This is a genomic window from Nocardia sp. NRRL WC-3656 (genome assembly GCF_000720265.1).
Lineage (GTDB): Bacteria > Actinomycetota > Actinomycetes > Mycobacteriales > Mycobacteriaceae > Nocardia > Nocardia nova.
In genome coordinates this window covers 172,245-229,467 of record NZ_JOJF01000007.1, presented here as the reverse complement: position 1 = coordinate 229,467, position 57,223 = coordinate 172,245, and the positions used below count along the sequence as shown (strand labels likewise).

At 67.6% G+C, this 57,223-nt stretch carries 55 protein-coding genes (2 of these 55 only partly in view); 24 read left to right on the top strand and 31 right to left on the bottom strand.

The window, feature by feature from the left end:
* On the bottom strand, window positions 1-579 hold the 5' portion of the coding sequence (locus tag IG65_RS34635) for a sigma-70 family RNA polymerase sigma factor (RefSeq protein WP_036504644.1). Its footprint begins 36 nt before the window's first position; the window shows 579 of its 615 coding nt (coding positions 1-579); it begins with the start codon at window positions 577-579; the stop codon falls past the left edge of the window.
* A 471-nt stretch (window positions 580-1,050) separates the two neighbouring features.
* Between IG65_RS34635 and ybaK the strand changes: the two genes are divergently transcribed.
* The 4 genes from ybaK (at window position 1,051) to IG65_RS0112395 (ending at window position 4,403) form a co-directional block, all read left to right on the top strand.
* Complete coding sequence (ybaK, locus tag IG65_RS0112410; protein WP_197039823.1) at window positions 1,051-1,548, top strand: Cys-tRNA(Pro) deacylase; 498 nt, start codon at window positions 1,051-1,053, stop codon at window positions 1,546-1,548.
* A gap of 140 nt (window positions 1,549-1,688) precedes the next feature.
* Complete coding sequence (locus tag IG65_RS34630) at window positions 1,689-2,189, top strand: MarR family winged helix-turn-helix transcriptional regulator (RefSeq protein ID WP_051755802.1); 501 nt, start codon at window positions 1,689-1,691, stop codon at window positions 2,187-2,189.
* Between the two features lie 77 nt (window positions 2,190-2,266).
* Window positions 2,267-3,958, top strand: a complete 1,692-nt coding sequence (locus IG65_RS0112400; RefSeq protein ID WP_081879438.1) for an MDR family MFS transporter — start codon at window positions 2,267-2,269, stop codon at window positions 3,956-3,958.
* Between the two features lie 139 nt (window positions 3,959-4,097).
* Complete coding sequence (locus tag IG65_RS0112395) at window positions 4,098-4,403, top strand: hypothetical protein (protein ID WP_030515045.1); 306 nt, start codon at window positions 4,098-4,100, stop codon at window positions 4,401-4,403.
* A 28-nt stretch (window positions 4,404-4,431) separates the two neighbouring features.
* Here IG65_RS0112395 and IG65_RS0112390 read toward each other — a convergent pair whose 3' ends face one another.
* The gene (locus IG65_RS0112390; RefSeq protein ID WP_030515044.1) at window positions 4,432-5,283 is read right to left on the bottom strand and encodes an SOS response-associated peptidase; all 852 of its coding nucleotides are present in this window, start codon (window positions 5,281-5,283) and stop codon (window positions 4,432-4,434) included.
* Between the two features lie 146 nt (window positions 5,284-5,429).
* Between IG65_RS0112390 and IG65_RS0112385 the strand changes: the two genes are divergently transcribed.
* From IG65_RS0112385 to rsgA, 3 genes are all read left to right on the top strand, one after another.
* On the top strand, window positions 5,430-6,965 hold the full coding sequence (locus tag IG65_RS0112385) for an aldehyde dehydrogenase family protein (protein ID WP_030515043.1): 1,536 nt from the start codon (window positions 5,430-5,432) through the stop codon (window positions 6,963-6,965).
* A gap of 183 nt (window positions 6,966-7,148) precedes the next feature.
* Entirely contained in the window at window positions 7,149-8,468 is a 1,320-nt protein-coding gene (gene aroA, locus IG65_RS0112380) for a 3-phosphoshikimate 1-carboxyvinyltransferase (RefSeq protein WP_030515042.1), read from the top strand.
* A complete protein-coding gene (gene rsgA / locus IG65_RS0112375; protein WP_030515041.1) occupies window positions 8,465-9,466 on the top strand; it encodes a ribosome small subunit-dependent GTPase A in 1,002 nt (333 codons plus the stop codon). The genes aroA and rsgA overlap by 4 nt, the downstream gene beginning before the upstream one ends.
* A 5-nt stretch (window positions 9,467-9,471) precedes the next feature.
* Here the strand turns inward: rsgA and IG65_RS0112370 are convergent, their stop codons facing one another.
* A complete protein-coding gene (locus IG65_RS0112370) occupies window positions 9,472-10,158 on the bottom strand; it encodes a helix-turn-helix domain-containing protein (protein ID WP_030515040.1) in 687 nt (228 codons plus the stop codon).
* 81 nt (window positions 10,159-10,239) lie between these two features.
* Between IG65_RS0112370 and IG65_RS0112365 the strand changes: the two genes are divergently transcribed.
* Window positions 10,240-11,070: a class I SAM-dependent methyltransferase gene (locus IG65_RS0112365; protein ID WP_030515039.1), complete on the top strand. Its 831-nt coding sequence runs from the start codon at window positions 10,240-10,242 to the stop codon at window positions 11,068-11,070.
* A gap of 72 nt (window positions 11,071-11,142) precedes the next feature.
* Here the strand turns inward: IG65_RS0112365 and IG65_RS0112360 are convergent, their stop codons facing one another.
* Entirely contained in the window at window positions 11,143-11,658 is a 516-nt protein-coding gene (locus tag IG65_RS0112360; RefSeq protein WP_156055564.1) for a DUF4254 domain-containing protein, read from the bottom strand.
* A 248-nt stretch (window positions 11,659-11,906) separates the two neighbouring features.
* Entirely contained in the window at window positions 11,907-12,851 is a 945-nt protein-coding gene (locus IG65_RS0112355; protein WP_036524146.1) for an NADP-dependent oxidoreductase, read from the bottom strand.
* 77 nt (window positions 12,852-12,928) lie between these two features.
* Between IG65_RS0112355 and IG65_RS0112350 the strand changes: the two genes are divergently transcribed.
* Window positions 12,929-13,336: a helix-turn-helix domain-containing protein gene (locus tag IG65_RS0112350; RefSeq protein ID WP_030515036.1), complete on the top strand. Its 408-nt coding sequence runs from the start codon at window positions 12,929-12,931 to the stop codon at window positions 13,334-13,336.
* Between the two features lie 30 nt (window positions 13,337-13,366).
* Here the strand turns inward: IG65_RS0112350 and secA are convergent, their stop codons facing one another.
* Complete coding sequence (gene secA / locus IG65_RS0112345) at window positions 13,367-16,204, bottom strand: preprotein translocase subunit SecA (RefSeq protein ID WP_030515035.1); 2,838 nt, start codon at window positions 16,202-16,204, stop codon at window positions 13,367-13,369.
* 252 nt (window positions 16,205-16,456) lie between these two features.
* On the bottom strand, window positions 16,457-17,017 hold the full coding sequence (locus IG65_RS34625; protein ID WP_156055563.1) for an Rv3235 family protein: 561 nt from the start codon (window positions 17,015-17,017) through the stop codon (window positions 16,457-16,459).
* Between the two features lie 171 nt (window positions 17,018-17,188).
* Between IG65_RS34625 and IG65_RS0112335 the strand changes: the two genes are divergently transcribed.
* From IG65_RS0112335 to bluB, 6 genes are all read left to right on the top strand, one after another.
* Complete coding sequence (locus IG65_RS0112335; protein WP_030515033.1) at window positions 17,189-18,607, top strand: wax ester/triacylglycerol synthase family O-acyltransferase; 1,419 nt, start codon at window positions 17,189-17,191, stop codon at window positions 18,605-18,607.
* 40 nt (window positions 18,608-18,647) lie between these two features.
* Window positions 18,648-19,202, top strand: coding sequence for a hypothetical protein (locus IG65_RS0112330; RefSeq protein WP_030515032.1), 555 nt, complete (start codon window positions 18,648-18,650; stop codon window positions 19,200-19,202).
* An 84-nt stretch (window positions 19,203-19,286) separates the two neighbouring features.
* On the top strand, window positions 19,287-20,456 hold the full coding sequence (locus tag IG65_RS0112325) for a ferredoxin reductase (RefSeq protein ID WP_030515031.1): 1,170 nt from the start codon (window positions 19,287-19,289) through the stop codon (window positions 20,454-20,456).
* Between the two features lie 244 nt (window positions 20,457-20,700).
* Entirely contained in the window at window positions 20,701-22,101 is a 1,401-nt protein-coding gene (locus tag IG65_RS0112320) for a fatty acid desaturase (protein ID WP_030515030.1), read from the top strand.
* Window positions 22,102-22,197: 96 nt separating this feature from the next.
* A complete protein-coding gene (locus IG65_RS0112315) occupies window positions 22,198-23,454 on the top strand; it encodes a fatty acid desaturase (RefSeq protein WP_030515029.1) in 1,257 nt (418 codons plus the stop codon).
* An 87-nt stretch (window positions 23,455-23,541) separates the two neighbouring features.
* The gene (bluB, locus tag IG65_RS0112310; protein WP_030515028.1) at window positions 23,542-24,171 is read left to right on the top strand and encodes a 5,6-dimethylbenzimidazole synthase; all 630 of its coding nucleotides are present in this window, start codon (window positions 23,542-23,544) and stop codon (window positions 24,169-24,171) included.
* Between the two features lie 8 nt (window positions 24,172-24,179).
* On the opposite strand, the gene IG65_RS0112305 is transcribed toward bluB, so the two are convergent.
* The 8 genes from IG65_RS0112305 to IG65_RS0112270 all read right to left on the bottom strand — a co-directional run bounded on the left by IG65_RS0112305 (window position 24,180) and on the right by IG65_RS0112270 (window position 32,863).
* Window positions 24,180-25,472 carry an acetyl-CoA C-acyltransferase gene (locus IG65_RS0112305; RefSeq protein WP_030515027.1) on the bottom strand — a complete coding sequence of 431 codons (1,293 nt, stop codon included), beginning with the start codon at window positions 25,470-25,472 and terminating at the stop codon, window positions 24,180-24,182.
* A 118-nt stretch (window positions 25,473-25,590) separates the two neighbouring features.
* Entirely contained in the window at window positions 25,591-26,304 is a 714-nt protein-coding gene (gene hpf / locus IG65_RS0112300; RefSeq protein ID WP_231509168.1) for a ribosome hibernation-promoting factor, HPF/YfiA family, read from the bottom strand.
* Window positions 26,305-26,584: 280 nt separating this feature from the next.
* Window positions 26,585-27,229: a ComF family protein gene (locus IG65_RS0112295; protein ID WP_030515025.1), complete on the bottom strand. Its 645-nt coding sequence runs from the start codon at window positions 27,227-27,229 to the stop codon at window positions 26,585-26,587.
* A 155-nt stretch (window positions 27,230-27,384) separates the two neighbouring features.
* A complete protein-coding gene (locus tag IG65_RS0112290; protein WP_030515024.1) occupies window positions 27,385-27,624 on the bottom strand; it encodes a hypothetical protein in 240 nt (79 codons plus the stop codon).
* A gap of 110 nt (window positions 27,625-27,734) precedes the next feature.
* Complete coding sequence (lpqB, locus tag IG65_RS0112285; protein ID WP_030515023.1) at window positions 27,735-29,546, bottom strand: MtrAB system accessory lipoprotein LpqB; 1,812 nt, start codon at window positions 29,544-29,546, stop codon at window positions 27,735-27,737.
* On the bottom strand, window positions 29,543-31,462 hold the full coding sequence (mtrB, locus tag IG65_RS0112280; RefSeq protein ID WP_195076951.1) for an MtrAB system histidine kinase MtrB: 1,920 nt from the start codon (window positions 31,460-31,462) through the stop codon (window positions 29,543-29,545). Before mtrB ends, lpqB begins: the two co-directional genes overlap by 4 nt.
* Window positions 31,459-32,136, bottom strand: coding sequence for an MtrAB system response regulator MtrA (mtrA, locus tag IG65_RS0112275; RefSeq protein WP_030515021.1), 678 nt, complete (start codon window positions 32,134-32,136; stop codon window positions 31,459-31,461). The genes mtrB and mtrA overlap by 4 nt, the downstream gene beginning before the upstream one ends.
* Window positions 32,137-32,215: 79 nt before the next feature.
* Complete coding sequence (locus IG65_RS0112270) at window positions 32,216-32,863, bottom strand: dTMP kinase (protein WP_030515020.1); 648 nt, start codon at window positions 32,861-32,863, stop codon at window positions 32,216-32,218.
* Window positions 32,864-33,028: 165 nt separating this feature from the next.
* Here IG65_RS0112270 and IG65_RS0112265 point away from each other — a divergent pair, with 165 nt between their 5' ends.
* On the top strand, window positions 33,029-33,403 hold the full coding sequence (locus tag IG65_RS0112265; RefSeq protein WP_030515019.1) for a hypothetical protein: 375 nt from the start codon (window positions 33,029-33,031) through the stop codon (window positions 33,401-33,403).
* Between the two features lie 67 nt (window positions 33,404-33,470).
* On the opposite strand, the gene ahcY is transcribed toward IG65_RS0112265, so the two are convergent.
* From ahcY to IG65_RS0112250, 3 genes are all read right to left on the bottom strand, one after another.
* Window positions 33,471-34,952 carry an adenosylhomocysteinase gene (gene ahcY / locus IG65_RS0112260; RefSeq protein WP_030515018.1) on the bottom strand — a complete coding sequence of 494 codons (1,482 nt, stop codon included), beginning with the start codon at window positions 34,950-34,952 and terminating at the stop codon, window positions 33,471-33,473.
* Window positions 34,953-35,105: 153 nt separating this feature from the next.
* Entirely contained in the window at window positions 35,106-35,810 is a 705-nt protein-coding gene (locus tag IG65_RS0112255) for a response regulator (protein ID WP_030515017.1), read from the bottom strand.
* Window positions 35,807-37,339, bottom strand: a complete 1,533-nt coding sequence (locus tag IG65_RS0112250; protein WP_030515016.1) for an ATP-binding protein — start codon at window positions 37,337-37,339, stop codon at window positions 35,807-35,809. The genes IG65_RS0112255 and IG65_RS0112250 overlap by 4 nt, the downstream gene beginning before the upstream one ends.
* Before the next feature lie 148 nt (window positions 37,340-37,487).
* Between IG65_RS0112250 and IG65_RS0112245 the strand changes: the two genes are divergently transcribed.
* On the top strand, window positions 37,488-38,846 hold the full coding sequence (locus IG65_RS0112245) for a cation:dicarboxylate symporter family transporter (RefSeq protein WP_036524142.1): 1,359 nt from the start codon (window positions 37,488-37,490) through the stop codon (window positions 38,844-38,846).
* Window positions 38,847-38,868: 22 nt separating this feature from the next.
* Here the strand turns inward: IG65_RS0112245 and IG65_RS0112240 are convergent, their stop codons facing one another.
* The 8 genes from IG65_RS0112240 to cofD all read right to left on the bottom strand — a co-directional run bounded on the left by IG65_RS0112240 (window position 38,869) and on the right by cofD (window position 45,780).
* Entirely contained in the window at window positions 38,869-39,972 is a 1,104-nt protein-coding gene (locus tag IG65_RS0112240; protein ID WP_051755795.1) for an alkane 1-monooxygenase, read from the bottom strand.
* A gap of 357 nt (window positions 39,973-40,329) precedes the next feature.
* Window positions 40,330-40,959, bottom strand: a complete 630-nt coding sequence (locus IG65_RS0112235; RefSeq protein WP_051755834.1) for a TetR/AcrR family transcriptional regulator — start codon at window positions 40,957-40,959, stop codon at window positions 40,330-40,332.
* Between the two features lie 42 nt (window positions 40,960-41,001).
* Window positions 41,002-41,187 carry a rubredoxin gene (locus IG65_RS0112230; protein WP_030515012.1) on the bottom strand — a complete coding sequence of 62 codons (186 nt, stop codon included), beginning with the start codon at window positions 41,185-41,187 and terminating at the stop codon, window positions 41,002-41,004.
* A 67-nt stretch (window positions 41,188-41,254) separates the two neighbouring features.
* Entirely contained in the window at window positions 41,255-41,419 is a 165-nt protein-coding gene (locus IG65_RS0112225; RefSeq protein WP_030515011.1) for a rubredoxin, read from the bottom strand.
* A gap of 67 nt (window positions 41,420-41,486) precedes the next feature.
* On the bottom strand, window positions 41,487-42,713 hold the full coding sequence (locus IG65_RS0112220) for an alkane 1-monooxygenase (RefSeq protein WP_030515010.1): 1,227 nt from the start codon (window positions 42,711-42,713) through the stop codon (window positions 41,487-41,489).
* A 183-nt stretch (window positions 42,714-42,896) separates the two neighbouring features.
* On the bottom strand, window positions 42,897-43,415 hold the full coding sequence (locus IG65_RS0112215) for an NUDIX hydrolase (protein ID WP_030515009.1): 519 nt from the start codon (window positions 43,413-43,415) through the stop codon (window positions 42,897-42,899).
* Window positions 43,412-44,770, bottom strand: coding sequence for a coenzyme F420-0:L-glutamate ligase (locus tag IG65_RS0112210; RefSeq protein ID WP_030515008.1), 1,359 nt, complete (start codon window positions 44,768-44,770; stop codon window positions 43,412-43,414). The genes IG65_RS0112215 and IG65_RS0112210 overlap by 4 nt, the downstream gene beginning before the upstream one ends.
* A complete protein-coding gene (cofD, locus tag IG65_RS0112205) occupies window positions 44,767-45,780 on the bottom strand; it encodes a 2-phospho-L-lactate transferase (RefSeq protein WP_231509167.1) in 1,014 nt (337 codons plus the stop codon). Before cofD ends, IG65_RS0112210 begins: the two co-directional genes overlap by 4 nt.
* A gap of 582 nt (window positions 45,781-46,362) precedes the next feature.
* Here cofD and IG65_RS0112200 point away from each other — a divergent pair.
* Window positions 46,363-46,596: a WhiB family transcriptional regulator gene (locus tag IG65_RS0112200; protein WP_030515006.1), complete on the top strand. Its 234-nt coding sequence runs from the start codon at window positions 46,363-46,365 to the stop codon at window positions 46,594-46,596.
* Between the two features lie 246 nt (window positions 46,597-46,842).
* On the opposite strand, the gene IG65_RS0112195 is transcribed toward IG65_RS0112200, so the two are convergent.
* Window positions 46,843-47,319, bottom strand: coding sequence for a metallopeptidase family protein (locus tag IG65_RS0112195; RefSeq protein ID WP_195022669.1), 477 nt, complete (start codon window positions 47,317-47,319; stop codon window positions 46,843-46,845).
* 150 nt (window positions 47,320-47,469) lie between these two features.
* Here IG65_RS0112195 and IG65_RS0112190 point away from each other — a divergent pair, with 150 nt between their 5' ends.
* From IG65_RS0112190 to IG65_RS0112170, 5 genes are all read left to right on the top strand, one after another.
* Entirely contained in the window at window positions 47,470-47,859 is a 390-nt protein-coding gene (locus IG65_RS0112190) for a DUF3499 domain-containing protein (protein ID WP_030515004.1), read from the top strand.
* A 75-nt stretch (window positions 47,860-47,934) separates the two neighbouring features.
* Window positions 47,935-49,317, top strand: a complete 1,383-nt coding sequence (locus IG65_RS0112185) for a phosphomannomutase/phosphoglucomutase (protein WP_030515003.1) — start codon at window positions 47,935-47,937, stop codon at window positions 49,315-49,317.
* Between the two features lie 92 nt (window positions 49,318-49,409).
* Window positions 49,410-50,609, top strand: a complete 1,200-nt coding sequence (locus tag IG65_RS0112180; protein WP_030515002.1) for a hypothetical protein — start codon at window positions 49,410-49,412, stop codon at window positions 50,607-50,609.
* A complete protein-coding gene (gene manA, locus IG65_RS0112175; RefSeq protein ID WP_030515001.1) occupies window positions 50,609-51,844 on the top strand; it encodes a mannose-6-phosphate isomerase, class I in 1,236 nt (411 codons plus the stop codon). Before IG65_RS0112180 ends, manA begins: the two co-directional genes overlap by 1 nt.
* A gap of 83 nt (window positions 51,845-51,927) precedes the next feature.
* Window positions 51,928-52,848, top strand: a complete 921-nt coding sequence (locus IG65_RS0112170) for a cation diffusion facilitator family transporter (protein ID WP_030515000.1) — start codon at window positions 51,928-51,930, stop codon at window positions 52,846-52,848.
* 11 nt (window positions 52,849-52,859) lie between these two features.
* Here IG65_RS0112170 and IG65_RS0112165 read toward each other — a convergent pair whose 3' ends face one another.
* Window positions 52,860-54,311: an NAD(P)/FAD-dependent oxidoreductase gene (locus IG65_RS0112165; protein WP_030514999.1), complete on the bottom strand. Its 1,452-nt coding sequence runs from the start codon at window positions 54,309-54,311 to the stop codon at window positions 52,860-52,862.
* A gap of 74 nt (window positions 54,312-54,385) precedes the next feature.
* Window positions 54,386-54,958: a TetR/AcrR family transcriptional regulator gene (locus IG65_RS0112160; protein WP_030514998.1), complete on the bottom strand. Its 573-nt coding sequence runs from the start codon at window positions 54,956-54,958 to the stop codon at window positions 54,386-54,388.
* Between the two features lie 89 nt (window positions 54,959-55,047).
* Here IG65_RS0112160 and IG65_RS0112155 point away from each other — a divergent pair, with 89 nt between their 5' ends.
* On the top strand, window positions 55,048-55,485 hold the full coding sequence (locus tag IG65_RS0112155; protein WP_030514997.1) for a DUF4267 domain-containing protein: 438 nt from the start codon (window positions 55,048-55,050) through the stop codon (window positions 55,483-55,485).
* 128 nt (window positions 55,486-55,613) lie between these two features.
* On the opposite strand, the gene IG65_RS0112150 is transcribed toward IG65_RS0112155, so the two are convergent.
* The gene (locus IG65_RS0112150) at window positions 55,614-56,714 is read right to left on the bottom strand and encodes an NDP-sugar synthase (protein ID WP_030514996.1); all 1,101 of its coding nucleotides are present in this window, start codon (window positions 56,712-56,714) and stop codon (window positions 55,614-55,616) included.
* Window positions 56,715-56,746: 32 nt separating this feature from the next.
* A protein-coding gene (locus IG65_RS0112145) for a glycosyltransferase family 2 protein (protein ID WP_051755793.1) crosses the window boundary here: on the bottom strand, window positions 56,747-57,223 show its 3' portion. The gene runs 435 nt beyond the window's last position; 477 of the gene's 912 nt are visible here — the last part of the coding sequence; its start codon lies beyond the right edge, outside the window; it ends in the stop codon at window positions 56,747-56,749.

Here is a 57,223-nt window from a genome sequence, read left to right as displayed (position 1 = left end):
TCGGTTCCGGTCGAACCCCCGCTCGTGCGCGACATCGGCCAACAGCCCCTTGAGCTGTTTGCGCCCGCGGTGCAGCCGGGACATGACGGTGCCGATCGGAGTCCCCATGATGTCGGCAATCTCCTTGTAGGGGAAGCCCTCCACGTCGGCGTAGTACACCGCCATCCGGAATTCCTCCGGTAGCGACTGCAGTGCCGCCTTGATGTCGTCGTCGGGCAGCGCCTCCAGCGCCTCCATCTCCGCCGAGCGCAGACCGGTGGAGGTGTGCTCGGCCGTCGCGGCGAGCTGCCAGTCGGTGATCTCGTCGGTGGGGTACTGCGCGGGCTGGCGCTGCTTCTTGCGATACGAGTTGATGTAGGTGTTGGTCAGGATCCGATACAGCCAGGCCCGCAGGTTGGTGCCCTCCCGGAAGGACCGGAAACCCTGATAGGCCTTGGCGAAGGTCTCCTGCACCAGATCCTCGGCGTCGGCTGGGTTGCGGGTCATCCGCAGGGCCGCACCGTAGAGCTGATCCAGCAGCGGCAGCGCGTCCCGCTCGAAGCGCCGCGCGAGTTCGGCTTCGTCGGCCGTGGAGCGCACGGTCGAATCGTCGTCGCTGTCCGCGTCCTCGGCGTCGCGAGCGTCGGAATCCTCGGACGTGAGGTCGTCGTCCACCGGATCGTCGGGGATCTCGATATCCTCCGGTCGGGAACCGCCCGCGGTGTCACCGCGGGGGCGATCGGCCGCCAGTTCGTCGTCGCTCGTCACGGAAGTCCCTTCGGTCGCCGTAGCATCTGAATCTACCGCGCGGGAGGGTCGCCGATCGAACCCGGTGTCCGGGATCATGATGTCGATCAGCGGGTACGACAGCGGGTCGCCGGTCGTTACCGGGCGTTCGTCGACGAGGACGGTCACCGGCATCTCCTTCGAACTTTTCCGATCTCGAGCGGCTGCGAAGGCAGCTGCGCTGTGCTGGCGGAACAGTGCAACATGCGGGGCCTCCACTGTGTTCCCACGGCCGCGTCACACCCGGCGAAACGCGATTGCCGGGGATGAACCGGCGCCGCTAGGGTGGCCGGCATGGCCGCATCGACACCCGCGATCCGGGCACTGACCCAGGCGAAGGTGCCCCATGCGGTGCATTCCTATCCCCACGATCCGCGCAGCGATTCCTACGGCGACGAGGCCGTCACCGCCCTGTCGCAGCGGGTGGGTGTGACGGCCGCTCAGATCTTCAAGACGCTGATCATCGAACTGTCGACCGGTACCCCCGCGGTCGCGGTGCTCCCGGTTCCGCACTCGCTGTCGTTGAAGGCGGCGGCCGCGGCTCTGGGCGCGCCCAAGGCGGCCATGGCCGACAAGGCGAAGGCCCAGCGCGTCACCGGTTACGTCCTGGGCGGGGTGTCGCCGCTGGGGCAGAAGCGCGCACTTCCCACTGTGGTGGACGAATCCGCCCTGAGCTGGGATCGCATCCTCGTGAGCGCCGGGAAGCGCGGCCTCGAGATCGAACTCGCGCCCGCCGAGTTGATCCGGTTGACCGGCGCGGTCACAGCGCCCGTCATCGCCTGATTTCTCGCATTCGTCGAGATCCGACCACCCTCGTCGGAAATATTTGTGTGTAACAACTAGTTGGTGTATACAAATAGTTGATTGATGCAAGTAGTTTTCGGCCCGGTGTGCGGCCGATCGGGTGGAAACGGAGGTCCGACATGGACAGCGAGCAGGTGATCGATCAGATCGCCCAGCAGCTGATTCGCCTGGGGCGGATCCGGGAGCGGACCAACGCCCAGGTGGCAGCGGCATCGCACGGCGATATCGATCTCTCGGCCTACCGCATCATCTTCCGCCTGCTCTGCGACGGCCCGATGCGCTCCGGCTCGCTGGCCGAGGCGATGTACTCCGACGCGTCCACGATCAGCCGCCAGGTGGCGGCCCTGGTCAAGCGCGGCCTGTTGCGCCGCGAGGCCGATCCCAGCGACGGCCGCGCCAGCGTCCTGATCGTCACCGACGCCGGCAAGGAAATGGCCGCCCACCTGCGCGTGCGGCGCAACGAGATGATCCGGCGCATCCTGACCGACTGGAACGACCCCGACCGCGAGCTGTTCGCGGTCCTGCTGCACCGCTTCGTCGACGACTACGAAGCCGCGCGACCGGCGATACTCACCCTCCCCTCCCCCACGGAAGGCCCTGCGACGGAGAAGAATTCGTGACCACAACCACCACCCCGGCCGCGGCCGGCACCGCACCGAACGCCGCGGGTTTCACCCACCGGCAGGTGCTGGTGATCATGAGCGGCCTGATCCTCGGCATGCTGCTGGCCTCCCTGGACCAGACGATCGTGTCCACGGCCATCCGCACCATTTCCGACGATCTCAGCGGCTATTCGCTGCAGGCGTGGGTCACCACCGCCTATCTCATCACCGCGACCCTCAGCACGCCGCTGTACGGGAAGCTGTCGGATATGTTCGGGCGCAAGCCCTTCTATCTGGCGGCGATCGCCATCTTCGTCGCCGGGTCGCTGCTGTGCACCATGGCCCAGTCGATGTACGAGCTGGCCGCCTTCCGCGCATTCCAGGGACTGGGGGCGGGCGGGCTGATGTCGCTGGCGCTGACCATCATGGGAGATATCGTCTCGCCGCGGGAGCGCGCCCGCTATCAGGGCTACTTCCTGGCCGTCTTCGGCACCTCGAGTGTCGTGGGGCCCGTGCTGGGCGGCCTGTTCGCAGGTCAGCCGGCCATTCTCGGCATCGACGGCTGGCGCTGGGTGTTCCTGGTGAACGTGCCGATCGGGCTGCTCGCCTTCGCCGTGGTCACCAAGGTCCTGCAGCTGCCGCGCCGCCCGCATCCCGGGGTGCGGATCGACTGGTGGGGCGTGCTGATGCTCGCGGTGGGCATCGTCCCGCTGCTGGTGGTGGCCGAGCAGGGCCGGGAATGGGGCTGGGGCAGCGCGGATGCCATCGCCTGCTATCTGATCGGCGCGGCCGGCGTACTGGGCTTCATCGCGGTCGAGGCGAAACTCGGCGATCTGGCGCTGATTCCGCTGCGGATGTTCAAGAATTCGACGTTCGCCCTGGGCGTGGTCATCTCGTTCGTGGTGGGCGCCGGCATGTTCGGCGGGATCTCCCTGCTGCCGCAGTATCTGCAGGTGGTGCGCGGATCGAGTCCGACCGTCGCCGGCCTGCAGATGCTGCCCATGGTGCTCGGCATGATGACGGCCTCGGTGATCGCGGGCCAGACCATCTCCCGCACCGGCCGCTATCGCGTCTTCCCGCTGATCGGTGCCGGCCTGCTGACGCTCGGGCTGTTCCTGCTGCATCTGATCGGCGCCGACAGCCCGCTGTGGCTGGTGATGATCTTCATGGCGATCGCCGGACTCGGCCTGGGCAACCTCATGCAGCCACTCACGCTGGCCTTGCAGAATGCCCTGCCGCCGAAGGATATGGGCGTGTCCACGGCCGCGGCCACCTTCTTCCGGCAGATCGGCGGGACCCTGGGCGTGGCGGTCTTCCTGTCCATTCTGTTCGCCCAGCTGACGCCGCATATCAGCGACGAATTGCACAGCGCGGCAACACAACCGGCCTATCAGCAGGCCGTGATCGCCGGTGCGCACAGCGGCAATCCCGCCGATGCGGCGCTGTCGAAAGGTTTGCTGTCCCACGATGTCTCGGCGGCCGGACAGGTGATGAGCGACAGTTCGGTGATCCAGCAGTTGAATCCGACGCTGGCCCGCCCGTTCCAGGTCGGCTTCGCCGATTCGATGGACACCGTATTCCTCGCCGTCACCGCCGTCGCCGGGATCGCGCTGTTGCTGGTGGTGTTCTGGAAGGAGGTGCCGCTGCGCACCGCGGGCGGATTACAGGCCAGTGCGGAGTCGACCGGGGTAGCCGATGCCGCCGGAACCGTTGCGGCCCAGGCCTCAGCCGAGTCCGACGCCGAACCGCCGGCGACCCGCGCCGCGGAGGCACCGGCCCGGACCTGAGCCTCGGACACGCGGGCAGGACACGCAGTACTACGGGTGCGATTCACAGGAATCACCGGAATCGCGCCCGTATCTGTGCGTTACTTGTCGGGCAGTTCGTTCTCCCCCGATTCGTTCCGAACCGAGGATGTGATGCGAAATGACCCACCGTCCGCGCGTACGCAGCCTGCTCACCGCCACGGCAGCCGCCGCAGTGCTCGCCCTGGGATCCGGTCTGCTCACCGCCGCACCCGCCGGCGCCGCGCCGAGTATGCCGACCCCCGTCCACAATCCGGACTATCCCCTCGGCGGCGACGCCGAACATCCAGGCGCGCCGGAGAAGGATCCCCGGGCGGAGAAGGCCGAGAAACTGGGCGGCAACACCACGACCGAGCTCATCGAGTTGGGCGCGACCATCCTGAAATGCGGACTGAACATCGTGGCGCCGACCGTGAAATGTGAATAGCGGCAAGAAAACAGGCGCCGGGCCGGGTTCAGATCAGGCTGATCTGCCCGGCCTGTTCGCTGCCCGCACCCGGTACCGGCTCCAGCAGCTGCGGACCGTTGTTGCGCACCGAATTCACCAGCGGCGAGACCGGACGCGCGACGATGGACGAAATCACCTGCGCCTCAGGGGTTTCCAGTAATTCGTGTGGCGCCGGATGGTCGGGGTCGAGCCAGGCGTCCCAGTGTTCGCGCGGCATCATCAGCGGCATCCGATCGTGGATGCGGGTCAGATCGCCCACCGCGTCGGTGGTGAGGATCGTGCAGGACAGCAGCGGGGCCATATCCCGCTGCGCCGGATCCCGCCACACCGACCACAGGCCGGCCATGTACAGCCGGCGCCCCTCGGCATCCGACATGTAGTACGGCTGCTTCACGGCCTTGCCGGAGCCGGTGGGATGCGGTTCGGTGAGCCATTCGTACCAGCCGTCCATCGGAACCAGACAGCGACGCTTCTTCACCGAATCCCGGAACGAGGGCGCCGTGGCGGCGCGGTCGGCCCGGGCGTTGAACAGCGGCTTGCCCTTGGCCGGAACTCCCGGTTCGGCGGCCTTCGTCCAGACCGGGATCAGCCCCCAGCGCATGCGGCGAATCCGCAGCGCCGGGTCGTCGTCGGGGTGGTCGTGGTCGTGACGGCGAACGACGGTGAGGATCTGATTCGTCGGGGCGACGTTGTAGTTGGCGCCGTTTGCGGATTTGCCGCCGGCACTCTTGTCACCAGCACCGGGCGCCGATTTTCCTGCGGCGGCGTCACTCGGCGCACCGTCCGCGGTCTCGTCGAGGGCGTCGAGTTCGACCGCCAGCCTGGCGGGATTCGCCGTGGTCGCATATCTGCCGCACATATCTCCATGCTGCCATCCGGGACCGACAGAATCCGTAGGCTCGGCCATACCGGCACAACGAGATGAATCCAACTGAAGGCGATTGACATCACATCGCGAATGTGAGAACTTTTTGCCACCACTCTCTCATTAGGGGTCGCCGAACCATGTCCACCACCGAGTCCACCGCCGCCACCGCGTCGGCACAGGCAGCCGAAACCGCTCGGCCCACCGAGCTCTCCTCTCTCAATCCGGCCACGGGCGAGGTCATCGCCACCCACCCCATCGCCGACGACGATGCGGTGCGGGCGGCCGTCGCCAAGGCCCGCGCGGCCGCCGCGACCTGGGGCGGCCTCAGCTTCGCCGATCGCAAGCGAGCGCTGCTGCGCTGGTCCAGCCGCCTCGTCGCCCGTGCCGACGAATTCTGCGATCTGATCCACGCCGAGAACGGCAAGCCGCGCGACGACGCGTACCTGGAATTGATGCTGGCCCTCGAACACATCGCCTGGGCCGCCAAGAACGCCGAGAAGGTTCTCAAACCGAAGAAGGTGTCGCCCGGCGCCCTGATGTCGAATTTCGCGGCGTCGATCGAACAGCGCCCGCTGGGTGTGGTCGGCGTGATCGGCCCGTGGAATTACCCCGTCTACACCCCCAACGGCTCGCTGGCCTACGCGCTGGCCGCCGGCAACACCGTGGTGTTCAAGCCGAGTGAATACTCCACCGCCATCGGCAATTTCGTCGGCCAGGCCTTCGTGGACGCCAACCCCGACCTGCCCGAGGGCGTATTCGTCACGATCAACGGATTCGGCGCGACCGGCGCCGCGCTGGTGCGCGCGGGAGTCGACAAGATCGCCTTCACCGGCTCCACCGCGACCGGTAAGAAGATCATGGCCGCCGCGGCCGAAACGCTGACTCCGGTGCTGCTGGAATGCGGCGGTAAGGATGCGGTGATCGTCGCCGCGGACGCCGATATCTCCGCGGCGGCCGACGCCGTCGCCTACGGCGCGACCATGAACAGCGGCCAGACCTGCGCCGGCGTGGAACGCGTCTACGTCGACAAGTCGATTCGCGAGCCGTTCGTGGCCGAGGTGAAGAAGATCCTGTCGGACGTGCACGCCGGCTCCGACGCCAAGGCTTCCTACGGCCCGATGACCATGCCGTCGCAGGTCGACATCGTGCGCCGGCACATCGAATCGGCGCTGGCCAACGGCGGCACCGCGGTGCTGGGCGGCCCGGATTCGGTGCACGCGCCGTATATCGAGCCCGTGGTTCTGGTCGACGTGGACGAGAACTCGGATGCCGTGTGCGAAGAGACCTTCGGCCCGACCGTCACCATCCGCACCGTCGACACCATCGACGAGGCGGTCGACCTGGCCAACAACTCGAAGTACGGCCTGGGGTCGGCGGTGTACTCGCGCAAGCACGGCCTCGAGATCGCCCGTCGGCTGCGCGCCGGAGCCACCTCGGTCAACTCGGTGCTCGGCTTCGCCGCCATCGCGTCGCTGCCCTTCGGCGGCGTCGGCGATTCCGGTATCGGCCGCATCCACGGTGCGCCCGGTCTGCTGGAGTTCACCAGCCCGCATTCGATCGCGGTGCAGCGCTTCGCGATTCCGGGTATGGCGCTGATGAGCTACAAGCGCACCGAGAGCACCATGAAGCTGCTGCGCAAGGTGGTTCCGCTGCTGCACGGCCGCCACAAGTAGTCCGACAACTCACTGCCTCTCCATCGGGCCCGCACCCAACGGTGCGGGCCCGATCGCGTGGTCAGATCGGGCGCGGCAACCGGCGCGTTCCCGGATGAGGCGGCAATTGTCCGAATCCAGCAAATAAACGAGCATACGTCGGAGATCACAAAACCGCGCTCCCTGCACACGGGTTCAGCTCTCATGCGCGAAGATGGTCCGGTGAGTTTCTGGCCCGCGCCCCACATCGACCATGCCGTGCACGCGACCGTCACCCTGCCCGGGTCCAAATCGATCACCAACCGGGCATTGATTCTCGCCGCGCTCGCGGACCGCCCCTCGACGATCACCGGCGCCCTGCGCAGCCGGGACACCGAGCTGATGATCGCGGGCTTACGCGCGATGGGCACCGAAATCACCGGTGACGGCGACACCCTCGCCGTCACCCCGCCGACGCACCTGCACAACGCCACCGTCGATTGCGGACTGGCCGGCACCGTGATGCGGTTCCTGCCGCCGGTGGCCGCGCTGGCGCACGGCGATGTCGCGTTCTTCGGCGACGAGCAGGCGCGGCTGCGTCCGCTGCACACGATCCTCGACGCGCTGCGCAGCCTCGGCGTCGACATCGACGGCAACACCCTGCCGTTCGTCGTGCACGGCGCCGGGACGCTGCGCGGCGGGCGGGTCACCATCGACGCCTCCGGTTCCTCGCAGTTCGTCTCCGGGCTGCTGTTGTCGGCGGCGCATTTCGACACCGGGATCACCGTGCACCACGAGGGCGCGCCGCTGCCGTCCATGCCGCATATCGAGATGACGGTGCAGATGCTGCGGCAGGCCGGGGTCCGGGTGGAGGCACCCGCCGATCCGCGCAAGGAACAGGTCTGGACCGTCGAACCCGGGCCGATCCACGCCGTCGACTGGGATGTCGAGCCGGATCTGTCCAACGCCACGCCGTTCCTGGCCGCGGCGGCGGTGACCGGCGGCGAGGTGACCATTCCGCATTGGCCGCAGCTGACCACCCAGGCCGGTGACGTGATCCGCGAAATCCTGGTCCGGATGGGCGCCGAGGCGCGGCGCTACGACGGCAAACTCACCGTGCGCGGTCCGCAGTCCCTCGCCGGCATCGATATCGACCTGCACGACGTGGGCGAGCTGACGCCGACCGTCGCCGCGCTCGCCGCGCTGGCCGACTCCCCGTCGCGGCTGCGTGGCATCGCCCATCTGCGCGGGCACGAAACCGATCGGCTGGCCGCGCTGACCACCGAGATCAACCGCCTCGGCGGCAACGTCACCGAAACCGAGGACGGGCTGAGCATCGAGCCGACCCCGCTGCAGGGCGGCCAGTGGCATTCCTACGCCGATCACCGAATGGCCACGGCGGGCGCGATTCTGGGCCTGCGCGTGCCCGGCGTGAGCATCGAGGACATCGGCACCACCGCCAAGACGCTGCCCGAATTCGTCACCCTGTGGGAATCGATGCTGGCGGACGCCGGCGCCTTATCGGGTGAGGGAGCGGCCCACTGAGGCGGCGGGAGTACGACGAATCCGATGTCCGGGTCCGCCCGGGCAGGGGTTCGCGTCCCCGCACCAAGACCCGGCCGGAACATCGAGATGCGGTGTCGGCCATGGTGGTTTCGGTGGATCGGGGACGCTGGGGGTGCGTACTCGGCGACGATCCGGATCGCCGCGTGGTCGCGATGCGGGCGCGGGAACTGGGCCGCACCCCGATCGTGGTCGGCGATCAGGTGGACGTGGTCGGCGACCTGTCCGGCCGGCCCGACACGCTGGCGCGGATCGTGCGCGTCGCCGATCGCCGAACGGTGTTGCGCCGCACCGCCGATGACACCGACCCCTTCGAACGCATCGTGGTATCGAACGCCGAACAGCTGTTCATCGTCGTGGCGCTGGCCGATCCGCCGCCTCGCACCGGCTTCGTCGAACGCGCCATGGTGGCCGCATATGCCGGTGGGCTGCAACCGGTTCTGTGCCTGACCAAACACGACCTGGCCGCCGATTCCGAATTCGCCGCCGAATTCGCCGATCTGGATCTGACCATCGTCTACGGCGGGCGTGATGATCCCCTGGAGCCCGTTCGCGACCTCCTACGGGATTCGCTGACCTGCCTGCTCGGCCACTCCGGTGTCGGCAAGTCGACGCTGGTGAATCGCCTTGTCCCCGAAGCGGAACGAGCCGTGGGCACGGTCTCCGGCGTCGGCAAGGGCCGCCACACCTCCACTCAGTCGGTGGCCCTGCCGCTGGAAGGCGGCGGCTGGGTCATCGACACCCCCGGCATCCGCTCCTTCGGCCTCGCCCACATCTCCCCCGACGACGTGATCGCCGCCTTCCCCGACCTGTCCGAGGCCATCGAGGACTGCCCCCGCGGCTGCACCCACCTCGGCCCACCCGCCGACCCGGAATGCGCGCTGGACGAACTGCCGGGCAAGGAGCGGCGGGTGGCGGCGATCCGGCTGTTGCTGACGGCGCTGAATTCCAACGATCCCTGGGTGGTCGGAAACGGCTGATGCCGTCAATCGGCGTGTTCCGGGCGCGGAGTCGCTGCCAGGCCCGCCTGCCCGATCCACTGCGGTACCTGCCGCCGAATCGGCGCCGGGCCCACGATCTCGGTGGTTTCCTCCCGCAGCGCCGCTGCCCAGCTCCGGTCGCCGCGCCAGATCTCGGTGAGCTGTCGCAGCGTGCTGCGCACGGTCGCCGCGACCTCGAAACCGGGGTCGTAGTCGCAGACCGCCGCCGTCCCGCGCTCGACCACGAGCCACCAGTGCGCCTCCTTGCCGGGCACATCGGTGAACTCGACCTCCAGGACCGTGCGCTCTTCGGGCCACGCCCGGACCGGAATCGTGCGACGGATGTCCCACAGCAACAGGTGCGGATCCAGATCTCTGTCGCCGAGATCGCCGATCCAGCGCACCCCCCACGTCCCGAGCGCCTGGACGACGGTCGACAGCTCACGTCCGGCCTCGGTCAGGAGGTAGGCGGCGCGTCCGTCCGCACCGATCTCGCGACGCAGCACCCCCGACCGCTCCAGCGAGCGCAGACGCCGCGACAGCAGGGCGGGCGACATTTTCGGGTTGCCCCGCCGCAACTCGTTGAAATGCGTACTACCCAGCAGTAATTCGCGGACGACCAGCAATGTCCATCGTTCGTCGAGGACATCCATTGCCTTGGCGATCGGGCAGAACTCCCCATAGCCGGACACACAACCAGTAGACCACTCGGCGCGCGCCGGGTACAGATGTTGAACTGGCCGGGGCCGCCCCGGCCGCCGGATGCTTGCGGTATGACAGCTATCCATCACACCCAGCAACCATCCCCCGACATCACCGAACGCACCCACGCCCTCTGGGCTCTCGGCGACTACCCCCGCGTCGCGGACACCGTGATACCCGGCCTGGGCCGGCGCCTGGTCCGAGCCTGCGATATTCGTCCCGGCCTGCGAGTACTCGATATCGCCGCCGGAGCGGGAAATGCGGCCATTCCGGCGGCCGAAGCCGGCGCGGACGTCGTCGCCAGTGACCTGACACCGGAAATGTTCGAGGCGGGCAGGGCCGCGGCGGCCGCCCGCGGTGTCCATCTCACCTGGGAGGCCGCCGACGCCCAGGCGCTGCCGTACGCCGACGGCCGATTCGATGTCGCCATGTCCTGTGTGGGCATCATGTTCGCCCCGTCGCATCGGGCGGCCGCCGGCGAACTGCTCCGAGTGACCGCGCCGAATGCGACGATCGGGCTGATCAACTGGACGCCGGAAGGATTCATCGGCGAAATGTTCTCCATCGCCAAGCAGTTCGCACCGCCATCGCCGTCCGGAGCGCAATCGCCGCTGCTCTGGGGCACCGCCGACCATCTCCGGGACCTGTTCGGCGACCACGTCACCGATCTGCGGACACAGCGCGAATTCGCGACGGTGGAGTGTTTCGCCGACGGTGACCGGTTCCGCGACTTCTTCAAGGCGAACTACGGTCCCACGGTCGCTGTCTACCGGTCCCTGGCGGGCGACCCGGACCGCATCGCCGAGCTGGACCGCGCCCTCGCCGACCTGGCCGCTCGCCACGATCTCGGCGGCGGGCGGATGCGCTGGGAATACCTCCTGGTCACCGGCCGGCGGGCGTGATCACCGGTCCGTGTCGCCGCGGTCTGCCGGATATTCGACGGAGCCGCCCGGTTGTGTGCGATCCGGCCGCGTCTACGCCGACGTCGGCAGCCGGCGCTCGCCGTGCGTGATCGCCGCGATCAGATCGTCGTAGCCGTTGACCAGTTCGGCCACCCGGAACCACGCAGCGTGCACTGCCAGATCGTCGGTGGTGGTCTCCAGCAGGTGCGCGGCCCGGGCGTACGCCGCCATGAGCCGATCGATCACCGAACCGACGGTTTCGGTATGGATCGCGGTGCCGTGCCGATGCTGCGGGACGTGGGCTTCGATCCACCGATCGATCGCGCGCACAGTCTCGCGGCGCGACGCCTCGGCCGCGCGGCGATAGTCGGTATCGTGCGATTGGGCGGTACCGGTGTGCAGTTCCGCGAGGTGCCGCGCGAGCGGGTCCAGGTGATGCGCGGCGGGGCGCGAATCACGCACCGTTCGCAGCAGCATCTCGGCGGTGGGAAGACCGCCGACAACGTCGGCACCGCCGCGCTCGAACACCAGCAACGGCAACACCGTGGCCACCCGGGAGCCCTCGGGCCCCGGGATCTCATCGGTCATCGCGAGCACCGCCTCCGCGCACGGGGGATACCGCACCGGAGGCAGCCATCGCGGCCGTCTCGGTGACGCGGTGCGGTGAGAATTGCGACTTCGAGCACATCGGCAGCTCCTGGTCGGTCGTGTCGGCCTTCGACGAAGCCGACCGTATGCCCCGGATTAGCCGTTCGCCCCCCTGCTCGTTCCCGCTGTTGAGAAGTCACAGCCCTGATCGCCGCGGCATGCTGACAGAGCACATAACCAGTGGTTGACTACGGCGTCAGCACCAGCCGCCCGCGCAATCCACCGGCGGACAACCGCTCATGCGCTTCGGCCGAGCGTTCGAGCGGAAGGACGTCGGCGACCCGCAAGCCCAGGCCGAGCGCCGCGAGTTCGGCGAGCGCGGTTCCGTCTGCCCGGATCCACTCCTGGTGAATTCTCATGCCGCGCAACGGAAGAGGGGGCTGTCCGCCGGCCACCCCGGCGTAGGCGCCACCGTTGCGGACGGCGGCCGTCGCGCGAACCCCCAGGCCCGCGCCGTCCAGTGCGCCGTCGACACCGCCCGGAACCAGCGCCCGTATCTCCCCGGCGAGGTCGGCGCTCGCGCGAGACACGGTCCATTCGGCGCCGAGTCCGCGAACGAACGCCGCATCCTCATCGGCGACCTGCGCGACCACCCGTAATCCGGCACGCACGCCCAGTTCGACCGCGAAGCCGCCCACCGCTCCGGCCGCGCCCGTCACCAGCAGGGTGTCACCGGCGCGAAGGTCGAGCAGCGCGAGCGCCTGATGTGCGGTCAGCGCATTCAGCGGCAGGGTGGCCGCTTCCGTCGCATCCACACCCGGCGGGGCCGGCGCGACCGCATCGGTATCGAGCACCAGATACTCGGCATACGCACCCAGCGACCGGTCGAGCAGATCACGTAATCCGACAACGCGTTGTCCCACCGCGAATGTCGTCACCTCCGGCCCGACGCCGTCGACGATTCCCGCGGCGTCCCAGCCGATTCCGATGATTTCGCGCGGCGCCATCAGTCCCGCCTCGATCAGGGCGCCGCTGCGGGTCGCGATATCCACCGGATTGACCGCCGCCGCCTCCACCCGGATCCGCACCTGGCGCGGCCCGGGTTCGGGAATCGCCACCCGCACCACCTCGAGTGCCTCCGGGCCGCCCACGCGGCGAACGACCACTGCCCGCATGCTGTTTCTAGAAGTCATGCTGCTCAACTTATGGAGAGCTACTCTCCATAAGGAAGTACGCACTCGCAGGTGCGTATCCCACTCCGAGGAGAGCCGTGGCCACCCGAACCGCCGCCCAACGCCGCGCCCAGGCCGGCGTCGAATACGACGCGTACCTGGCGCAATGCCCCGCGCGCCAACTACTCGACCGCATCGCCGACAAATGGGTGAGCCTGGCCGTCAATGCCCTCGCCGACGGCCCTCAGCGCTACAGCGACCTGCAACGCCGCCTCGCCAGCATCAGCCAGAAGATGCTCACCCAAACCCTGCGCAACCTCGAACGCGACGGCCTGGTCTGCCGCACCGTCACTCCCGCGGTCCCGGTTCGCGTCGACTACGAACTCACCCCACTCGGCCGCTCACTGCTACCGGTGATGCGCGCCGTCAAAGACTGGGCCGAGGAGAACATGGACCACGTCCACGCCGCCCGCGAACACTACGACCAGCACACCGAAACCGCGTAGCGGCGTCTCGCCGGGTATCGTTCGCCGGAATTACCGGCGGCGCTTGGACTTCGGGGGCTTGGACTGCTTGGACCGGTCACGTTCCGCTTCGCGACGCTCGCGGCGGGTCATGCCGGTCGAGGGGGTGTCGCCGTATTCCTGGGCGGCACTGCGGACTTCGGCGTGGCCGCCCTCGTCCGGACCGGAGAAGCTGAGGCCGCGCGGGCCGGATTCGTCGATTCCCTTGGCGCGCAGGGCCGCCGGGGCGTTCTCGGCGGCGCCGTTGCCCTGGGGTACCGCCGGGGCGGGGTGGGTGGCGCCCACCGGGGAACGCAGGCCGGCGCCGACCGCGGGCTGCGGTTCGGGAGCCTGCTGAACCTCCACCTGGAGGTTGAACAGGAACCCGACCGACTCCTCCTTCAGGCCCTCGAGCATGGCGGCGAACATGTCGAAACCTTCGCGCTGGTATTCGACGAGCGGATCGCGCTGCGCCATCGCGCGCAGGCCGATGCCCTCCTTGAGGTAGTCCATCTCGTAGAGGTGTTCGCGCCACTTGCGGTCCAGGACCGACAGCAGGACCTGGCGCTCGAGGTTGCGCATGCTGCCGGGACCGGCCAGATCGTCGATCTCCTTCTCACGCCGCGCATAGGCATCGTGGGCGTCTTCGAGAATGGCCTCGAGCAGTTCCTCGCGGCTCAGTTCGCCGATCTCGCCGTCCTCGGTTTCACCGGTCAGGTCCTGGTATTCGATGCCGACCGAGTACAGCGTCTTCAGCGCCGTCCACAGCTTGGCCAGATCCCAGTCCTCGACGTAGCCCTCGGAGGTGGCGCCGTCGACGTAGGCGGTGATCACGTCGGTGATCATCGACTGAACCTGGCCCTCCATATCCTCGCCGGCCAGGATGCGCTGACGCTCGGCGTAGATGACGGTGCGCTGCTGGTTCATCACCTCGTCGTACTTCAGAACGTTCTTGCGGATTTCGAAGTTCTGCTGCTCGACCTGGGTCTGGGCGCTCTTGATCGCCCGCGAGACCATCTTGGCCTCGATCGGCACGTCGTCGGGCAGGTTCAGCCGGGTCATGATCGACTCCAGGGCCGCACCGTTGAAGCGCCGCATCAGCTCGTCGCCGAGCGAGAGGTAGAAGCGCGACTCGCCCGGGTCACCCTGGCGGCCGGCACGACCGCGCAGCTGGTTGTCGATACGCCGCGACTCGTGCCGCTCGGTGCCCAGCACGTAGAGGCCGCCGGCGTCGCGCACCAGATCGGCGTCGTCTTCGACCTGCCGCTTGACCTGCTCCAGCGCGGGCAGCCAGTTGGCCTCGTAGTCGTCCGGCGTCTCGACCGGATCCAGGCCCTGCCGGCGCAGCAGCGTATCGGTGATGATGTCGGGGTTACCGCCGAGAACGATGTCGGTACCACGACCGGCCATATTCGTCGCCACGGTGACCGCGCCCGGTCGGCCGGCCTCGGCGATGATCTGCGCTTCCTGTTCGTGGAACTTCGCGTTCAGCACGTTGTGCGGAATGCCGCGCTTGGTGAGCAGCTTCGACAGGTACTCCGACCGCTCCACCGAGGTGGTACCGATCAGCACCGGCTGGTTCTTCTCGTGCCGCTCGGCGATGTCGTCGGCGACCGCGGCGAATTTCGATTCCTCGGTCTTGTAGATCAGGTCCGCCTGATCCATGCGGATCATCGGCTTGTTGGTGGGGATCGGCACGACACCGAGGCCGTAGGTCTGATGGAGCTCGGCCGCCTCGGTTTCGGCGGTACCGGTCATACCGGACAATTTGTCGTACAGGCGGAAATAGTTCTGCAGGGTGATGGTGGCCAGCGTCTGATTTTCCGGCTGGATCTCCACGCCCTCTTTGGCCTCGATGGCCTGGTGCATGCCCTCGTTGTAGCGACGGCCGACCAGAATGCGGCCGGTGAATTCGTCGACGATGATGACCTCGCCGTTGCGGACGATGTAATCCTTGTCGCGAACGTAGAGTTCCTTGGCCTTGATCGCGTTGTTCAGATAGCTGACCAGCGGCGAGTTGGCGGCCTCGTACAGATTGTCGATACCGAGCTGATCCTCGACGAATTCGACACCGGCCTCGTGCACGCCGATGGTGCGCTTCTTGATGTCGACCTCGTAGTGCACATCCTTCTTCAAAAGCGGTGCAATACGGGCGAATTCGGCATACCACTTACTCGACGCGTCGGCCGGGCCGGAAATGATCAGTGGCGTCCGGGCCTCGTCGATCAGAATCGAGTCGACCTCGTCGACCACGGCGAAGTTGTGCCCGCGCTGGACCAGATCGTCCAGCGAATGGGTCATGTTGTCGCGCAGATAATCGAAGCCGAATTCGTTGTTCGTGCCGTAGGTGATGTCGGCGCTGTAGGCCGCACGCCGCTCGGCGGGGCTCATCCCGGACAGGATCGCGCCGACCTGCAGGCCGAGGAAACGGTGCACGCGGCCCATCCACTCGGAGTCACGACGGGCCAGGTAGTCGTTGGTGGTGACGATGTGGACGCCGTCGCCGCTGATCGCGTTGAGATAGGCGGGCAGCACCGAGGTGAGCGTCTTACCTTCACCGGTTTTCATCTCGGCGACATTGCCGATGTGCAGGGCCGCGCCACCCATCACCTGCACCTTGTAATGCTTCTGATTCAGCACGCGCCAGGAGGCCTCGCGCGCGGCGGCGAAAGCCTCGAGCAGCAACTCGTCCAGGGATTCGCCGTCGATGTAGCGCTGTTTGAATTCGTCGGTCTTGGCCCGCAGTTCCGCGTCGGTGAGATCGGCGTACTCGTCTTCCAGACTGAGAACTTCGTCGGCCAGATGCGCGAGCCGCTTGACGGTGCGACCCTCACCAAAACGTAGCAACCTCGTCAGTGTCAGCGCAGGCACGGGTCTCGTCAGTCCTCTGGTCGATGTTGTCGTCTTGCAGTGCTACATCTTCGGCACACCGCACTACTCGCGGCATACCGAAGCCCCCGCCACATCGTATGGGCGAAATTCCCGGCGCGCGGATAAGCGGCATCGTCCATGGTAATGCGGCCTCCATCGTAGGCGCCGCCGCGTCAGAACATCCACGGACAGCAGCGGCCCATCGGGGCCCGGCAGTGATCGATCACACTTGGGCACGACATGCGCCCGCGATCACCGCATGCGCAGGGCACTCATCCGCCAACGCCCGCGGCGCAGCACCAGCCGCGCGGCGACGGCGAAACGGCGCTGCCCCCGCTCGTATCCGCCGCACACCTCCGCAGCACTCGCGGTGACCTCGGCGAGCTTCACGGTGACGAGCACCGCCGTACCGAGGCGGCGCTCCGCGGCGGCGGTGCGGGCGAGCGTTTCGACGGCGGCCAGCACGGTCGGCTCCACCACCGGACGCAACTGCCCGAGCGGACGCCGCCCGTCGATGACCTCGAGCACCAGGCGCAGCGACCGCTCCGCGAACTGCGCTGCGGCCGGGCCGATTTCGTTGCCGCCGCACATGTCGGACGACACCGGCACACCCGCGCCGGAGCCCGGCGAGCGGCCGTCGTGCGCGGACCGGCGCGGGGTCCGCAGTCGCGGCACAACGTGCGCGGCCGTCCCCCGATCGAGCGACTTTCCCGCAGTCGCGCCACCGGAACTCCTCGGATCCAACGGCGGTTCGAATACCGGCGCGCGGCGGGCGCGACGGGTGTATACCGGGCTTGCAGAAGACTCGAGCATTCGACACTCCCCCTGGTCGGCATGCTTGGGCACGGATCGACCCAGCATGCCATGCGCGGCGTCGACGACGGCGGAATTCCGACGCCGACGCGACAAGTCCCACACAGTCACGCGCGCAAGGTTTGTGTCACTCCACAATGGAGAGCGGCAACGGAGAGGAGCTCGGACAGCGTGATCACGAGACTGACGCCGCAGGACGCGTCGTTCTTCCGGCTCGAGTCGAGCAGCAATCCCATGCACATCGGCTCTCTCGCGATCGTGCGCGTCGCCCCCGAGGACCCCGGCGACGGATCTCCGTGCGTGGACTACCAGACGCTGCTGGACCTGGTCGACAGCCGGTTGTCGATGGTGCCGCGCTACCGCCGCAAGGTCCGTGAGGTCCCGTTCAAGGTGGGGCGCCCGGTCTGGGTCGAGGACAGCCGCTTCGATCTCACCTATCACGTGCGGCGTTCGGCGCTGCCGGCTCCCGGCTCCGACGAACAGCTCTACGAACTGGTCGGGCGGCTGTCGTCGCGACCGCTCGACCCGAGCCGGCCGCTGTGGGAGATGTACCTGATCGAAGGCCTGTCCGAGGACCGCTGCGCCATCTTCACCAAAACCCATTCGGCGCTCGTGGACGGTGAGACCGCGCTCGAAATCGGCCACGTCATCCTGGACTCGGGGCCCTCGCCGCGGGTGGTCGCACCCGATACCTGGGTGGCCCACCGCGAACCCGGCGACATGGAACTGCTGGGCATGTCACTGGCCGAAATAGCGACCCAGCCCGGGACGGCATGGGAAGTCGTGCGCGATGCCGGCGCCAACGCGTCGGCGGTGGTGGCGGCCGCGGGCAAGGCGGTCGACGCCGCGGTCGACCGGGTGCGCGCGGCCGGGCGGACGGCGCCCGACAGCCCCTTCAACACCTCGATCTCGCGGTGCCGCCGGTTCGACATCGCACGGACCGACCTCGAGGACTATCGCCGCATTCGAAGACATTTCGGCTGCTCCATCAACGACGCCATCCTGGCCGTGGTGACCGGCGCGCTGCGGATATTCCTGCAATCGCGCGGTGAGGTGCTGGTCGGATCGGCGGTGCTGCGCGCGGTGGTACCGATGTCGGTCTACGTCGACGGGTCACCCGACGACGTGAGCCCGGCCAGCGAGGTCTCCTCGTTCCTGATCGATCTGCCGGTGGGAGAGCAGAATCCGGTGATGCGGCTGTCGCACATCTCGCATGCCACGGCCGAGAATGCCCGGCATCGGCGCGCCGTGCGGGCGCGCACCCTGGTTCACATGGCCGGCTTCGCCCCGGCCAGCCTGCACGCGATGAGCGTGCGGGCGGCGAGTACGTTCGCAGAACACACATTCAACTTGGTGATCACCAACGCCCCGGGTCCGCAGCGGCCGATGTATATCGGCGGCGCACGGATGCTGGAGATGTATCCGGTATCGCCGTTGCTGCGCAATCAGGCGTCGAGCATCGGAATCACGTCCTACGACGGACGTGTGTTCTACGGTCTCAATGCCGACCGCGAGGCGATGGCCGATATCGCCGTACTGGCGGCGGCGGTGCGCGAATCCATGGAGGAGATGCTCGGTGCCTGCGTCTGATCAGGGCAAGCTACGCGTCTATGTCCCGGCCACCATCGCCATGCTCCGAGAGCTGGTGGCGCAGCGCGAAATTCGCGCGGTGAACGACACCGCCTTCGCGGTCACCCCCGCATTGCGCGAGGCGTACGCCTCCGGCGACGACGAGGAACTGGCCGAGGTGGCGATGGGCGAGGCGGCGCGCGCATCGCTGCGACTGCTCGCCGAGGAACGCGAATCCGCCCTGCTGCACGCCGACGACGGCGATGCCGAACCGGAGGACGGAACCGATCCGGACGCCGCCGAAGACACCGGATCGTCGTATTCGGCCCCCGTCTACCGCCGCGCCGTGATCGCCGCCGATGTGACGGGCACGACCCTGCGCCCGGATCTCGACGATGCGGTGGTCCGGCTGTCCGGGCCGATCACCTACAAGCGCATCGCCTCGGTGCACGTCGATCTGGCCGAGGCCGAACCGCAGGTCGCGAAGGCCGTCGACGTCGTCGACGCGGCCGATCTGGGCGATCCGGACGCGGAATTCGTGCTGGGCGACGCGGAGGATCACCAGCTGGCTTGGTACGCGGCACAGGAGTTGCCGTTCCTGCTCGACCTCCTCTGATCCGCCCGCTAACCTACGATGCCGTAACCTTGGCTCGAAGGGTGCGCCGCAGGCGCGTGATCACAGGAAATGAGCATTCGCACGATGGTGTCGAAATCGGTACAAGGCCTGCGGGCATGGCTCGAGGCCCCGGTCGCCGACGCGAAGATGGCCGGGCGGACGCGCCTGGACGCGCTGCGCGGCGCGGCGGCCCGCATCACCACCCCGCTGCTGCCCGATGACTATCTGCATCTGGTGAATCCGCTGTGGTCGGCGCGGGAACTGCGCGGACGGATCATCGAGGTCCGCAAGGAGACCGCCGATTCGGTGACCCTGGTGATCAAGCCGGGCTGGGGTTTCGATTTCACCTTCACCCCCGGTCAGTACATCGGCATCGGTGTCCTGGTCGACGGGCGCTGGCACTGGCGGTCGTATTCGCTGACCTGCCCGCCGGACTGGACCCATCGGGGCAACCGCGCCGAACGAGTGATCTCGATCGCGGTGAAGGCGATGCCGGAGGGCTTCCTGTCCAGCCATCTGGTCAACGGCGTGCCGCAGGGCACGGTGGTTCGCCTGGCCGCGCCGCAGGGCGGGTTCGTCCTGCCGGAGCCGCCGCCGGCAAAGGTGTTGTTCATCACCGCCGGCAGCGGCATCACCCCGGTGATGGCGATGCTGCGGACCATGGACCGCCGCGCCGCCGACCGCACCGACGGCGACGCGATGGACGACATCGTGCACATCCACTCCGCCCGGACCGCCGAGGACGTCATGTTCGGCGCGGAACTGCGGGCGCTGCACGACAAGCATCCCGGCTTCACCGCGCATATCCACCTCACCGGCGAGCAGGGCAAATTCGATCTGGCCGATCTCGACAGCCGGTTCCCGGACTGGCGCGAGCGCGAGACCTGGGCCTGCGGTCCGGCCGGTCTGCTCAACGATGTCGAGAAGCATTGGGCCGCAGCGGGTATCAGCGACAAGCTGCATGTCGAGCGGTTCGAGGTGGAACGTTCGGCGGTCGGCGAGGGCGGCACGGTCACCTTCGCCCGCACCGATCGCAGCGCCGAGGTCGACGGCGCCACCAGCCTGCTCGAGGCCGGTGAGGCCGCGGGCGTGCAGATGCCGTTCGGCTGCCGGATGGGTATCTGCCAGACCTGCGTGGTCACCCTGACCGACGGACATGTGCGCGATCTGCGCAACGGCGCCGAACACCAGGCCGGGGAGAAGGTCCAGACCTGCATCTCGGCCGCGGCCGGCGACTGCACCCTGGACGTGTGAGTCGCGTTCCGGTGGTGTTCACCCGTTCGCCCCGCGGCGGCGCGAGCGATCACCACCGGTTACCGATACTCTGAAAAGGACAAGACCGAGACCTCCCACCGAAGCGCAGCGGAGCCCATGCCGCCGAAGCGCGGGGGAGGCAGTCCATCGAAGCGCAGCGGAGGCAATCCGATACCGGTCCGCCGACGCGATGCAGAGGCATTCATTCGACACCGCCGGAGCGAAGCGGAGGCATTGCAGGACCGTGGCCATCACCGACATCAAGGCGTATTCGCATCTGACGGCTGCCGATATCGACACACTGGGGCAGGAACTCGACACCATCCGTCGCACGGTCGAGCAATCGCTGGGTGAGCGCGACGCCGCCTACATCCGGCGCACCATCCGCGCCCAGCGCACGCTCGAGGCCGCCGGCCGCGCGGTCCTGTTCGCCGGTCGCAACAAATGGGCCTGGGTCGCGGGCACCGCGATGTTGTCGGTGGCCAAGATCATCGAGAATATGGAGCTCGGGCACAACGTCAGCCACGGGCAATGGGACTGGATGAACGACCCGGAGATCCACTCCACCAGCTGGGAGTGGGATATGACCGGCACCTCCGGGCAGTGGAAACGGGCGCACAACTTCTCGCACCACACCTACACCAACATCGTCGGCATGGACGACGACGTGGGCTTCGGCATCCTGCGCATGACCCGCGACGAAGAGTGGAAGCCGATCAATCTCGCCCAGCCGGTGGCGAATCTGATCCTGGCCGCGCTCTTCGAGTGGGGTATCGCCCTGCACGATCTGAAGATCGAGAAACTGCAGACCGGAGTTCCGCGCAGCGACCTGCTGTCCGAACCCAACCGGCAGTTCCTGCGCAAGGCCGGCCGCCAGGTCGCCAAGGACTTCGTGGTCTTTCCGCTGCTGAGCGGTCCGGGCTGGAAGGCGACGCTGAAGGCCAACGCGACGGCCAACCTGATCCGCAATCTGTGGGCGTACGCGGTGATCTTCTGCGGGCATTTCCCGGACGGCGCCGAGAAATTCACCCAGGAGCAGTTCGCGGAGGAAACCCGGGCGGAATGGTATCTGCGGCAGATGCTGGGCAGTGCCAACTTCCAGGCCGGCCCGGCGATGGCGTTCATGAGCGGCAATCTGTGCTACCAGATCGAGCATCACCTCTTTCCGGACATTCCGAGCAATCGGTATCCGGAGATCGCCGAACAGGTCCGCCAACTCTGCGACAAATACGACCTGCCGTACACCACGGGATCGCTGGGCAAACAATATGCGCTGGCGTTCCGCACGATTCACAAACTGGCGCTGCCCGACCGATTCCTGCGCCGGACCGCGGACGACGCCCCGGAGACGTCGTCGGAACGCAAATTCTCGCTGCTGACCCGACCGTTGACGGCCGGTACCGAAGAGCCGCGGTCCGGCGTCGACCCGCTCACCGGAAGGCGGCAGGGATTGCGGTCGGCAATGGTGGAAGCCAAGGCCGCACTGCGCGAGAAGGCACGGCAGGAAAAGGAGGCGCTGCGCGAAGCCAAGCTCGCTCTGCAGGAAAAGGCTCGGGCCGAGAAGCAGATACTCCGGCGCCGCGGACTGCGGGGACGAGCGACCGTTCGCGTCCGGTTGCGGCAACAGCGAAGGCGACTAACCTAAGCCATATCGGTCACGATCACAATGCGGTATACGCCACAGTTGTAATCCGATCCGGAGACAACCTACGGGACCGTAACCTACGGTAGTGTAACCAGCATGGCGATCTCGGATGTCAAGGAATACGCCCACCTCACTCCAGAGGATGTAGAAGCGATCGGCGCGGAGCTGGATGCGATCCGTCGCGAAATCGAGGCCTCCCGAGGCGAGAACGACGCCCGCTACATCCGTAACGTGATCCGTTTGCAGCGCGCCCTTGAAATCGGGGGCCGCGCCACGCTGTTCGCCAGTTTCCTGCCGCCGGCCTGGCTGGCCGGCACGGCGATGTTGTCGGCCGCCAAGATCATCGAGAACATGGAGATCGGCCACAACGTCATGCACGGGCAGTGGGACTGGATGAACGATCCGGAAATCCACTCCTCCAACTGGGAGTGGGACAACGCCGGACCGTCGGAACACTGGAAGATCACGCACAACTACCTGCACCACAAGTACACCAACGTGCTGGGTATGGATGACGACATCGGCTACGGCCTGCTGCGCGTGACGCGCGATCAGCGGTGGACGCCGTTCTATCTCGGACAGCCGATCTACAACCTGCTGCTGCAGATGTTCTTCGAATACGGCGTGGCCATCCAGCATTTGGAGCTGGGCAAGGTCGCGAAGAAGAAGTGGCCGGCCGATTCGCCGGAACGCCGGCAATTCGAGCAGGACCGCAAGGTCGTGCTGAAGAAGATCGGCAAGCAGGCGGCCAAGGATTATGTGATCTTCCCGCTGCTGACCGGACCGGCCTTCCTGTCCACGCTGACGGCCAATATCACCGCCAATATCGTCCGCAATGTGTGGACCAACGCGGTGATCTTCTGCGGCCACTTCCCCGACGGTGCGGAGAAGTTCACCAAGGGCGATGTCTACAACGAAACGCAGGGCGAGTGGTACCTGCGCCAGATGCTGGGCAGCGCCAATATCACCGGCGGCGCGGTCATGCATTTCATGACCGGCAACCTCTCCCATCAGATCGAGCACCACCTGTTCCCGGACCTGCCGAGCAACCGGCTGCGGGCCATCTCGGTGCGCGTGCGGGAATTGTGCGACAAATACGACCTGCCCTACACCAGCGGCTCGATGCCGGTGCAGTACGCGAAATCGTGGCGCACCATCATCAAGCTGTCGCTGCCCAACAAATATCTGCGCCGCGGCACCGACGACGCTCCCGAGACCAAGTCCGAGCGCGCATTCGGCGGCATCGGCACGGTCGATCCTGTGACGGGGCGCCGGCGCGGATTGCGCACCGCGCTGAAGGAAGGCAAGCGCCGGGTGGCGGAACGCCGGCAGACGGTCGGCTCGGCCGCCTAGCGATCACCGAACAGAAGGGGCTCTCCGGATTCGACATCCGGGGAGCCCCTTTCGTCTGCCCGCGTCCGGGCCTGATTGACTGAACCGGTGTCAACGCAAGAATCCAGCATCTACGACGTGATCCGGCGGCGCCGCGATGTGCGTGCCGAATTCACCGGCGATCTCGTCGACGATGCGACCCTGCTCCGAATCCTCGACGCGGCCCATCGCGCACCCAGCGTCGGCAATTCGCAGCCGTGGGATTTCGTCGTCGTGCGTGACCCGGCGACATTGGCGCGCTTCGCCGCACACGTCGCCGAGAAGCGCGTCGAATTCCGCGATTCGCTGCCACCGGAGCGGGCCCGCACCTTCGAGCCGATCAAGATCGAGGGCATTACCGAGAGCGGCACCGGGATAGTCGTCACCCACGACGACAGTCGCGGCGGCCCGCAGATCCTCGGTCGCGCGACGGTCCCCGAAACCGGTTTGTACTCCACGGTTCTCGCGATCCAGAACCTGTGGCTGGCCGCGACCGCCGAAGGGGTGGGCGTCGGCTGGGTGAGTTTTTACGACGCACCGTTCCTCACCGACTTGATCGAGCTGCCCGCCGGCATTCGTCCCGTCGCGTGGCTGTGCATCGGCCCGGTGCACGAATTCCAGCACACGCCGGATCTGGAACGGTTCGGCTGGCGCGACCGGCGTCCACTCGACGACGCGATCCACTGGGAGCGGTACTAGCGCCCTGCCTACACCCGTTCGAGGACCGCGGACGCGCCATGCCCTCCCGCGGCGCAAATGCCCAGCAGCGCAGTGCTCTTCCCGGTGAGTGCCAGCTCGTTGGCCATGGTCGTCACCATGCGCGCACCGGTGGCGCCGAAGGGGTGGCCGATCGCGATCGAACCGCCGTGCACATTGAGGATGTCCGGGTCGATCTCGCCGACGGCACTGTCGCGGTCCAGCCGGGATTTGGCCCACGCGTCGCTGCCCAGGGCCGACACCACCGAGAGGGTCTGGGCGGCGAAGGCCTCGTGGATATCGACGACATCGATGTCCGACAGGGCCAGCCCTGCCTTGTCGAGCGCCCGCGGCATGGAGATGGCCGGACCGATCAGCACCTGATCGGACGGGTCGACGCTGACGAAACTCCAGGACCGGAAGGCCGCCAGCGGTTCGAAGCCCAGGGCGCGCGCCTTCTCCTCGCTCATCAGCAGCACCGCGGCCGCGCCGTCGGTGAGCGGGCTGGCGTTGCCCGCCGTCACCGTGCCGTCGCGCTCGAAGACCGGGGCGAGGGTCGCCAGCTTCTCGACACCGGTGTTCGCGCGCACGAGTCCGTCGCGAGTGACCGTCTTCCCGTCCGGCGTGGCGACCGCGAGCACCTCCCGGTCGAACCGGCCGGATTCGATCGCCGCCGCCGCGCGATGATGCGAGCGGGCGGCGAAGGCGTCCTGCTGTTCCCGTGTGATGCCGTTGATGCGGGCCATCTTCTCCGCCGACTCCCCCATCACCTCGCCGGTGGTGCGCTCGGCGATCTTCGGCCGGCGCGGCAGCAGATCCGTGAACGGCGCCAGCTGCGCCACCGCGGACAGATAGTCCTTCGGCTTCGGCTTGCCCAGGGCCAGCGGCGCGGCCGCGTGCACCATCTTCTGCGGCAGCTTCACCTCGGCATTACTGGTGGAATCGCTGCCGCCGGCGACCATGATGTCGCATTCCCCGCGTTCGATGGCGGCCGCCGCCGCGGTCACCGCCTGCAGTCCGGAGGCACACGCACGGGTGACCGTGTAGCCCTCGCAACCGTGGTCGAGCCCCAGATCCAGGGCGATCTCCCGCGCGACGTTGGGCGCCGCACTCGGCAGGATCACCCCGCCCCACACCATCGCCTGCACCTGATTCTTCGGCAGTCCGGTCCGCTCGAGCAGCCCGCCCACCGCCAGGACACCCAGATCGAAGGTGTCCATCCGCGTGTAGTCGGTGAACGCGCGCAGGAACGGGGTACGAGCACCGGCGACGATGACGGCGCGGCGAGAACGCTTGGTGGCCATGCCTTTACAGTAGGGCGAGCAAGATGCCGATACAAAATGTCACGGTAATCTCGCCGGCCCGGTGAACGACGAACGGCCGGGGCGTCTCGGCCCCGGCCGTCCAGCTCCCGAAAACTCGTTATGTCAGCCTGATCAACCCGTAGTCGAAGGCGTGGCGGCGATAGACCACCGACGGTCGGTCGGTCTCGCGGTCGTGGAAGAGAAAGAAATCGTGGCCGACGAGTTCCATCTGATACAGCGCGTCGTCCACCGACATCGGAGTCGCGGAATGGACCTTGGTGCGCACGATATGCCCCGGCCCGGCGTACTCGCTCGATTCGGTGTCGGCGCGGTCGGCCGGCTCGGATCCGTCGGCGCCGGCGGGCAGGGTGTCCTCGACCAGCGCGGCTGTCGCCTCCGCGACGGATACGGGTGTCTTCTCGCCGTAGTGCACCCGGCGGCGATCCTTACTGCGCCGCAATCGGGCCTCGAGTTTGACCACCGCGGATTCCAGTGCGCCGTAGAAACTGTCGGCGGAGGCTTCGGCCCGGACCACCGGGCCCTTGCCGCGCACGGTGATCTCGACACGCTGACAGTTCTTGCGCTGGCGGCGGTTTCGTTCATGGAACAGCTCGACATCGAAGAGGTATATCGACGGGTCGAAACGTTCCAGACGGGAGAGTCGGTCCGCGACGTGAATGCGGAAATGATCGGGTACCTCGACGTTACGTCCCTTGACCACGACGTCCGCATCGGGCGTCCGGGGCACATCCGAAATAGGCTGTTCGGCTCCGTTCAGTTCACCGGAACCCAGCTGGGTGCCCGTACCGGTCGAGGGATCTGCTTCTTTCACTGAAGGTCGTGAAGTCGTCACGCGTACCTCCCGGATCTGGCCGCACAACTCCATGTGCGGCGGGTTAGCAACCGCACCGAGCCGGCCGAAGAGAGGTTGCGCGGGATTCGGAAAGGGCTTGCAGACTGCCACCCGTGGCCCGCCACTCATGCCGGAATGCTCGGTACGAAGTCGTCCGAGTCGCCACCTCCAAACTCTGGGTTCGGGTGTCAGATCGCTCTGTCAGCAACGCTATTACGCCAACGATCCGTCCGCCACTGTTCACGCAAATTTCTCCCACTCACGCGGCGCATGTCACCATCACGGCCCGCACGTTCACCCCGGCCAGAGCCAGAACCCGCACCGATTCGGCCGCGGTCGCGCCCGTGGTGAGAACATCGTCTACCAGTACGATGTCGGCAGCCGCGAGGGTCCGCAGGACCGACGTCGCACCGATGCGGCAGACGATCCGGCCCGCCAGATTGTCCCGGCGCGCTCGCGCGCTCAGTCCGACGGAGTCGCGCACCTCACCACGCGCCCACAGCACGGGTGCGAGATGGCAATCGGACAGCCAACCGGTCGCGACGCGCGCCGTCCGCAGGACCGGATCGCCCCCACGACGCCGGGCCGCGACCCGGCGGCTCGGCGCCGGAACCAGAATCAGCGGGCGGCCGGGAGCCCGCAGCAGGCCGATACCGCGGGCCAGGGCCCGGCCCAGCGGTGCGATCAGATCCCGGCGGCCCGATTCCTTGGCCGCCACCACGGCGCGCCGGGCCGGACCCGCGTATCCACTCAACGCCCAGCACGGCACCCCCGGATCGGTGCGCGGCCATACCCGCATGGGCTCCGCGCTCAGTGTCGCGGCACATTCCCCGCACCATCCGATTCCGGCCGATCCACATCCCCCGCAGTACTGCGGCAGGACCAAATCCAGCAGCGTCCGCATCGGCCCAGTCTGGCCGAGGCCACCGACAGGTAGCGCGCGGGGAAAGGTTCAATTGGCCCCGAACCGACGAACAGCCTGGGCATCCCGTTCCGGATTGTCCGGAACCGGATGCCCAGGCCGCGCGCTAGTTGCTGGACGGACCGGAGTTCCCGCCGTCAGTGTGTGCCGATGTGCAGCACCCACCCACCTGACCCGTCGGGGTCACAAGTACCCTGCGCCGCCCCATTGAGCGCGTTGAGGTCCTGCTCCAACGCCCTGGCGCAGTCATATTGCGCATATTCGCCCGTGAACACTGTCCCCTCCGGAGTGGGCAGGTCAGCGGCGTGCGCGACCCCGATGCCGACAACGGCAACGGCAAGTGCAGATGTTGCGGCGACAGACAATTTGCGGAACATTCGAATCCCTCCCTGAACAAACCCCCGAGCTCGACGAACTCGTCGGGCCGCAGCCGACACTACTTCGAGATCCTTTGGAGCACAACGGGTTTATGGCGCGGATCGATTGTTCAGTCCGGCAGAACCGGCACCGTGTTCGCACCGAGCCCCGGCGTCTCACGCCAAAACCGGTCCGCCGACGGTCCTGTCGACTGCAGTTGCATTACCGCACGTGAATCGGCGGCGTAAAGAATACCGGGGGCAGCACTCACCACGCGCACAGGTGGAGTCAGGTTCTGACTGGACAGTGGCGTCAGCTCCGAACCATCGATGAAGACCGACTCCACCGGGTTCACGTCTCCTTCTCGTGCCAGAACGAGAGAATCAGGAGTGGACCAGTCGATGGATACGGCCGTTGTGCTCAGATCGACCGCCACCGGCCTGGGCGACACCAGTGCGAACTTGCCATCCGGATGCTGAATCACGACAGCGAGGTAAACCTTGCCTCCGGCGATGATCGCTGCACGCGTTCCGTCGCGGGAGATACTGAGATCGGTGATCGGGAGACGGGGCACCGGGTCGGTGCTGTTCGCCTCACCCGAAGTCAGCATCGACGTATCGATGTCCTGCATCGATACGTTGCCGGTGCCGCGATCGTGCGCAACTCGGATCACCCGAGTTCCGTCGACCACCGCCCACGCGGCCTCACCATTGGAGGTCCATGACGGCCGCGTGATGGTCTCGCCCTGGACGACCGAGAATGTGGAAGCGCCGTCATAGCTGCCGATGATGAGGGTGTGCTTCGGCGCGGGCGCAGGCTCGCCGCTCTCGGCGACCGCGGCGATCAACTTTCCGTCTTCCGACAATCCGACCGACTGCAGATTTCGGGCGGCACCGAAGTATCCGGGCATACGGACGATCTGCCCCTTGGACACATCCACGGCAACCAGCGAGCCATCCCGCAACGCATGGAGGTTGGCCCGATCTCCTGTGGGAGTTGTCGGGTTCATTGCACTGACGTCGTCCAACGACCAGCCCACGCCTGCGTACCGGTCGTCCAGCGGCTTGCCGTCTGCGAGTAACACGTAGGGGCCGGGGATATCCGCCCCTGCCAGGGTCAGTACCACCTGGGCTGCCAGCATTTCCTTACCGTGCGCATCGAGAGCCGAGGCACCGGCGAAATCTATGCGTACCCCGCCCAGCCCGACGCCGACGTTATCCGGTTCGCCGTTGGCTTTGGTGATACCTTCGCGCACGCTGACGGGCGGGGCGAGCATATTGCGCACGGCCGGCGCCAGGGCCGGCTGTGGGCCCGCGGCCAGCAGTCCTACCAGCCGCTGCGTCAGTTGATCCTTCGGGCTCGAGATCCAACGCAACTCGGGAACCATGGTGGTCCCGGGGCTGTTGGCGAAATACAGCGGATACCGACGATACGACTTGTAGAACGCGGAGCTGTCCACTACCACGCCCGGTTCCACCTGGCTGATGCGCCACTCGTCGCCGACCTTGCTCATCTCGATTCTGGTCTCGTACGTATTGTCCTGGGCGCGGAAAGACCCGTCTGCGGCAAGCTCACCCAGTTTTCGCGCTCGAATGCGGTAGGTCGCGGAGTCGTCCGACCTCGACTCCCGAAGGGTGTCGGGTTTGTCGACGATGACGGTGCGCGCGCTGTCGTCCCACCCCTCCGCGGCCCCCGGCGTCAAGTACTGCCGCGCCGTTCGATGGTGGTCGGCCGGATCGGCAGTGGCGTCGAGGAAGTCGTGCAGCAACAGATCCGGGTCCCGCCCGGAGGTGGGCGGATGTGGGCCGGTCGACGTCGGCTGACGGTTGAGCGTTCCCAATGCCTGCGGCGCCGAGGAATCCGGCAGATTGGCGCAGCCGGCGAGGACCAGCACGCAGCTGAACAGCGCGGCGAGCAGCGTTGCCAGACGGGTGCGGTTCATGGGTTGATGTCCTCTTTGTCGGCGAGTGCGGAGTCGTCCGAGCCGCCCGCGCTCTCACCCGCCGGCTTCGGCGAGGTCCGCTCGGCCGCCGGTTCACCGTCCGGCGATTCCGAGGCGTCCGCGTCCGGCGGCGTCGTCCGCGCCGACGGCTCGGCATCGGCATCCGCTTCGACGGTACCGGCAACACCCGCGTGACCGTCGGGCCCGTCCGCCGGTGCCCCGCTCGCGGCCGGATCCGCCGGGTCGGCGAGCGCACCGTCCGCGGGTTGCGCGAGCTCGTCCGCCGCCTCCACCGACCCGGCCGGCAGCTCGGCCAGCCGCCGCTTGGGCGGTTCCAGCGACAGCGGGCTCGGTCCGAGTTTTCGTCCGCGCACCAGTGGCAGAGTGAGACGGAAGCTCGCGCCCACCCCGGGCTCGCCCCAGGCCTCGAGCCGGCCGTCGTGCAGATTGGCGTCCTCGACGCTGATCGACAGACCCAGGCCGGTACCGCCGGAGCGCCGCATCCGCGAGGGATCCGACCGCCAGAAGCGATTGAAGACCAGCTTCTCCTCACCGGGCCGGAGTCCGACACCCTGATCGCGTACCACCATCGCGACGGCGTTGGCGTCGACGTCACCACGCATGCGGATCAAGACCGGTTTGCCCTCGCTGTGGTCGATGGCGTTGGCCAGCAGATTGCGCAGCACGCGTTCGACGCGGCGCGGGTCGACCTCCGCGACCAGTGGTTCCTCGGGCAGGTCGACCACCAGTTCGCAGCCGGCGTCCTTGGCCAGATGCCGGACCGTGGAGACCGCCGCCCGCGCGCACATCCGCACATCCAGCGATTCGATCTGCAATTCGGCCACACCCGCGTCGTGGCGGCTGATCTCGAGCAGGTCGTTGAGCAGACCCTCGAACCGGTCCAGCTCGGTCACCAGCAGTTCGGCACTGCGGGCCAGCGCCGGATCGAGTTCGTCGCTGGATCCGTGGATGAGGTCGGCGGCCATGCGCACCGTCGTGAGCGGAGTTCGCAGTTCGTGGCTGACATCGGAGGTGAAGCGGCGTTGCAGATTGCCGAATTCCTCGAGCTGAGTGATCTGATTGGACAGACTTTCGGCCATCTCGTTGAACGACATGGCGAGTCTGGCCATATCGTCCTCACCCCGGACCAGCATCCGCTCCTTGAGGCGGCCGTCGGCGAAACGTCCGGCGATCCGGGCGGCCGAGCGGATCGGCAACACCACCTGCCGGGCCACCAGCGCGGTGATCGCGGCCAGCAACAGCAGCAGCACGATGCCACCGATCAGCATGGTGCCGCGCATCAGGCTCAGGCTGCGCTGCTCGTTGTTGAGCGGGAAGATCAGATAAACCTCGAGTGTCGGCACCTCCGAGCTCGGGCTGCCGATGATCAGCGCCGGCCCGCGGTAACCGTCCGGATCCGAGATCGTCGCGAACTGATAGCTCACCTGGTTCTGCTGGACGAACCGGCGCAACTCGGCCGGCACCTCCGAGATGGGCCCGGCGGTCACCTCCTGCTGGCCGTCGCCCACCATCGCAAGCGCGACGTTGTAGGTTCCGGCGCCGCCGGCGGACGAACTGCTGCCGGTCGACAGTGCGCGCACGGCGTCCTGCAGCCGGACCGCCTGAGTGCTCGAATCGGAAACGCCCGTCAACTGCGCCTCGACGGTATTGCGAGCGCGGCTCATCTCCTCAACGGCCGCATTGACTTTCGCGTCCAGGAGGCGGTCGGTGATCTGACTGGTCAGCACCACACCGAGGATCGTGATGACGATCAGCGACAGAGTGAGCGTGGAGACCACCACGCGCAACTGCAACGATCGCCGCCACGTGTGGCCCAGCGATTCTCCGACGGATTTGAACCAGGCCACCACAGCTGCCAGCAGCCGCTCGACGCGGCTTCTGGAGCCTGCGATCACGGCGGTCCGGCCTTGTAGCCCACGCCACGAACGGTCAGCACGATCTCAGGGTTCTCGGGATCCTTCTCGACCTTGGCCCGCAGTCGCTGCACGTGCACGTTCACCAGGCGGGTGTCGGCCGCGTGCCGATAACCCCACACCTGCTCGAGCAGCACCTCACGGGTGAACACCTGCCGCGGTTTGCGCGCCAGTGCCACCAGCAGATCGAATTCGAGCGGAGTCAGCGATATCTGCTGACCGCTGCGGGTCACCTTGTGGGCCGGTACGTCGATGACGATGTCGGCGATCGACAGGAGTTCGGCCGGCTCGTCGTCGGTACGGCGCAACCGCGCCCGCACCCGCGCGACCAGCTCCTTCGGCTTGAAGGGTTTGACGATGTAGTCGTCGGCACCCGATTCCAAGCCCAGGACGACGTCGACCGTGTCGGTCTTGGCCGTCAACATCACGATCGGCACACCGGAATCGGCGCGCAGCACCCGGCACACGTCGATACCGTTCATGCCCGGAAGCATGAGGTCGAGCAGCACCAGATCCGGGCGTAGTTCCCGGACCGCGGTGAGCGCCTGCGTGCCGTCGCCGACCACATGGGGGTCGAAACCCTCGCCGCGCAAGACGATCGTGAGCATCTCGGCGAGCGCCATATCGTCGTCGACGACCAGAATCTTCGGCTTCATAATTACTATGTTGTCATCTCTCCGGCTCGGAACGGGCAACCACGCCAACACTGGTTACATTACCGACGCACATGCCACCCTATCGGCCAATCATTTCCGCCAGTCGTTCGGTGAGTCGGACCGGATCGTCCTGCGGCGCATGGACCCACCAGGGCCCGTGCCACCGCGATTCGGCCAACACACGATAGACCGCCGCCGTACGTTCCTGCAGCGATATATCCCGTTCGTAGGCGTCGAGCGCGCGTGCCGTGTCGAGTTCACCTCGGCGCCGGGCGCGTTCGACCGCCAGCTCGGTCGGCACGTCGAGCAGTATCTGGATATCGGGGACCGGCAGTTCGAACCGGCCGAACTCCAATTCCGCTACCCACGAACTCGTTTCGCCGTCCGCCTGCTCGCCGGCCCGCGCGGCGGTGTAGGCGACATTGGAGGCGACATACCGATCGAGCAGCACAATATCGTTGTCCACCAATAGTTTCGACAACTCGTCGCGGGCCTCGGCGCGATCCAGGGCGAACAGCAGCGCCATCGCGCTCACGGATGCGGCCACATCGCCGTGCCGGCCGCGCAGGGCCTCGGCCGCGAGATCCGCGTGGATCGACCGGCCGTAGCGCGGGAAGGCCAGCGTCTCCACGCGCAGACCGCGGTCGCGCAGGCCCGCGACGACGGCGTCGATCAACGTCCGCTTACCCGCGCCGTCGAGGCCCTCTACCGCGATGAGTGCACCCATAACGTGCAGGTTACAACTTTTGCGTCCGCCCTGTTCCACGCACCCGCCGCGCGTTATCGGAAACGTCGACGTTTCAGAAGACGCTACTTTTGGGGGCACCGCACCGGATAACGGCCGCGACGCCGCGCGGGATCAAGGAAACGTCCCGAAAACAGGAAGGCGACCATGCTCATCTCTCGTGTATTACGTACCGCCGCAGCGACTCTCGCGATCACCGCGGGCCTCGCCGCCGGTGTCGCGGCGGCCGCACCGCTCCCGCTCGAGCCGGCCGCCCCGGTCGCGGGCGCCTCCGGAAGTGCGGATTCGGCCACCGACGGCGGCGCCGGCAGCAGCCTCATCGACCTGTTGAAACTGCTCGGCGACATCAGCCACGGATGCACCCCGGGCACCGTCTGCGCCGCCGCGACGACAGCCCAGAGGCCGGAGGCGAACACCGCGATCGCCGACACGCCGCTCGGTTCCGGGTCGGCGAGCGGTTCGAACGAGCCGGGCTCGGTGCTGTGCTGGTTGCTGCACCCCAGCCCCACCTGCCAGATCTGAGCGCCGCGGCGCACGAGACGGTTGTCCCGCCGAAGCGAAAGCTCCTGCGGGACAACCGTTTCCGAACTCAGTACCGGTAGTGCTCCGGCTTGAACGGGCCCTCGACGTCCACGCCGATGTATTCGGCCTGGTCCTTGGTGAGCTTGGTGAGGGTGCCGCCCAGCGCCTCGACGTGGATGCGGGCGACCTTCTCGTCGAGCACCTTCGGCAGGCGGTAGACCTCGTTGTCGTACTGCTCCGGCTTGGTCCACAGCTCGATCTGCGCGATGACCTGGTTGGAGAAGCTGTTGCTCATCACGAACGAGGGGTGGCCGGTGGCGTTGCCCAGGTTCAGCAGCCGGCCCTCGGACAGCACGATGATCGACTTGCCGGAATCGAAGGTCCACAGGTCGACCTGCGGCTTGATGTTCAGCTTGGTGGCCCCGGAGTTCTCCAGCGCGGCCATATCGATCTCGTTGTCGAAGTGGCCGATATTGCCCAGGATCGCCTGATTCTTCATCGCCTTCATGTGGTCCAGGCCGATGATGTCCTTGTTACCGGTCGAGGTGATCACGATGTCGGCATCGGCGATCGCCCGCTCGACGGTGACGACGTCGAAGCCGTCCATCAGCGCCTGCAGCGCGTTGATCGGGTCGATCTCGGTGACCTGCACGCGCGCGCCCTGGCCGGCCATCGACTCCGCGCAGCCCTTGCCCACATCGCCGTAACCGCAGATCAGCACCTTCTTACCGCCGATCAGCACATCGGTGCCGCGGTTGATGCCGTCGATCAGCGAATGGCGGGTGCCGTACTTGTTGTCGAACTTGGACTTGGTGACCGAGTCGTTGACGTTGATCGCGGGGAAGGTCAGCTCACCGGCGGCGGCGAACTGGTACAGCCGCAGCACGCCGGTCGTGGTCTCCTCGGTGACACCCTGCACCGATTCGGCGATCGCGCTCCACTTGCCGGCGTCGGCGGCCAGGCTCGCGCGCAGCAGGTTGAGGAACACCTTGTATTCGGTCGAATGCGACTCGTCCTCGGGCGGGACGACCCCCGCCTTCTCGAACTGGGCGCCGCGCAGCACCAGCATGGTGGCGTCACCACCGTCGTCGAGGATCATGTTGGCGGGCTCGCCCGGCCAGGTCAGCATCTGCTCGGCCGCCCACCAGTACTCCTCCAGGGTCTCGCCCTTCCAGGCGAAGACCGGGGTGCCCTTGGGCTCGTCGACGGTGCCGTGCGGGCCCACCACGACCGCGGCGGCCGCGTGATCCTGGGTGGAGAAGATGTTGCACGAGGCCCAGCGCACCTGCGCACCCAGTTCGACCAGGGTCTCGATCAGCACCGCGGTCTGGACCGTCATGTGCAGCGAACCGGAGATGCGCGCACCCTTCAGCGGCTGCACCTCCGCGTACTCGCGGCGCAGCGCCATCAGACCGGGCATCTCGTGTTCGGCCAGTCGAATCTCCTTGCGGCCGAACTCGGCCAGCGACAGATCCGCCACCTTGTAGTCGATGCCGTTGCGGACATCGGGAGTCAGGTTCGTCTGAGCGGAAAGTTCTGAGGTCGTCATGCGCCTGGATCAGCCTCTCGGTGGATGTCGGTTCGACAACTCAGGCTAGTCGCTCGCACGCGTTCGGTGTACGCCGACGGGGTGCGGCCGCCGAGCCGGATCGAATTCCGGTCCCGACCGCGCCGGTGCTCGCCCGGGACCACTGCCCGCACATCACCGGCGCCAGACGTATCGGACCTGGGGACGCCCGGCGCGGCCGTAGTCCGATCGGCGCTCCACTACGCCGTCGGCCGCCAGCTGCTCCAGATAACGCCATGCCGTCACCCGCGAAACCCCCACGGCGCGGCCGGTTTCGGTCGCCGACAGCCCGGCCGGCGTCTCGCGCACCGCCCGGGAGATCTCCTGAAGTGTCTGCGGGGCAATGCCTTTCGGCGCGGACGCCTTCGGATCGGTGGTACGCAGCGCGCTCAATGCCCGATCGATGTCGTGCTGGGTCAATGTCGAATCATCGGCCGGCAGCGCGGCCCGGAATTCCAGGTAGCGCTCGAGTTTGTCCCGGAAAGCCGCGAATGTGAACGGTTTCAGCAGATACAGCGCTATCCCGTGCGCGACCGCGGCACGCACCATCTCGAGGTCGCGCGCCGAGGTGATGGCGATGACATCGGGTCGCGGGCGCAGCCGGGCCAGGGCGGCGGTCACCTCGAGCCCGCCGATATCGGGCAGTCCCAGATCCATCAGCACCAGATCGATCGGAGTTCCCGCGGCGGCGGCGTGCGTCGCCGTCCGGATGGCGTCGCGGCCGGTGGCGGCCACCCCCACCGGCTCGAATCCCGCCACCCGCGCGACATACGAGTGATGCGCCTCGGCGATGCGCGGTTCGTCCTCCACGATCAGCACCCGGATCGGCTGGCCCGTCATCGCACCGGAATCCTCACCACGACAGCGGATTCGGGGCTTCGCTCGGCCCGCAGCGAGCCACCGTATCGGGTCACCAGCCGCCACACCAGCGCCAGGCCGAGGCCGTGATGTTCGGCCTTGGTCGTATATCCCCGCTCCATCGCCCGGGCGAAGGTCTCCTCCGACATCCCCGGGCCGCTGTCGGCGACCCTGACCACCAGCGCCGACGCCTCCGAGCGGACCGTCACCTCGACCCACGCGTCGGGATTCTGCGCCACCGCGTCCACCGCGTTGTCGACGAGGTTCCCGACCAGGGTGACCATTTCCTGCGGGGTCAGCGGGGCGGCGGATTCCAGCGCGGTGTCGTCGGCGACGGTCAGCTCCACTCCGCGCTCGATGGCCCGGTCGACCTTGCCGAGCAGCAGTGCCACCAGTATCGGCTCGTGGACCGCATCGGTCAGGCGGTCGATCAGCGCCTGGGACAGCTGTAGCTCGGCCGTCGCGAAATCGACGGCTCCGGCGACATTGCCCAGCTCGACCATGGTGATCACCGCATGCAACCGGTTGGCCGCCTCGTGCGCCTGTGCGCGCAGCGATTCCGCCAGACCGCGCGCGGAGTCCAACTCACCCATGATGTCGCGCAATTCGGTGTGGTCACGGATGGTGAGGACGGTGCCGAGACGCCGCCCCGCCCAGGAGACGACGTCCTGGTTGACCACCAGCACCCGCGCCGCTGTCACGTGCATCTCGTCGCGGATCACGGTCGCGTCGAGGCGCCGCAGCGAGACCGGCAGATCGGCGCGTCGCACCGGGCCGTCCGGGAGTTCGAGCAAGCGTCTGGCCTCGTCGTTGACCACCGCCGCCGCCTCGTCGTCGCGGTCGAACACGATCAGGCCCTCGTGCACGGAGTGCAGCACCGCGTCGTGATGTTCGTAGAGCGTCCGCAGTTCGGCCGGACCCAGTCCCTGGGTTTGGCGCAGCAGCCGGCGGCGCAGCAGCAGTGCGCCCAGGACGGCCAGCAGCAGACCGGCACCGGCCGCCCCGAGGATCAGCGGCAGCTGCGCACTCACCTGATCGCCTATGCGTGCCCGGGTCACGCCCGCCGAGACCAGCGCGACGACCCGGCCGGTGTCGTCGACGACGGGTGTGACCGCCCGGATCGACGGGCCCAGCGTCCCGGTGTAGGTCTCGGTGAACGTCTCACCGGCCAGCGCCCGATCGATGTTGCCACTGAACGGCTGTCCGATCCGGCTGACATCGGTATGGGTGTACCGGGTGCGGTCGGGGGCCATCACCACGATGAAGTCCACCCCGGTCCGCTGCCGGATCCGTTCGGTCACCGGCTGCAGCACGGCCGTGGGATCCGGCGTCCGCACGGCGGCCGCCGTGGAAGGCGCCTGCGCGAGGGCCACCGTGATGCCGGTGACCCGCCGAGCCGTCGCATCGTCCTGTTCCCGGCGCACCTCCCACACCGCCAGCGCCGATCCGACCGCTATCACCACCACCAGGACCGCCAGCTGCACCACGAAGACCTGGCCGGCCAGGGTCATGCCCCGCCCACGTCCGGCGGTCCGGCCTTTCGCCCGCAACGGTCCTCCCGTGAACGAAACGTACGTAATGGTGACCGAGGTCACGGTCACCCCCATCATCACAGTACGAACCCGAGGGACAGATCGGGCAGCACCGGAGGCACATCTCATGAGCGACTCGACACGGACGCACCGTCGCGACCGTACCCATTGGCTCTATCTCGCCGTCATCGTGGCGGTCGTGGCCGGCGTACTCGTCGGCTGGCTGGCGCCCGCATTCGGAAAGTCCGTGGGCGAGCTGGGCACCATGTTCGTCAACCTGATCAAGATGATGATCTCCCCGGTCATCTTCTGCACGATCGTGCTGGGTATCGGGTCGGTGCGGGCGGCAGCACGGGTCGGCAAGATCGGCGGCCTGTCGATCGGCTACTTCCTGATCATGTCGACGGTGGCGCTGACGATCGGCCTCGTCGTCGGCAACCTGCTGCAGCCGGGCAGCGGCCTGAACGTCCACGAACACATCGGCGCTGCCGCCGGCTACGTGAAACAGGCCGAAGGCAGCGGTGGCACCTGGCACTTCCTGGAGAGCATCATTCCGACCTCGCTGCTCTCGTCGCTGACCGCCGGCAGCGTGCTGCAGACCCTGTTCGTGGCGCTGCTGGTCGGCTTCGCCGTGCAGGCGATGGGCAAGCAGGGCGAACCGATCCTGCGCGCGGTGGGGCTGGCACAGAAGCTGGTGTTCAAGATCCTGACCATGATCCTGTGGCTGGCACCGCTCGGCGCCTTCGGCGCGATCGCGAACGTGGTGGCGGCGACCGGACTGGATGCGGTGAAACAGCTTGCGGCACTGATGCTCGCGTTCTATCTGACCTGCCTGGTCTTCGTCTTCGGCGTGCTGGGCGTGCTGCTGCGGGTGAGTTCGGGCGTATCGATCTTCAAGCTGATTCGCTACCTGGCCCGCGAGTATCTCCTGATCTTCTCCACCTCGTCCTCGGAGTCCGCGTTGCCGCGGTTGATCGCGAAGATGGAACATCTGGGGGTCGAACGCTCGACGGTGGGCATCGTGGTGCCGACCGGATATTCGTTCAACCTGGACGGCACCGCGATCTACCTGACGATGTCCTCGCTGTTCATCGCCGACGCGATGGGTAAGCCACTGACGCTGGGACAGCAGATCGGCCTGCTGGTGTTCATGATCGTCGCCTCCAAGGGCGCGGCCGGGGTTACCGGCGCGGGTCTGGCCACTCTGGCCGGCGGGTTGCAGAGCCATCGCCCGGATCTGATCGACGGTGTGGGCCTGATCGTCGGGATCGACCGGTTCATGTCCGAGGCCCGCGCCATCACCAACTTCTCCGGCAACGCCGTCGCCACCGTCCTGGTGGGAACCTGGACCAAGACCATCGACGATGTGCGCTTGCGCGCCGTGCTCGACCGCGAACTCCCCTTCGACGAGACGACCATGGTCGATGACGAACCCGCCGAAGCCCCCGCGACTCCCCCAGAACGGACCGAGCTCGTCCCCGCCTGAAACCCGGTCCTACCCGAACCCGCTATCCGGCGAGCCGGTAGACGGCCAGGGTGCGCTCCCGCTTACGCGGCGCGATATTGGCTCTGCCGAGGTCGCCCGCGTAGTGGGCGGCGACCCTCGGATCCATGACCCGCCGCCACAGCGGCGGAACGGTGGCCAGCAGGATCATCGTCGCGTAACCCGCCGGAAGTTGCGGAGCCTCCTGGGTGCTGCGCAGGGTCTGATAGCGGCGGCCCGGATTGGCGTGGTGGTCGCTGTGGCGCTGCAGATGGAACAGGAAGATGTTGGTGACCAGCCGATCGGAGTTCCAGCTGTCGGCCGGCGAGCAGCGCGCCCAGCGCCCCCCGGGCAGGCGACGGCGCAACAACCCGTAGTGCTCGACGTAGTTCACGGTTTCCAGCAGCCCGAATCCGATCACGGCCTGCAGCAGCAGATACGGGAGCATGGCGAAACCGAACACCGCCAGCAGCGCACCGTAGAGCACCACCGTCATCGACCACGCCTGCAGGATGTTGTTGCGCACGTTCCACCAGCCGAGGCCCTTGCGGTGCAGCCTTTCGCGTTCCAGCCGGATCGCCGAGCGCAGCCCGCCGAAGATGCTGCGCGGCAGGAACATCCACAGCGATTCGCCCATCCGGGCACTGGCCGGATCGTCCGGGGTGGCCACCCGCGCGTGGTGCCCCTTGTTGTGTTCGACGAAGAAATGCCCGTATCCGGACTGCGCCAGTGCGAGCTTGGCCAGCCACCGCTCCAGCCGTTCCACCCGATGCCCCAGCTCGTGCGCGGCGTTGATGCCGATACCGCTGACGAAACCGAGCGTCGCCGCCAGCCCGAGCTTGTCCACCACGTCGAGTTCGTCACCCGACCACATGTAGGCCGCGATCACCAGCCCGGCCAGCTGGATGGGCAGGAACAGATAGGTGCACCACCGGTAGTAGCGGTCGTGGGAGAGCCGCTCGTAATCCTCGTCGCGCGGGTTCGTGCCGTCCTCGCCGACGAACCAGTCCAGCAGCGGTATCACGATCAGCACGATGATCGGCCCGATCCACCAGAACGCTTCGATGCCGGTCCGGGCGACCAGCTGGGAAGGGAGCAATGCGCAGCCCGGAGCGATCAATCCCAACATCCACAGATGCTTCTTGGGATCAGCCGAACCCGAGCGTTTGCCGACCGTTTGCACTTATTGCCCCACTTGAATGAACCTGGACTCCTGCCAGGTAAATATGTAGCTGCTCCGAGGCCGTTACGCCCGGTTCAAACCCGCAAAGTGGTAACCGTTACACAGGCGGACCCGAAGTCACAGACAGCGGAGGCCGGAACCAGCTGCGCCGCATCGCATCAGCAACCATCGTTTCCGCAGCGAGTGCCCAGGTCAGTACCCATCCAGTCCACTCGATCCGGCCGGCGAGCGCACGCCCGGTTGTCGGCCGGCACCCCAACCGGCCCGGAGACGAATCGTTATCCGTCACAGGGCGATTTCGGGCTACCGGCCGCCGGTCCGGTCCCGCGCGGCGAGAATCGCCTCCACATACGGCGACAGCAACCTGCTCAGCTCCTCCGGCGCGTCGCGGTGCAGTGCGGCGGGGGTCGGGATGTAGCTGATGGCAATGCGCACCAGGGCGTGCGCGAGCACATCCGCCTCCGCCGGCGACGCCCCCACCCAGCTGTTTTCGAATGCCGCGCCCAAACGGCGGGCGGCATGTTCGATGAGCGGCCCGGCATCGAGGGTGATCAACCGCAGCAGATCCAGCTTGGCCTCACCGACCACCAGTGACTGCACCAGCGGATCGGCCGCACTGTCGAGGATGAAATTTGCCAGGCCTTCGCGGAACGCCGCCCGCGCATCCCCCACGTTGTCCTCGATGGCCGTTCCGACATGGTCGACCAGCTGGTCTGCCAGCCGCAGCGCATACGCCTGCGCCAGCCCCGTCCGGGAGCCGAATTCGTTGTACAGGGTCTGGCGGCTCACCCCCGCCCGCGTCGCGACGTCGCCGAGCGTGATCTTGGCCCAGTCCCGCTCGATCAGCAGTTCCCGCATCGCATCGAGGACCGACGTGCGCAGCAGGGTCCGCGCCGCCTCCTGATACGGGACCCGGGATCCGTTACGCGGCATACCCGCGACGGTGTCACGGGTCGATTCCGCAGTCAAAACGACTCACGAACGTTCGATCTCGACCATGAAGAAGTCGGCCTTGGCCGCGCCGCAGTCCGGACATGTCCAGTCGTCCGGAATGTCCTCCCAGCGCGTTCCCGGCGCAATCCCCTCGTCCGGCCAGCCCTGCTCCTCGTCGTATTCGAAACCGCACTGGATGCACTGAAAAATCCGATAGGGCCGACTCACCCTGCCTCCTGTAATTTGCGGGACACCCGCACCCGGTCGGCACGGCGAGCCGCTCCGCGATTGTCACTCACCCTGCCTCCTCGAAATCGATCTTCTCCCGCACCCCGCAGTCCGGGCAGCACCAGTCGTCCGGCACCGACTCCCACGGCGTGCCCGCCGGAAACCCTTCCCGCGGAGCGCCTTTCGCCTCGTCGTACACGTAATCGCAGACAGGGCAACGAAAAGCCCCCATCATCCCTCCTGTGTCATGCGGGACACCCGCACCCGGTCGGCACGACGAGCCGCTGCGCGATTGTCGCTCATCGTGCCTCCTGGTAACGCGCGAGAACCTTGTCCCGCTTGCTCGGCTGAACATTCGCCAGCGTGAGATCGCCGTCGTAGTGGGCCAGAACGCGCTTGTCCATCACGCGCCGCCACAGCGGCGGGAAGTAGGCGAGCAGGATCATGCTGGCGTAACCGCTCGGCAGATTCGGCGCGCCGTCCCAACTGCGCAGGGTCTGGTAGCGGCGGGTCGGGTAGGCGTGGTGATCGCTGTGCCGCTGCAGGTGGTACAGGAAGATGTTGGTGACGAGGTGGTCGCTGTTCCAGCTGTGCCGCGGTGTCGGCCGCTCGTACCGGCCGCGGGCCGTGCGCTGCCGCAGCAGACCGTAGTGCTCCAGATAATTGACCGCCTCCAGCAGGCTGAAGCCGACCACCGCCTGCAGCACCAGATACGGCAGGACCTCGATGCCGAAGCCGGCCACCAGCGCCGCGTACAGCACCAGCGACATCGCCCACGCGCTGAGCACATCGTTGTGCAGACTCCACGGCCGCTTCCCGAGCCGTTCCAGCCGGGTCCGCTCGAGGCCCCACGCGGAGCGCAGACTGCCCCAGACCGTGCGCGGCCAGAACGCCCAGAACGTCTCGCCCACACGGGAACTCGCGGGATCCTCCGGCGTGGCCACCCGCACGTGATGCCCGCGATTGTGCTCGATGTAGAAGTGGCCGTAGAACGTCTGGGCCAGCGCGATGCGCGACAGCCAGCGTTCCAGATGCACCTTCTTGTGCCCGAGTTCGTGAGCGGTGTTGATCCCGATGCCGCCGACCATTCCGACCGTCAGGGCCAGGCCGATCTTGTCCACGACGGCGAGCCCGCCGTCGATGCCGAGCCAGCTCAGATTGTCCGCGGTGATCAGATAGCACGCCATGACCAGCGACGCGTACTGGAACGGCAGGTAGATATAGGTGAGGTAGCGGTAGTACCGGTCGTTCTCCAGATACTCCATGACCTCGTCCGGCGGATTCTCACCGTCGGCCCCGAAGAACAGGTCGGCAGCGGGAATGACCAGATAGATCAGGATCGGGCCGAGCCAGAACGGCACCTTCGCAAGGGTATGCCAGCCCAGTTCGTTGAGTCCCCAGATCAGCGGTAGGCCGATGATGAACAGTCCGGTCGGGGCGAACAACCCCCACAACCACATATAGCGCTTGCGGTCACGCCATCCCGAGTCGAGCAGGCCGTCGGTGGTTCCGGCTTCGGTCGACATCGTCGTCTCCATTCGATACAGCTGCCACATCTACTGTGATGTGGGTAACCATTACCGTGGACAATATGCCGATGCCTGTCGGGTGTCTATACATTTTTGCCGATTTGTAAACGCGTTGTGACCGCGCGACGGCCGGGCGGGACGGATTTCGTTCGTCGACCCGTCCCGCCGGTGAAAGCTGGATCAGCGCAACAGCACGTCCGAATCGGCGGGGAGCGCGTCGACCGGCCACCACCGCAGATCCGTCGACTCCGCACTGCGCACCGGCACCGCGCCGCGCGGAGCGCGGATCTTGAACAGCAGATCCAGATGGCGGGTCGGCACCCCCAGCGAGCAGGTGATCGGATGGGCCTGCGCGCCGTACAGGCCGGGTTCGACCTCCAGCCCGGCGATCCCGGACTCCTCGGTCGCCTCCCGCAACGCGGCGTCGACGACGGTCTCGTCCCCCGGCTCGCAGTGACCGCCCAGCTGGATCCACCGGCCGACCCGCGGGTGCAGCGTCAACAGCACCTCACGCTCGTCGTGGGAGAACACCACCGCCGACGCGGTGATGTGGCCGGGTGCGTGTTCGCGCAGACATCCGCGCGGCGCCGACCCCAGGAACGCCAGCATGGCCTCTCGCACGGACTGTTCCGGATGCGTCGCGGGCTTCCAGTTTTCGAGCAGCTCGGTGGCCGAGGCGTGCAGCGACTCGGTACTCACAACTCGACCAGACCCGTTCCCGCCTCGCGCGGCGGGCGCGGCGAAAGCTCCTCCTCGGGATAGCCGATGGCTATGGCGCCCAATGGATTCCAGTCCGGCGCCAGCCCCAGCACCTCACGCGTCACCTCGGGCGCGAAGATGGTCGAGCCGATCCAGCAGCTGCCGACGCCCCGCGTGGCCAGGCCGACCAGCAGTCCCTGCACAGCCGCGCCCACCGCGACGGTGAACATGGTCGACTCGGCGGCACGGCGGCGCTCGTCCGGATAGTCGTGCGCGCCGTCGGGGACACAGAACGGGATGATCACCTCGGGGGCGTCGAACAGGATCCGGCCGCGCGCGACCCGGCGCTCCACCCGCTCGGGATCGAGGCCGTCGCCACCGAGGTCGGTGCGCCATTGCGCCGCCATCGCATTCAGCAGTCGCGCGCGCAGCTCCGGCTGCCGCACCCAGACGAAGCGAACCGGCCGGGTGTGGTGCGGCGCCGGCGCGGTGAGCGCGTCGCCGACCGCGGCCCGGATCACCTCGGGATCGACCGGGGTATCGGCGAAGGTCCGCACCGAGCGGCGCAGCAGCAGCGCTTCCCGGTGGCCACGCTCGATCGCCTCGGCGGTGCCGAGCCAGAACAGATCCTCCTCGCCGCCGCGCAGCAGATCCTTGGCGGTGGATCCGTCGTCGTGCGGAGTCAGCCCGCGCACGACCGCGACCGGCACCCCGCCCAGCTTGCCCTTCGCGAGATCCGCCGCGGCAGCGAGTTCGTCGGCCACCGCCACCTGGGTGACCTGCAACTCGTTACCCTGCCCGTCGACCGCGCCGGCGTAGTCGTGCACGACGCGCAGGCCGGCGGCGCCGATCGCGGCATCGGTCTGCCCGATGCGCCAGGCGCGACCCATGGTGTCGGTGATCACCACCGCGACGTCGACGCCGAGGCGCTGGGCCAATGCCGCCCGCAACGCCTTCGCACTGGCGTCGGGATCGGTTGGCAGCAGGACCAATTCGCCCTGTTCCACATTCGAGCCGTCCACGCCGGAAGCGGCCTGCACGATGCCGATGTGATTCTCGGTGATGAGGGTGCGGCCCTTGCGCGCCAGCACCCGCACCGCCTCGGCATCGACCAGTTTCCGTCGCACCGCGTCGCGCTCGTCCGGATCCCGCGGCGCCTCGACGATGCGCCCCTCGGCCTTGGCGACGATCTTGCTGGTCACGACCAGCACGTCCCCGTCGGCGAGCCAAGGAGCCTGGGCCGCAATATGTTCCGCGACATCGTCGCCCGGCCGGAATTCCGGCAGACCCGGCACCGGGATGATCCGGATCTCCCCGCCGGGCGCGTGATCGGTGTTTCGCCCCTGATCGCTCATGCCGGCACTCCCGCGAGATCGAGCGCTGCCCGCACCATCGCGGCGGTGGCGGCCGGATCGGTCATCAGCAGCGGCACGCTGCGCACCTCCACACCCGGTACGTCGGCCTCGTCGGTCGAGTGGATCAGCCAGCCGTCGAGGATGCCGGTGTCGGACCGGGCGCCGAAGTGTCGTCCGATGGCCTCGGCCGAGGTTTCCACGCCGATCACCTCGAGGCATTCATCGGCCATGCCGCGCAAGGGTTTTCCCCCGATCACGGGCGATAAACCGACGACTTTGGCGGAGGTGGTCCGCAGAGCGCCCCGGATACCCGGCACGGCGAGGATCGCACCGATGCTCACCACGGGGTTCGAGGGCGCCAGCAGCACCACATCAGCAGCCTCTATGATTTCCGTCACACCAGGGGCGGGTTTGGCTTGATCCGCCCCGATTGTGACGAATCCATGGGTCTCGACGTTTGCTCGGTACCGCACCCACCACTCCTGGAAATGAATCGCGCGGCGTTCGCCAGGGTTGTCGGGGTCACTGATCACAACATGGGTTTCGCAGCGATCGTCGGTCGCCGGGAGAAGTTTCACACCGGGCTGCCAGCGATTGCACAGCGCTTCGGTAACCGCCGAGAGCGGGTATCCCGCGCGCAGCATTTCACTGCGCACCAGATGCGTCGCGATATCGCGATCTCCGAGCCCGAACCAATCCGGTTGCGCGTGGTATTTCGCCAGTTCCTCCTTGGCGTGCCAGGTTTCCCCGACGCGCCCCCAGCCGCGCTCGGTATCGATACCCCCACCCAGCGTGTACATGCAGGTGTCCAGGTCGGGACAGATGCGTAAACCGTGCATCCAGACGTCGTCGCCGACGTTCACCAGCGCCGTTACATCCGCGTCCGGCAGCAGTTCCCGCACACCTTGTAAGAAGCGCGCGCCGCCGACTCCACCGACCAACACCGCAATGCGCGGTTTACGATCAATCCGCTCGATCTCGGCCGCGATGTCCGCTTGTTCTCCAGTCACATCCGCACAGCCTATGCGGTGCCCGGAAGCGGGTGTTCGAGTGCGTATTTGCTGGTCATTTGCTACTTCGCGGTTACCGAACCGCGCCGAAGGCGGCCTCGGATAGTAACGGAATTGTGTCGGCAGCTTGACCATCGGCGCGTCCGGCGTGTCTAATCACAGACATGTCATTCCGGGTCCGCGCGAGAGCCTTTGGCGCAGACCGCGTTTCGAACGCATGTTCGCATCGGAACGACAAGCTCGGGGATGTCCGCGGGACTACGTCGCGGTGTGGGACCGTCGGTGGGCACGTCCGGTCCGACGGAAAAATCATTCTGCGCTAACACACAGTGAGGAGGCGGAGCGATGGCCGAGGAGCTGGCCCCGTCGGGCATTCCGGGCGGTGTATCGCAAACCGATTCCACAGCATGCGCAGCACCAAGCGACTGCGCTGACAGCCGGAACGACGAACGAGAGGGGGGCAGCACGGTGAACAACGAATCGGGATCGCTCAACAGAACTCCACAGGGAGGGCAGTGGGCGCGCGCCCAGCGCAAACCCGAACCACCGCAGCTGAGTCTCATCGTCACCGACTTCGATGCGATGTTCGACACCATCGAAGAACAGTGGCAGGAACGGGCGCTGTGCGCCCAAACCGATCCGGAAGCCTTCTTCCCCGAAAAAGGCGGCTCCACAAGGGAAGCCAAACGGATCTGCATGGGCTGCGAGGTACGCGACGAGTGCCTGGAGTACGCACTCGCGCACGATGAGCGGTTCGGTATCTGGGGCGGCCTGTCCGAACGCGAACGCCGCCGCCTCAAGCGCGGCATCAGCTGAGCTCACCCGCCTCTCCGGATATTTTGCGTGCCGTGAGAGCCGGGGGAGGTTCGCTTCGGGCCGGCGGTCGTGGGCCTGGTCGGGTTCTGGATGTACCCGGTGAGTTACCCATGTGCTCACGAAATCTGTTGTCCGGTCACCCCGTTCGCCTCGCTTCGCTTCGGCGGAGCGGGGCGGGCGACGGGAAGTGAGTCGCCCGGCGTTCGTTCTCATCGGCGAACGCGGTGACCGGCAGTTCTTCCGCGCCTACTCCCCTGTCGGGTCGATGATCTCCGGGTCGACGCCCAGATAGGTGGCTATCTGCTGGACCAGGACTTCGCGGAGGAGGTCCAGGAGGTCTTCCGGGTCGTGGGCACGGAGTTCGAGGGGTTTGCGGAACAGGACCACTCGGGCTCGGGTGGCTACGTTGTGGCGGTCCACTCCGGCCGGAACCAGGCGGGAGAGCGGGACCGGGCCGTCGGCGACCACCTCATCGGGCCAGGTGACCGAATCCGGGTGCAGCGGGCGGATCTTCGGGACGTCGTCGACCGCGATGTCGAGTTTGGTCAGGCGATCGTGCCAGCGGGCGTCCAGAGGGGCGAACGCCTCCAAAACCAGCCGGTCGAACTGCTGGCCGCGGGTGCGGCGCGCGGGCGCCGACGGCGGCAGCATCGGTCCGCGCACACCGCGCCCGCGGCGAACCACCGAACGGGTCGTCACCGGCCGCCTCTTCGATCGGGTCATACCTTGCGACAGTAGTCACCGCGCCGAGAGCGCGGCCACGTGCTCTCCCCGGAGCCGGAGCACCCGCGCGCCCCGAACCGGCCGGGCACCGGCCCGCGTGTCTGTCTGCGACACACGGCGTGGGGGGTTAGTCTGCTGGATGTGATTCCCATGCGTCGTTGCTGCCGCCCAGGCTGCAAGAATCCGGCCGTCGCGACGCTCACGTATGTCTACTCGGACTCCACCGCAGTCGTCGGCCCCCTCGCCACCGTCGCCGAACCGCACTCCTGGGATCTGTGCGAAACCCACGGCTCCCGCATCACCGCCCCCAAGGGCTGGGAACTGGTCCGGCACGAAGGTGGATTCTCCTCCAGCACACCGGACGACGACGACCTGACCGCACTGGCCGAGGCCGTCCGCGAAGCCGGCATGCGCCGGCGCGCGCCGGAACCCGAGCAGCGCGGCTACAGCGATTACTCCCCGCCGCCGGCGCGACCCCAGCGGCCCGGCCGCACCGGCCGCCGCGGCCATCTCCGGGTGCTGCCCGATCCCCCGAACTGAGCCCGCACCGCACGCGCCACACGCGCGACCGGCCTGAAGCCCGGCCGGGCCCGCGGCCCTATTAGGGTGTTGGTCATGACAGTCGCCCGGTCTGCCGAGTCCGTTCACGCAGTTGTCAAGGCATACGACGTTCGCGGGGTTGTCGGAGAGCAGATCGACGCGGAATTCGTCCGCGACGTGGGCGCGGCCTTCGCCCGGCTGATGCGCACCGACGCCACCCCCGCCACGCGCATCGTCATCGGTCACGATATGCGCGACTCCTCCCCGGAACTGGGCGCCGCCTTCGCCGACGGCGTCCTCGATCAGGGGCTCGACGTGGTCCACATCGGGCTCGCCTCCACCGACGAGCTCTACTTCGCCTCCGGCCATCTGCAGTGCCCCGGGGCGATGTTCACCGCCAGTCACAACCCCGCCCGCTACAACGGCATCAAGTTGTGCCGGGCCAACGCGCTGCCGGTCGGCCAGGAGACCGGGCTCGCGACCATCGCCGAGGAACTCGTCGACGGCGTACCCGCCGGGCCGGGAACCCGCGGCACCGCCACCGAGCAGAACTTGCTCGAGGCCTACGCCGAATTCCTGCGCGGCCTGGTCGATCTCGGCGCGATCCGGCCGCTGAAGATCGCCGTGGACGCGGGCAACGGCATGGGCGGCTATACGGTCCCGGCCGTGCTGGGCGGCGTGCCGCAACTGACCATCGCCCCGCTCTACTTCGAACTCGACGGATCGTTCCCCAATCACGAGGCGAACCCGCTGGATCCGAAGAACCTGGTCGACCTGCAGAAGTACGTCCGAGAGACCGGCGCCGACATCGGGCTGGCGTTCGACGGTGACGCCGACCGCTGCTTCGTCGTCGACGAGCGCGGCGAACCGGTCTCCCCCTCCGCGATCACCGCGCTGGTCGCGGAGCGCGAACTGGCGAAAGAGCCGGGCGCCACGATCATTCACAACCTGATCACCTCACAGGCCGTACCCGAACTGGTCACCGAACTCGGCGGCACGCCGGTCCGCACCCGCGTCGGCCATTCCTTCATCAAGCAGCAGATGGCCTCGACCGGCGCGATCTTCGGCGGCGAGCATTCCGCGCACTACTACTTCCGTGACTTCTGGGGTGCCGACTCCGGTATGCTGGCCGCTCTGCACGTGCTGGCTGCCCTGGGTGAGAAGGACCGGCCGATGTCGGAGCTCGCGTCCTCGTATGCGACGTACGCGGCCTCCGGGGAGATCAACTCCACAGTGGCGGATGCGCAGGACCGAACCCTGGCGGTGGTCACCGCATTCGAAGGGCGCGCGCAATCGGTGGACCGGCTCGACGGCGTGACCGTGCGGCTGCCCGGACAGGCGTGGTTCAATCTGCGCGCATCCAACACCGAGCCGCTGTTGCGACTCAACGTCGAGGCCCGTTCGCAGGAGGAAGTAGACGCACTCGTAACCGAGATTCTGAGCATCGTGCGCGGCTGACTGGAATAGTGGAATCACAGGGCTTGGATTCGCCCGGGGACAACGACATCCCCCGGCGTGGTGACCCGATTGAGGGGAGGTGGCAACGCCCGATGATCGCAGGGACACCCGTACTCGACCTCGATGACGTCGCCTCGTTGGAGGCCGCTGATTCCGGGGGAATTTTGCGTTCGGCCGCCTCGGGGGGCGCCCAGGTGCGTGCCACAGCGGCCGCCGTCGCCGAAAACGCGCTCATCCGGCTCGACGGGCTGCGGCCGCGAAGTCTGGTGCTGGTCTCCGGCACCGGGCGCGCGGCCCGCGCGGCCACTCTGCTGCAGGCCGCGTTCGGCGACCGCGCGGGGCTGCCCATCATCAGCGCCACCACGATTCCGCAGTGGGTCGGTTCGCTGGATGTGGTGGTCGTGGCCGGCGACGACTCGGCCGATCCGCGACTGACCGGCGCCGTCGACCGCGCGCTGCACCGCGGCGCCGAAGTCGTGGTCGCCGCGCCCGACGAAGGCCCGATGCGGGCCGCGGCCGCCGGACGCGCGGCCATGCTGCCGCCGCGGGTGCGGGTGCTGGACCACAACCGGATTCTGCGCTTCGTCGCCGTCGGGATCGCGGTGCTGCAGGCGATCGATCCGACGCATATCGGACCGCTGGTGCCGAACCTCGACGAACTCGCCGACGCACTCGACGCCGAGGCCCTGCGCGACAGACCGCACCACGAGGTCTTCCACAACCCCGCCAAAACCCTCGCCGCGCGGATGCGGGAACGGCGGCTGGTGCTGACCGGTGATTCCCCCGCCGCCGCGGTCGTGGCCGAGCACGGCGCCGAGGTGCTGTTGCAGAGCGCGGGACAGATCGCGGCCGCCGTCGACCTCACCGAGGCCGTGGCCGCGAACGCCCGGCTGATCGAATCCGCCGAGGCCACCGCACCCGGTTACGACCCGCTGTTCCACGACGAGCAGCTGGACGGGCCGGCGCCGGTCGATCGGGCCCGGGTGTTCGTGGTGAGCGCCGACGGCGACCAGGTCGCGGCCCGGCGCCGGCTGGCCGTCTTCGGCGCGGGCGCGGGCATCGTCGACGCCGATCTGGTCAACGTCGACATCGAACTGATGCGAACCGAGGCGAGTGTGCCGCGCGAGGCCGGGGCGAGCGAGCCTCAGGCGCCCGCGGCCGGGCGCGGCAGTGAGCTCGAACAACTGGCGGTGCTGGTACTGCGGCTGGAAATGGCCGCCGCGTATCTGCGTCTGCTCGGCGGCCCCCCAGCCACGAGCAGTCCCGCCCACTACGACGGGGGCCACTACTAGTGCACGAACTCGTTGGTGCGTTGCGTTCCTATGCCTGGGGATCTCGCACCGCCCTCGCTCAGCTGTGCGGTCGGGAGGTTCCCTCCCCTCATCCCGAAGCCGAATTGTGGTTCGGCGCCCACCCCGCCGACCCGGCGAAGGTCCTCGCCGACGGCGCCGGCCGCTCGCTGCTGGAACTGCTCGAGGCCGAGCCGAACCGGGAGTTGGGTGCGGTCGCGGCGGCATTCGGCGGGCGCCTGCCGTTCCTGCTGAAGATCCTGGCCGCCGAGGAACCGCTCTCACTGCAGGCACATCCCAGCGCAGATCAGGCCCGCTACGGATTCGAACGGGAGAATCACACGCGGGTGCCGCTGGATTCCCCGATGCGCAACTACCGCGACGACTCCCACAAACCCGAACTGGTGGTGGCACTCGACCGTTTCGAGGCGCTGGCCGGCTTCCGCGACCCGCTGCGCACCGTCGACCTGCTGAACTCGCTGGCCGTGCCGGAACTGGTGCAGTACACCGAACTGCTTGCCGCCCAGCCGGACTCGGGCGGCCTGCGCACGCTGTTCACCACCTGGATCACCTTGCCGCAGGCCATGCTGGCCACACTGCTGCCCAAGGTCCTCGACGGATGTGTGCGCTATCTCAAACAGGTCGACCCACTCGAACCCCCCGGACTGGCCAAGGAATTCGCGGCCGAGGCGCGCACCACGCTGGAACTGGCCGAGGCGTATCCCGGTGATGCCGGGGTCCTGGCCGCCCTGCTGCTGAACCGATTGACCCTCGAACCCGGACAGGGCCTGTTCCTGGCCGCCGGCAGTCTGCACGCCTACCTGCGCGGCATCGGCGTCGAAATCATGGCCAATTCGGACAATGTGCTGCGCGGGGGGCTCACTCCCAAGCATGTCGATGTGCCCGAACTGCTGCGCGTGCTGGATTTCGAACCGCTGCGGGCGCCGATCATCGAACCCGAACCGGTCGATGCGCACTCGTTCCGGTATCCCACGCGCGCACCGGAATTCGCGCTGCGCCGCTTCGAACTGTCCGAGGACGCCGCGGCGGTCGACATCCCGCGCGTCGGACCGGGCATCATGCTGGTGACCGCCGGCACCGTCCTGCTGTCGCAGGCCGGGAGCGAATTGCCGATCGCGGCCGGAAGCGCCGCGTGGATCTCGGCCACCGATACCGATATCCAGGCACGGGCCCTCGGCGGCCCGGCGCAATTGTTCTGCGCGTGTGTGGGCGAGTGAGCGCGCGGCCGCTTTAGTAGATTGATCGAACAAATCGGACATCTACCGGCGAGCGCCGGGGACGGAAGGACCGGGGCTGCACCATGTCTGCTGGTGGCGGAAAGAAGGCGATCTTCGCGGCGTTGAGCGCGAATGCCGGTATCGCGGTGGCGAAATTCGTCGGCGCCGCGATCACCGGTTCCGGCTCGATGCTGGCCGAGGCCGTGCACTCGGTGGCCGACACCGGTAATCAGGGACTACTGCTGCTCGGGCAGAAACGTGCCGAGCAGGAGGCCGACGACCTGCATCCGTTCGGCTACGGGCGCAACCGCTACTTCTACTCGTTCGTCGTGGCGCTGGTGCTGTTCTCGCTCGGCTCGATGTACGCCATCTACGAGGGTGTGCACAAGATCCAGCATCCGGAGGAACTGACCTCTCCCGCGGTGGCGATCGTGATCCTGGGTATCGCGGCCGCGCTGGAGGGCTACAGCTTCATGACCGCGATGCGGGAGTCCTCGCCCCTGCGCGAGGGGGCGAGCTGGTGGCGGTTCATCCGCAATTCGCGCAGCCCGGAACTCCCGGTGGTGCTGCTCGAGGACACCGGTGCGCTGATCGGCCTGCTGATCGCGCTGGTCGCCGTGGTACTGACCGTGGTGACCGACAACGCGATCTGGGACGGTATCGGCACCCTCGGCATCGGCGTGCTGCTCGGTGTCATCGCGGTCGTGCTGATCGTGGAGATGAAGAGCCTGCTGATCGGTGAGGGCGCGACGCCCGCGCAGGACGCGGCGATCCGCGCGAATCTGGTCGACGGCGAGCGCATCGACCGGGTCATCCACCTGCGCACCGAATACCTCGGCCCGGAGGAGATGCTCGTCGCGGCGAAGGTGTCGATCGTGCCCGGACTCGAGATCGCCGATATCGCCACCGCGATCGACGACGCCGAAGCCCGGGTGCGGGCCGCCGTCCCCGCCGCCCGGGTCATGTACATCGAACCCGATCTGTACCGCACCCAGCCGGTGTAGGTCCTTCCGGTTCAGCTCGTCGCGCCGAGCAGGACGGCCGGGTCGAGGCGGATGCCGAACCGTTCGCGCAGCGCACGAGTCGCGGCGTGCATGCCGCACATGCCGTGCACGCCGGGCCCCGGCGGGGTCGCCGCGGAGCACAGGTACACACCGGGAAGCGGTGTGGCATAAGGGTTCCAGCGCGGCGTCGGGCGAAAGATCGTCTGCGCCGGCGTCATCGCGCCGGCCGCGATATCGCCGCCGACGTAGTTGGCGTTGTGCGCGGGCATGTGTGCGGCCGGGCGCACATGGGTGGCCTGGATCAGGTCACGGAAGCCGGGGGCGAAGCGTTCGAGTTGCGCGACGACTTCGGGACTCACGTCGCGGCCGGATCCGTGGGGTACATGGGCGTAGGCGTAGAGCGTGTGGTTGTGGCCGGGCGCCCGGGACGAATCGACCACGCCCGGCTGAATCACCAGGACGTAGGGCCGATCGGCATGGCGTCCCGACGCGACGAGACGTTCGACGGCCATCGCCTCGGCTCGCGTGCCGACGACGTGCACGGTGCCCGCGGCCGCCAGCTCCGGCGCCTGCCACGGCACCGGACCCGAGAGCGCGAAATCCACCTTGCAGGCAGCGCCGCCGAATCGATAGCGCTGCAGCCGGTTTCGATATGCCGTGGGAACCCGCGCGATCCGCAGCAGTTCCGTCGGCGCGGTGTCGAGCAGAACCGTTCGCACACCGGCGAATTCGTCCAGGGAATCGACGCGGTGCCCGGTGTGGACGCGTCCGCCGTGCCGCTCCAGATCGGCGATCAGCACATCGACGATGGCCTGTGAGCCGCCGCGCGGAATCGGCCAGCCACCCACATGACCGAGGGTGCCCAGCAGCAGCGCCACCCCGGCCGCCGCGAACTGCCGCGGCGGCATGATGGCGTGCGCACTCACCCCGGTGAACAGTGCCGCTGCGCGCTCCTCGCGAAAACGCAGGTCCCACATCGGCGATGCCTGCTCGAGCAGCCGGCGCCCGAAGCGCACGGCGGACAGCGGATCACGAGGGATATGGCGCAGGTCCGACATCCCCAGCTCCACCACCGCCTCCCACTGTCGCACCAGCGGGGCGAACAGGCGCCGCCATGCCGCGCCGTCGCGGCCCAGATCCTCGACCGTCCGATCCAGATCCCGCCAGGCCGCCGCGGCCACCCCGCCGTCGAGCGGATGTCCGTAGGAGATCTCGGGAGTCGCCAGTTCGACGCCGTGCGCGCCGAGATCGAAGGCGCGGAAGAACGGGGATGCCCGCGCCATCGGATGCGCGCCCGCACACACGTCGTGGTGATATCCGGGCAGGGTGAGCTCGGCGGTACGGCAGCCGCCACCGGCATGATCCGCGGCTTCGAATACCTCCACCTCGAGTCCCGCGCGGGCCAGCAGCACCGCCGCGGCCAGACCGTTGGGCCCGGAGCCGACCACCACCGCATCCGCCATGATCACCACCTTAGGGAGAAAACCAAGGGCTACACGGCATCCCGGCGCACCGACCGGCTACGGCAGATGGCACGTCAACTGCGAGTGCCCCAGCGCATGAGGACGTGCATGCGTTGTTCCCACAGGTCGGGGCGCAGGCGACCGCTTCGGTCCAATGCCGCCATCCCGTGCAGTGCGCTCCAGAACACTTCGGTGTACGCCCCGGATTCGTCGTCGGGGACGCGCGGGCGGAAGAGTCGCTCGAGTTCCTCGAAGCAGTCGCGCAGTGTCTGCGGGGCGTCGGGACCGAAGGGCAGTTCGGTGTCCTGAACGAACATGGCGTCGTAGAGGGCGGGGTTGTCGGCGGCGAAGTGCAGATAGGCCCGGGCGACCGCCTCCATCGCGGCGTCGGGGCCGTCGGCCTGTTCGTGCGCGGCCCGCAGGACATCTCTGAGCAGGGCGATCCCCTCCTCGGCGACAGCCGAGACGATCGCTCGCTTTCCCGAGAAATGGCTGTAGAGCACGGGCTGGCTGTATTCGATGCGTTCGGCGAGCCGGCGCACGGTCACCGCATCCCAGCCGTCGGATTCGGCCAGTTCACGTGCACTGTCGATGATCGCCTGCCGGCGCTGGGCACGTTCGCGTTCCTTGCGTTCCTGAACCGTCATACCGGAATTCTAGCAACGCTAGACAAGTTAGCGATCACCACTTACGATCGAACTCATCGGTTAGCAACGCTAGATTTTGGAGCAAGACAATGACGCGTACTCGCATCGCCACCGCCCTCGTCCTGATCGGCGTCGCCTTCATCCTGTACATCGGCCTCGGCTACGTCCTCGCACCGAATTCCATGGCACCCGGTTTCGGGCTTCCGGCCTGGCCGCAGGGAGAGTCGTCGGCCTTCATGACACTGAAGGGAGTCCGCGATATCAGCTCCGGCGTGGTGCTGCTGGCGCTGCTGCTGACGCGGCAGCGCTTCGCCCTCGGTATCGCGATGCTCGCCGTCGCGGTGACCCCGGTCGGCGACATGCTGACGGTGCTGAACAACCACGGTTCGGTGACCACCGCGCTGAGCGTGCACGGCCTGACCGCAGCTTTGGTCGCGGCCACCGGCGTGCTGCTCGTGCGCGAGCGTTCGGCGGAGTCGTCCCGCGACACCGTCGCAGCGGTGCCGGTCACCGCTGTCTCGCAATAGTCGTAGGGAGTTCTCGGCCGCTACAACGACAAAGGCCGCCCGTGCGAATGCACGGGCGGCCTCGTCGATTCACAGCACGGGCCGATGCACAGCACGGCCGATGCACAGCCCTGGAGCGACGACCGGAACTAGACGTCGGTGGAGAAGCGGATCCCGCCGTCGGGCAGATCCACGCCCGGCCAGATGCGGGCGCCGCGCAGCAGCTCACAGCGGGCGCCGACGCTGGCGCCGTCACCGATCACGGCGTCGCGGACCAGCGCTCGCGGACCGATGCGCGCGCCGAATCCGATGATCGAGCGCTCCACGGTGGCGCCGGCCTCGACCCGGGCACCGTCGAACAGCACCGCACCGTCCAGCCGCGCACCGGCGCCGACCTCGGCGCCGCGGCCCACCACCGTGCCGCCGATCAGCAGCGCACCCGGCGCGACGCCGGCACCGGGATGAACCAGTGATTCGCCGCGCTGCCCCGGCAGCGCCGGAGAAGGCGCGATGCCGCGCACCAGATCGGCGGACCCGCGCACGAAATCCTCGGGCGTACCCATATCGCGCCAATACGAGGCATCGACATGGCCCTGAATGTGGGCGCCCTCGGCCAGCAGCGACGGGAACACCTCGCGCTCGACCGATACCGGACGGCCACTCGGGATCTTCTCGATGTACTCGCGGCGGAAGACGTAGCAGCCGGCGTTGATCTGGTCGGTCGGCGGATCCTGGGTCTTCTCCAGGAACGCGGTGACCCGGCCGGTCTCGTCGGTGGGTACGCAACCGAACGCGCGCGGATCACCGACCCGGACCAGATGCAGGGTCACATCGGCACGGGTCGAGGCGTGCGTATCGAGCACGGCACCCAGATCGGCGCCGCCGAGGACGTCACCGTTGAAGACCATCACGTTGTCGGCGCGCAGCTTCGGCAGCACGTTGCGGATGCCTCCGCCGGTTCCGAGCGGCTCGGTCTCGGTGACGTATTCGAGGTCGAGGCCGAGCTCGGCTCCGTCGCCGAAATGCTCCTCGAAGACCTCGGCCTTGAACGAAGTGCCCAGCACCACATGAGTGATGCCGGCATCGGCGATCCGGGCCAGCAGGTGATGCAGGAACGGTAGACCGGCGACCGGCAGCATCGGTTTCGGCGCCGACAGCGTCAGCGGGCGCAGCCGGGTGCCCTGGCCACCGACCAGGATCACGGCGTCAGTTGCGGTATCCACGCCGCTCCCTCCCGAATTGTCCGGCATCAGTCTTCCCCTGTTCAGGTTCGGTCCACGCGTTATCGCTGCGCTTCGCGGTCGCGCTCGCGCAGCGCAGATCGAACCGCAAGTTTGCAGCGAATCGCAAGTCCGGCCCGCAACGCCCAGCGCAGCGGGGCCTGCCACCAGTGCGGATGGCGGTCGGCCTGGAAACGATAGGCGGAGGCGTGGTGGGCGGGCAACATGGTCTCCGGATGCCGCCCGGCCGCGTGTCCCTTGGCGTGGGTGACCTCGGCGGTCGGCACGAAGACGTTGCGCCAGCCGGCCTTGCCCATCCGGTCGCCGAAGTCGACATCCTCCATGTACATGAAGTAGCGGGAGTCGAAGCCCTCGATGCTGTCGAACGCGTCACGCCGGACCAGCAGGCACGAACCCGACAGCCAGCCGACCGTGCGCTCGGCGATCTCCTCGTTCTCCTGCCGGTACCGGCGCGTCCACGGGTTACCCGGCCAGACCGTGCCGAGGATCGCGTGGCCGGCGCCGTCGAGCAGGCCGGG

Bases quoted from the DNA above. Each gene is read 5' to 3' on its own strand.
- IG65_RS0112150 (WP_030514996.1), bottom strand. From the start codon at position 56,714: ATGCCGGACAATTCGGGAGGGAGCGGCGTGGATACCGCAACTGACGCC.
- IG65_RS0112240 (WP_051755795.1), bottom strand. From the start codon at position 39,972: ATGTTGGGATTGATCGCTCCGGGCTGCGCATTGCTCCCTTCCCAGCTG.
- IG65_RS0112235 (WP_051755834.1), bottom strand. From the start codon at position 40,959: ATGCCGCGTAACGGATCCCGGGTCCCGTATCAGGAGGCGGCGCGGACC.
- IG65_RS34625 (WP_156055563.1), bottom strand. From the start codon at position 17,017: ATGCTCGAGTCTTCTGCAAGCCCGGTATACACCCGTCGCGCCCGCCGC.
- IG65_RS0112190 (WP_030515004.1), top strand. From the start codon at position 47,470: ATGCGTCGTTGCTGCCGCCCAGGCTGCAAGAATCCGGCCGTCGCGACG.
- IG65_RS0112265 (WP_030515019.1), top strand. From the start codon at position 33,029: ATGCTCATCTCTCGTGTATTACGTACCGCCGCAGCGACTCTCGCGATC.
- IG65_RS34630 (WP_051755802.1), top strand. From the start codon at position 1,689: ATGGACAGCGAGCAGGTGATCGATCAGATCGCCCAGCAGCTGATTCGC.
- IG65_RS0112245 (WP_036524142.1), top strand. From the start codon at position 37,488: ATGAGCGACTCGACACGGACGCACCGTCGCGACCGTACCCATTGGCTC.
- IG65_RS0112155 (WP_030514997.1), top strand. From the start codon at position 55,048: ATGACGCGTACTCGCATCGCCACCGCCCTCGTCCTGATCGGCGTCGCC.
- IG65_RS0112400 (WP_081879438.1), top strand. From the start codon at position 2,267: ATGAGCGGCCTGATCCTCGGCATGCTGCTGGCCTCCCTGGACCAGACG.
- IG65_RS0112290 (WP_030515024.1), bottom strand. From the start codon at position 27,624: ATGTTCCGCAAATTGTCTGTCGCCGCAACATCTGCACTTGCCGTTGCC.
- IG65_RS0112185 (WP_030515003.1), top strand. From the start codon at position 47,935: ATGACAGTCGCCCGGTCTGCCGAGTCCGTTCACGCAGTTGTCAAGGCA.
- IG65_RS0112360 (WP_156055564.1), bottom strand. From the start codon at position 11,658: ATGACCGATGAGATCCCGGGGCCCGAGGGCTCCCGGGTGGCCACGGTG.
- IG65_RS0112325 (WP_030515031.1), top strand. From the start codon at position 19,287: ATGGTGTCGAAATCGGTACAAGGCCTGCGGGCATGGCTCGAGGCCCCG.
- IG65_RS0112180 (WP_030515002.1), top strand. From the start codon at position 49,410: ATGATCGCAGGGACACCCGTACTCGACCTCGATGACGTCGCCTCGTTG.
- IG65_RS0112250 (WP_030515016.1), bottom strand. From the start codon at position 37,339: ATGACCCTGGCCGGCCAGGTCTTCGTGGTGCAGCTGGCGGTCCTGGTG.
- IG65_RS0112210 (WP_030515008.1), bottom strand. From the start codon at position 44,770: ATGAGCGATCAGGGGCGAAACACCGATCACGCGCCCGGCGGGGAGATC.
- IG65_RS0112390 (WP_030515044.1), bottom strand. From the start codon at position 5,283: ATGTGCGGCAGATATGCGACCACGGCGAATCCCGCCAGGCTGGCGGTC.
- IG65_RS0112330 (WP_030515032.1), top strand. From the start codon at position 18,648: ATGCTCCGAGAGCTGGTGGCGCAGCGCGAAATTCGCGCGGTGAACGAC.
- IG65_RS0112315 (WP_030515029.1), top strand. From the start codon at position 22,198: ATGGCGATCTCGGATGTCAAGGAATACGCCCACCTCACTCCAGAGGAT.
- IG65_RS0112270 (WP_030515020.1), bottom strand. From the start codon at position 32,863: ATGGGTGCACTCATCGCGGTAGAGGGCCTCGACGGCGCGGGTAAGCGG.
- IG65_RS0112255 (WP_030515017.1), bottom strand. From the start codon at position 35,810: ATGACGGGCCAGCCGATCCGGGTGCTGATCGTGGAGGACGAACCGCGC.
- IG65_RS0112220 (WP_030515010.1), bottom strand. From the start codon at position 42,713: ATGTCGACCGAAGCCGGAACCACCGACGGCCTGCTCGACTCGGGATGG.
- IG65_RS0112395 (WP_030515045.1), top strand. From the start codon at position 4,098: ATGACCCACCGTCCGCGCGTACGCAGCCTGCTCACCGCCACGGCAGCC.
- IG65_RS0112200 (WP_030515006.1), top strand. From the start codon at position 46,363: ATGTTCGACACCATCGAAGAACAGTGGCAGGAACGGGCGCTGTGCGCC.
- IG65_RS0112225 (WP_030515011.1), bottom strand. From the start codon at position 41,419: ATGGGGGCTTTTCGTTGCCCTGTCTGCGATTACGTGTACGACGAGGCG.
- lpqB (WP_030515023.1), bottom strand. From the start codon at position 29,546: ATGAACCGCACCCGTCTGGCAACGCTGCTCGCCGCGCTGTTCAGCTGC.
- IG65_RS0112195 (WP_195022669.1), bottom strand. From the start codon at position 47,319: ATGACCCGATCGAAGAGGCGGCCGGTGACGACCCGTTCGGTGGTTCGC.
- ahcY (WP_030515018.1), bottom strand. From the start codon at position 34,952: ATGACGACCTCAGAACTTTCCGCTCAGACGAACCTGACTCCCGATGTC.
- IG65_RS0112365 (WP_030515039.1), top strand. From the start codon at position 10,240: ATGACAGCTATCCATCACACCCAGCAACCATCCCCCGACATCACCGAA.
- IG65_RS0112355 (WP_036524146.1), bottom strand. From the start codon at position 12,851: ATGACTTCTAGAAACAGCATGCGGGCAGTGGTCGTTCGCCGCGTGGGC.
- IG65_RS0112305 (WP_030515027.1), bottom strand. From the start codon at position 25,472: ATGGCCACCAAGCGTTCTCGCCGCGCCGTCATCGTCGCCGGTGCTCGT.
- aroA (WP_030515042.1), top strand. From the start codon at position 7,149: ATGCGCGAAGATGGTCCGGTGAGTTTCTGGCCCGCGCCCCACATCGAC.
- IG65_RS0112295 (WP_030515025.1), bottom strand. From the start codon at position 27,229: ATGCGGACGCTGCTGGATTTGGTCCTGCCGCAGTACTGCGGGGGATGT.
- IG65_RS0112170 (WP_030515000.1), top strand. From the start codon at position 51,928: ATGTCTGCTGGTGGCGGAAAGAAGGCGATCTTCGCGGCGTTGAGCGCG.
- IG65_RS0112160 (WP_030514998.1), bottom strand. From the start codon at position 54,958: ATGACGGTTCAGGAACGCAAGGAACGCGAACGTGCCCAGCGCCGGCAG.
- mtrA (WP_030515021.1), bottom strand. From the start codon at position 32,136: ATGAAGCCGAAGATTCTGGTCGTCGACGACGATATGGCGCTCGCCGAG.
- IG65_RS0112165 (WP_030514999.1), bottom strand. From the start codon at position 54,311: ATGGCGGATGCGGTGGTGGTCGGCTCCGGGCCCAACGGTCTGGCCGCG.
- IG65_RS0112385 (WP_030515043.1), top strand. From the start codon at position 5,430: ATGTCCACCACCGAGTCCACCGCCGCCACCGCGTCGGCACAGGCAGCC.